The sequence below is a fragment of the Streptomyces parvus genome (assembly GCF_014648875.1).
GTDB lineage: Bacteria > Actinomycetota > Actinomycetes > Streptomycetales > Streptomycetaceae > Streptomyces > Streptomyces parvus.
Genome location: NZ_BMRY01000001.1, coordinates 400,726 through 458,396, shown reverse-complemented (window position 1 = coordinate 458,396; position 57,671 = coordinate 400,726). Strand labels below are relative to the sequence as shown.

The window sequence follows — 57,671 nt, the reverse complement described above, 5'->3', positions numbered from 1 at the left end:
GTAGACGGGCTTCTCCTTGGCGAGGAAGGCCTCCACCGCGATGGTGTGGTCCTGCGACGCGCCCGCCCGAGTCTGGAGTTCGTCCTCCTTCTCCAGCGTCTCGCCGAGCGTGTGCCCGGCGCCGTACGCCATCGACTCCTTCAGCGCCGCGTACGCCACCGTGGGCCCGGCGGCCAGGGTGCGGGCCACCGCCGCCGCCTGCTCGGCCAGCTCGGCGGCCGGGACGACCCGGTTGACGATCCCCAGCTCCAGCGCGTCCTGGGCGGAGATCGACCGGGGGAAGAACAGCAGGTCGGCGGCGCGGCTCTGGCCGATCAGCCGGGGCAGCGTCCAGGACACGCCCGAGTCCGCCGTGAGCGCGACGCCCGCGAACGAGGTGTTGAAGGAGGCGGTGTCCGCGACCACCCGGTAGTCGGCCGCCAGCGCGAAACCGAACCCGGCTCCGGCCGCCACGCCGTTCACCCCGGCGACGACCGGCTTCGCCATCTCCGTGATCGCCCGCACGATCGGGTTGTAGTGCTCCTGTACCGTGCTCAGCGCGTTGCCGTCGCCCGCCTCGCGGGTCGCCAGGAGCGTGGCGACGTGCTCCTTGAGGTCCTGGCCGACGCAGAAGGCGCGCCCGGTGGCCGTGAGCAGCACCGCCCGTACCGCTGGGTCCGCCGACGCCTCCAGCAGCGCGTCGCGCAGCGCGACCTTCGCCGCCGTGTTCAGCGCGTTCATCGCGTCGGGTCGGTTGAGCGTGATCGTCGCGAGCCCCTCGCTCACGTCGTACAGAACGGTGTTCGCCTGCTCGTCGGCCATTCCGGTTTCCCCTCGCTGCTCGGGCGTCGTTGCTCCTTGCAGGCAAGCATGGCCGACGCCGGCCGGGGCAGAGATGTGACCTGCGTCTAACAATTGGCCCTCACCCAGGGGTCCGGGGCGGCGCAGTATCGCAGCCGGATCGCCGAATTGGGTGGTTTTGAGAGAGCGCGTTGCGCAAGCGATGCAGACCGATGTTGGTCATCGGGGTCGTTGATGCGGGATAATGGCGAAGAAGCAATGTGTTCGATGCCGGTGAGGCAGCGCCTGTCATGGGGCCGCCGGTTGCGATGAGCTGGTTTCAGGAAGGGGAACGAGCATGGCGGCCATGAAGCCGCGGACGGGCGACGGCCCGCTCGAGGTGACAAAGGAGGGGCGGGGCATCGTCATGCGCGTTCCGCTCGAAGGCGGCGGTCGGCTTGTTGTCGAGCTGACTCCGGACGAGGCCGATGCCCTCGGCGACGCGCTGAAGAAAGTCGTCGGCTGACGCGGAACGCCCATCACCTTCCGCCACTGCCCGGCACGGTCTCCGTGCCGGGCAGTGGTGCGTCCGCTCGTCCGCTCGTCCGTGGTGCGTCCGCTCGTTCGTGGTGCTTCGCCCCGCGCCGCTCAGTGGTTCTTCGCCCCGCGCGCTCAGCCGCGCCGGACCGCGCAGAGCAGCCCGTCGCCGACCGGCAGCAGGGTCGACATCAGCTCCTGGCTCTCACGCACCGCGCGCAGCAGTTCCCGCAGCCGCAGCACCTCGGCCGGCTGGGCGGCCGAGTCGACCGTGCGGCCGTCCGCGAAGACGCCCTCGAAGCAGACCAGACCGCCCGGACGCAGCAGGCGCAACGATTCAGCGAGCACATCGAGGCTCTCCAGCCGGTCCCCGTCGCAGAAGACGAGGTCGTAACCGCCGTCCGCGAGCCGGGGCAGGACGTCCAGGGCGCGGCCGGGGATGAACCGGGCCCGGTTGGTGGCGAACCCCGCCGCGCGGAACGCCTCCCGGGCGAACTGCTGGCGCTCGGGCTCGGGGTCCACCGTGGTCAGGACCCCGTCCGGCCGCATTCCGTGCAGGAGATAGATGCCGGACACGCCGGTGCCCGTGCCGATTTCCGCCACCGCTTTGGCGTCCGCGGCGGCGGCCAGCAGGCGCAGCGCGGCGCCGGTGCCCGGTGACACCGGGCGAAGCCCCAGCTCGCGAGCCCGCTCCCGGGCCACGTGCAGTGCTTCGTCCTCGGCGACAAAGGCGTCGGCGAACGCCCAGCTCGTCTGCCGGTTGGCGGTAATGACCCTCTCCTGTCCCCGTAGTTGGCGCAACGGTGACTGTATCCGCTGGACCCGGGAACCCGCAGATGGGACCGGGCGTTGTGCAAGGAGTGGGGGAAGCCCAGCGACCGGGTCCGCGGATCGGACCGGTGAGCTGGGTGAAAGTCCCGGGCGACGCCCGGCCCCAACAGGGAAAAGGCTTATCCGGAGCTAACGGGCGAGGTGGCTATGGTAGGGGCTCCACTGGACACCACCAGAGCCGATAGGGGAGGTGCGGCTGCGCCTGTGGACCGGGGAGGGGTGCTGCGGCGCCTGCTCAGGTCGGCCGGTGAGCCGAAATCCGTGACCAACATTGCTGACCGTTCTTCCGAAGACTCCGCACCGACCGCGACCTTCGCCTCTGATGCGGACTCTCAGGCGTGGACCCCGCCCTCATGGGAAGAGATCGTCAGCACGCACAGCGGTCGCGTGTACCGCCTTGCCTACCGGCTGACGGGAAACCAGCACGACGCCGAGGACCTGACCCAGGAGGTCTTCGTCCGGGTGTTCCGCTCGCTGTCGACGTACACCCCCGGCACCTTCGAGGGCTGGCTGCACCGCATCACGACCAACCTCTTCCTGGACATGGTCCGGCGCAAGCAGCGCATCCGCTTCGACTCGCTCGGCGACGACGCGGCCGAGCGGCTGCCGAGCCGTGAGCCGTCCCCGCAGCAGATCTTCAACGACACGCACTTCGACGCCGACGTGCAGCAGGCGCTGGACACCCTCGCGCCCGAATTCCGCGCGGCCGTGGTCCTCTGCGACATCGAGGGCCTCAGTTACGAGGAGATCGCCGCGACCCTCGGGGTGAAGCTCGGCACCGTCCGCAGCCGGATCCACCGCGGCCGCTCGCATCTGCGCAAGGCGCTCAAGCACCGTTCGCCCGAGGCCCGCGCCGAGCAGCGCTCCCTGGCGGACGCGGTCCTGGCGGGGGAGGGCGGAGTGGCGTGAGCGGCACAGGTCCCACCGGTCCCACCCCTGCCGAAGCGCACCTGGGGGACCGGCTCGCCGCGCTGGTCGACGGCGAGTTGAAACACGACGCCCGTGAGCGGGTCCTGGCCCACCTCGCGACCTGCGCCAAGTGCAAGGCCGAGGCCGACGCCCAGCGCCGCCTCAAGAGCGCCTTCGCCATGTCCGCCTCACCCTCGCCCTCCGAGGGGTTCCTGGCCCGCCTCCAGGGCCTTCCCGGGGGTCCCGGCGGCGACGACAGCGGCTCCGGCGGACCGTTCGGCGGCCGGGGACCCTTCGCCGACGAGTTCTTCCCCGGCCTGCGGCCCTCCGGCGGCAGCACGCGTGCCGACACCGGACCCTCCCCGCTGGACGGTTTCGGCTATCTCCCGGCCACTCACGGCTCCACCGCCGTGCTGCGCGGCGGGGCGGCCGCCGGTTCGGCCTTCCCCATACACGAGGTGGGCCGTGACGCGGACCGCTCGCCCTGGCGCGGGCGGCGCTTCGCGTTCGCTGCGGCCAGCGCCGTCTCCCTCGCGGCCATCGCGCTGGGCGGCACCCTGCCGCTGGACTCCGGCCCCGAATCGGCCCTGCGCGCAGAGGGCGCGGGGAACAACGTCACCCCGCTCGACGCCGAGACCCGCGCGGAGAACGGCGCCACGGCGGTCAGCCGTCGGGGCGGCGGCGCTCTCGCGGTGACCGACGGTGGCAGGGCGGCCGAACGGCCGGGCTCCGGCAGCGCCGGGACCGGGACGAACGCCGTGCCCCCGTCGCTCACCGGAACCCCGGTGGCTCCGGCCGTCACGCCTCCGGTGAACCGGCAGGGACCCCCGACCGCTCCGCCGCTGTACGGCGCTTCGACCTCGGGCGGACACCCGTTCATGCTCCCCGTGCTGAACGTGTCCGTGCCGCCGCTGATACGCCCGGCGACCTCCGCCACCCCGCTGCTGGCGGCGGCGCTCGGCAGCGGTGCGGTACCGAAGACGGTTCCCTCCTCGCTGGCCTCGGGGCCGCCCCCGGGCGCGCCCGCCAACGATCTGGCGAGCCCGCTTTCCCCTCTGCCCTGACGGGACCCTGCGCAGGGTTTCGCAAACCTGGTTGAATTCCGGTGAGGGACGCCTCTGTGGGGCGTACAACAGAGGCCAGTTGCGGGGAGAACATGGACGACGGGAAGCCCACCGGGCCGCAGGCGAAGTGGTGGAGCCGCCCCATGGCGAGGCGCGCCGACGGCCCGGAGCCGGACGGCGGGCCGGCCCCGGCGGCCACCCCGAAGCCGGAGGAGCCCACCGCCCCGGACCGGGCCGCCGCGCCCGGCCCGGCCCCGGCCGCCCCGGACCAGGCGGCCACAGCACCGGCCCCGCCCGCCCCGGACCAGGCGGTTCCGCGCCCGCGTCCGGCCGGGCAGCCGCTGCACGAGCCCGACGAGTACGGCACCCCGCCCTACGGCGGCCCGGGCCCCTGGGCGCCCGCCCCGCCGGTGCAGCGGCCGACCCCGGCCCACGGCACGGTCGTACCGCCGGGGGCCGGAGGACCGTCACCGCAGTACGCCGCGACGAACGGCGCCGGCATCCCGGCCCCGGCCCCCACCGACGGCCACACGCCGCCGCACCCCCAGCCCGCCGGAGGCTTCGCGGCCCCGCAGCCCGCGCCCGCCGACGCCTTCACACCGCCCCACCCCGCGCCCGCCGACACCTTCGCGCCGCCGCCCCCGCAGCCCCAGGCCCATGCGAATGCCCCGCACGCGGCGGCGGCCCACGAGCAGCAGCAGCCCGGCCACCCGGGCCACGGGCAGCAGCACCGGCCGACGCAGTGGCTCCAGTACGACCCCTGGGGCGCCCCGGGGCAGCCGCTGACCCGGCCCGGTCCGCCCGAGGGCGCCGAGCCCGGGCGGAAGAAGAAGCGGCGCGGCGGGGCCTTCGCCGGGGTGCTTCTGCTGGCCCTGGTCGCCAGCGGCATCGGCGGCGGAGTCGGCGCGTACATCGAGCGCAACGGCGGGCTGACCACCGTCGAACTGCCCCAGGCGGGCCGCGACAACGGCGACCGGGCCCCCGACAGCGTCGCGGGCATCGCCGCCAGCGCCCTGCCCAGCGTGGTCACCCTGCACGTCAGCGGCACCGCCGAGTCGGGCACCGGCACCGGCTTCGTCCTCGACGGCCGGGGTCACATCCTCACCAACAACCACGTCGTCGCCCCGGCCGGATCCAGCGGCGACATCACCGTCACGTTCAGCACCGGCGAGACGGCCTCCGCCGAGCTGGTCGGCAAGGACAGCGGCTACGACCTCGCGGTCGTCCGGGTCCGCGGCGTCTCCGGCCTCAAGCCCCTGCCCCTGGGCAACTCCGACAACGTCCAGGTCGGCGACCCGGTGGTGGCCATCGGCGCCCCCTTCGACCTGTCCAACACGGTGACCTCGGGCATCATCAGCGCCAAGCAGCGGCCGATCACCGCGGGCGGCGAGAAGGGCGACGGCAGCGACATCAGCTATGTCGACGCCCTCCAGACCGACGCCCCGATCAACCCGGGCAACTCCGGCGGCCCCCTCGTCGACTCCCGGGCCCACGTGATCGGCATCAACAGCGCCATCCGCGCGGCCGACAGCGGCCGGGGCCCCGAGTCCGGCGGCCAGTCCGGCTCCATCGGCCTCGGCTTCGCCATACCCATCAACCAGGGCAAGCGCGTCGCCGAGGAGCTGATCAGCACCGGCAAGGCCACCCACCCGGTGATCGGCGTCACGCTCGACATGAAGTACACCGGCGACGGGGCCAAGGTCGGCACGAAGGGCGCCGACGGCGGGCCCGCCGTCGCCGAGGACGGTCCCGCCGACAAGGCGGGCATCAAGTCCGGCGACGTCATCACGCAGGTCGAGGGCCAGCGCGTGCACAGCGGCGAGGAGCTGATCGTGAAGATCCGGGCCCACCGCCCCGGCGACGATCTCGACCTCAAGCTGACCCGAGGCGGCAAGGAACGGACCGTGACCCTGAAGCTCGGCTCGGCGAGCGGCACATGATCCGGTACGCGAGCCGGCACGGCATCCGGCACGTGCGCGCCACCGCGAGGTACCGCCCGGACACCTTCGACAGGTACCTTTGACCGGTCCGGGCAGCAGGCGGACCCGGGCCGCGATCGCACGGAGAACACGCGGAGAACACGAGGAGCAACAAGGTGTTCAATGACATAGGCGCACTGGAGCTGCTGACGCTCGGGGTGCTGGCCGTGCTGGTCTTCGGCCCCGACAAGCTGCCCAAGCTGATCCAGGACGTCACGCGCACCATCCGCAAGATCCGCGAGTTCTCGGACAGCGCCAAGGAAGACATCCGCTCCGAGTTGGGCCCCCAGTTCAAGGACTTCGAGTTCGAGGACCTCAACCCCAAGACGTTCGTCCGCAAGCAGCTGATGGACGGCAACGACGACCTGGGGCTGAAGGAGATCCGCGAGAGCTTCGACCTGCGCAAGGATCTGGCCGACGTCACCGACGCGGTCAACGGCCGCACCCCGGCCGCGTCCGATACCGCCAACAGTGCGGCGAACGGCTCCGCGGGCGCGTCGGCCGGCGCCCCCTCCACCAGCCTGACCAAGACCGGCGAAACCGCTCCTGACCTGCTGAAGAAGGCCCCCGCGCCGGATCGGCCCGAGCGCCCGCCGTTCGACTCCGACGCCACCTGAGCCCCGGTCAATCCCGACTCGTCCGGACGGTATCGCTATTCTCCATCTGTCCGGTTGCGAGGACGCCCAAGCCCGCGGGGGGCGGGCCGCTCCGGATCCTGACCGATCGAGGAGCGGCCGCGCACATGGAGACGACGAGTCGGATTGATACGGACGGTGTCCCGGGCACGGCCACGGCGGAGGAGGAGCCGCAGGACGCCCCGGCGGCCCGGCGGGCCGCCGACGGCTACCTGGCGGCGACCTTCCCCTGGTACGGGCTGGACGAGGCCTTCACGGGCCCGCGCTGGCTGATGCAGGTCGGCACCGCGGCCGACGGCACCGTGCAGCACGGTGCGACGGGCCACGGTGACGAGCCGTCGGTGAAGTCGGACGGCTCCGCCGACAAGGAGCGGTTCGCCGCGGTGATCACGGTGGCCGCGAGCCCCGTGCGGCGCAGCGGCGACGGTACGGGCGTGCTGGACGCCACCACGGTGTCCTCGGCGGCCTGGCTCGCGGGCTCCGGCCTGCTGGCGTACACCTGGCCGCCGCAGATGGACCACACCCTGCGCGACGACTGGCTGGACCAGCAGACCGAGACGGCGTTCACCCTCGCCGACGACCTCGGCAGCGCCCCCTGGACGACGCTCTCCCTGCCGGTGGACGGGGTGCCGGTGGAGTTCCACTACCGCGAGTCCGAGTTCGGCTGGGTGCTGGCCGGCTCCGCCCACGAGGGCGTGCACATCGGGGCGTACGGCCGGGGGATGAGCGCGTACGGCCTCGGCTTCGCGGTCATCAAGGACATCGAGACGTACGCGTAACGACGCGGCGCAGGCGTAACAACGACAGGGCGGGCCGGATGACCACCGGCCCGCCCTGTCGCCCGTACGGACCGGCTGTGCGGGTCAGAACTTGTTGCGCGGGGTGATCCCCAGCGACATGCCCGACAGACCGCGCTGACGGCCGCCCAGCTTCTGCGCGATCGCCCGCAGCGCGCTGCCGGCCGGGGAGTCGGGGTCGGACAGGACGACCGGCTTGCCCTCGTCGCCGCCCTCGCGCAGCCGTACGTCGATCGGGATCGCGCCCAGCACCGGAACCTCGGCGCCGACCGTCCGCGTCAGCCCCTCGGCGACCCGCGCGCCGCCGCCCGAACCGAACACGTCGACCATCTCGTCGCAGTGCGGGCACGGCATGCCCGACATGTTCTCCACCACGCCGACGATCTTCTGGTGGGTCTGCACGGCGATCGAACCGGCCCGCTCGGCCACCTCGGCCGCCGCCTGCTGCGGGGTCGTGACGACCAGGATCTCCGCGTTCGGCACGAGCTGCGCCACCGAGATCGCGATGTCGCCGGTGCCCGGCGGCAGGTCCAGCAGCAGGACGTCCAGATCGCCCCAGTACACATCGGCGAGGAACTGCTGGAGCGCCCGGTGCAGCATCGGACCGCGCCAGACCACGGGCGCGTTGCCCGGGGTGAACATGCCGATGGAGATGACCTTCACGCCGTGCGAGGACGGCGGCATGATCATGTTCTCGACCTGGGTGGGCTTGCCGTCCGCACCCAGCATCCGGGGCACGCTGTGCCCGTAGATGTCGGCGTCCACGACGCCGACCTTCAGCCCGTCGGCCGCCATCGCCGCAGCGAGGTTCACCGTCACCGAGGACTTGCCGACGCCGCCCTTGCCGGAGGCGACCGCGTACACCCGGGTCAGCGAGCCGGGCTGGGCGAACGGCACCTCACGCTCGGCGTTGCTGCCGCGCAGCGCGCTCGCCAGCTCCTTGCGCTGTTCGTCGCTCATGACGTCGAGGGTCACCTCGACCCGCGAGACGCCCTCGACCCGGGCGACCGCATCGGTCACGTTCCGGGTGATCGTCTCGCGCATCGGGCAGCCGGAGACCGTGAGATACACGGTGACAGCGACTACACCGTCAGGATCGATCTCGACCGATTTCACCATGCCCAGCTCGGTGATCGGGCGGTGGATCTCCGGGTCGTTCACTGTCGACAGTGCCTCAAGCACCGCGTCTTCCGTAGCCATACAGACGATGTTACGGCGCGCGGGCCTACGGACGGGTAGCCCGTCAGCGGTCGCCTTCGTCACTCTCGGCCGGGAGCAGCACCTGGCGCTCCTCCATGTCCTTCACCATGTCCTGGAGCTCCGAGCGGATCCAGTCCCGGGTGGCGACCTCGCCCAGGCCCATCCGCAGGGCCGCGATCTCCCGCGTCAGGTACTCGGTGTCGGCGATGGAGCGCTCGTTCTGCTTGCGGTCCTGCTCGTGCGTGACCCGGTCGCGGTCGTCCTGCCGGTTCTGCGCGAGGAGGATCAGCGGCGCGGCGTACGAGGCCTGGAGCGAGAGCATCAGCGTCAGGAAGATGAACGGGTACTGGTCGAACCGCAGGTCCTTGGGCGCGAAGATGTTCCACAGCACCCAGACGATGATGATCAGCGTCATCCAGACGATGAACCGCCCGGTCCCCAGGAACCGCGCGATCCGCTCCGAGAACCGGCCGAACGCCTCCGGGTCGTACTCCGGCAGCAGCCGCCGGCGCGGCGCCTTCGGCTGGTCCAGCCGGGTCCGCGGGGGCCGCATCAGCCCGGAGGAACCGGTCGATGACGCCTTCGCCCGCTCATCGCCCGCCACGGCCGACCCCCTCCTCCCCGTGCAGACCCGTCTGACCGTGCAGATCCGCCAGGTCCGTCTCGCGCCAGTCGTCCGGCAGCAGATGGTCCAGAACGTCGTCCACGGTCACCGCGCCCAGCAGCGAACCGCTCTCGTCCACGACCGGCGCCGACACCATGTTGTACGCGGCCAGATAGCTGGTGACCAGCGGCAGCGGGGTGTCCGGCGGCAGCGGCACCAGATCGCTGTCCACGATCGAGCTGACCAGGGTGAACGGCGGATCGCGCAGCAGCCGCTGGAAGTGCACCGTGCCCAGGTACTTGCCCGTGGGGGTCTCGTCGGGCGAGCGGCACACGTACACCTGCGCCGCCAGCGCGGGCGACAGGTCCGCCTGCCGCACCCGGGCCAGCGCGTCCGCCACCGTGGCGTCCGGGCGCAGCACGATCGGCTCGGTCGTCATCAGACCGCCCGCCGTCCGCTCCTCGTACGACATCAGACGGCGTACGTCGGCGGCGTCGTCCGGCCGCATCAGCGCCAGCAGCCGTTCCTTGTCGTCCTCCGGCAGCTCCGAGAGCAGGTCCGCCGCGTCGTCGGGATCCATCGCCTCCAGGACGTCGGCGGCCCGCTCCTCGGCGAGCTTGCCGATGATCTCCACCTGGTCGTCCTCGGGCAGCTCCTCCAGGACGTCGGCGAGCCGGTCGTCGTCCAGGGCGGCCGCCACCTCCACCCGGCGCTTGGGCGAGAGGTGGTGCAGCGCGTTGGCCACATCGGTGGGGCGCAGCCGTTCGAACGTGGCGACCAGGTTCTCCGCGCCCTGCCCGTGCTCCTCCAGCGAGAAGCCGCTGACCGCCGACCACTCCACCGTCAGCGTCTCGCCCTTGCGGCGCAGCGCCCCGCCGCGCCCCTTGCGGACGAAGTACTTGTCGATCTCCCAGTCGCGGCGGGCGGGCAGCTGCTGGATGGCCACGTCCAGGACGGTGACCTCCTCACCTCCCTGGCCATGGCCATCCACCAACCGGACCCTTCGGTCCAGGAACTCGCCGAGGACGAGCCGTTCGGTGGGCCGCTGCTCGAAGCGCCGCATGTTGACGACGCCGGTGGTGATGACCTGGCCGGACTCGACACCCGTCACCCGGGTCATCGGCAGGAAGATCCGCCGGCGGCTGATCACCTCGACCACCAGCCCCAGGATGCGGGGCGGGCGTCCGCCGACCCGCAACATCGCCACCAGGTCGCGGACCCGGCCGACCTGGTCGCCGTTGGGATCGAAGACGGGCACCCCGGACAGGTGCGAGACGAAGACCCTCGGGGTGACCGCCGCCATCCGCCGCCTCCTTCGTCCGTCCGTGTCCGTGTGGTCCCGTATCCGGCCGGAACCGTCTCACCGTTCGGCCGGAACCGTTGCGCCATCCTGCCGGAACCGTTTCGTCCGGTCCGTGGCCGTGCGTCCCCGGTCGTCCCTGCCTGCCGCCGCCGACCAGCGGATTTCGCCGGTACGCCGGGATCAGGCTAGCCCGTACCGGCGCGCCGCGCCCCGGCGGACCCGTCCGTACGGCTGGCTGCCGGGCGGTGTGCGCCGCACGGGTACGCTGCCGTCTGCTACCCCCGATCGCAGTGGAGAGGCAGTGCGCCCGTGACCTCTTTTGCCCCGGCCGTGCGGAACCATCGCCGGACCGCCCTCGCTCTCGTGCTGTGCGGAGGGCTCACCGTCGCCCTGGCCGCCTGCGGCACGGAGGAGGATCCGGACAAGGGGACCAACGGCGTCGCCAAGCTCTCCGCCGCCGAGATCGACAAGAAGGCCAGAGCGGCGGCGGGCGCGGCCAGCGCCGTACGCCTGTCGGGCACGCTCGTCAGCAAGGGCGGCACCTACCGGCTGGACATGAAGCTCAACGCGAAGGGCGGCATGGGCTCGGTGACCTCGAAGAAGCAGAGCTTCGCCCTGCTGCGGGTCGAGGACGAGCTCTTCCTCAAGGCGCCCGCCGAGTTCTGGACCCACGAGGGCAGCGAGGGCGGGAGCGGGACCGCCGACGTGGCCGCCGCCGACAAGCTGGGCGGCAAGTACGTGAAGGTCCCCGAGGGCGACCCCAGCTACCGTCAACTGCGCGGCTTCACCGACAAGAAGGTCCTGCTCGACGGACTCCTCGCACTCCACGGCAAGCTGAACAAGGGCGGCCGCGACACGGTCGCCGGGCAGCGCACCATCCAGATCCTCGGCGGCAAGGGGGAGGGCGGGGCCTTCGACGTCTCGCTGGAGAAGGAGCCGTATCCGGTACGGGTGGCCCGGGCCGGCGGCGGGGGCACGGTCTCGCTGGCCGACTGGGGGCAGGCCTTCCCGCTGGAGGCCCCGGAGAAGGACGACACCGTCGACTACGGCGGGCAGCTCCCCAAGTCCTCCGGCTGAGGCCGGAGGCCCGGTGCGTGCCCGGCCCTGCGGCTCAGCCCTTCCGGCGGCGCTTCAGCAGCAGCCGGGGGACCGCCGCCGGGGCGGGCTCCCGGGTGGTGGCCGCGGTCGGCAGCGGAACGGCCGCCAGCGAGGTGTCCGGCAGCGCGGTGCTCACCGCCTCGGGCGTCAGCCGCACCACCGTGCACGTGCTCGCCCACCGCTCGGGCATCGCCTCGGCGTCCGGCGCGTTCAGCCGCTTGCCCTTCAGCTCGGCGACCGCCGCCTCCCACTCCTCGGAACGCGGCGCCAGGAAACGTACCGCCGCACTCCAGGCGACGATCCGGCCGCCCTTGTCCTTGCTGCGTACGGTCACCTCGGCGCGGCCCCCGTCGGCCAGGCCCTCCGGCAGCGGCTGCTCGCCCGGGCCGCCGCCGACCAGGAGCGCCGCCCCCTCGTGCCAGACGTGCCAGACGGCGCGGGCGGGCCCGGAGCCCCGGACCCAGACCAGGCCCGACTTCTTGGTGGCTTCCTCGGCGAGGGCCCGCTCCAGCAGGCCGGCGGCGTCGGTCGCGGCGGCGTCAGTCATGGGGGCGAGCTTAGACGGGCCCCGGGGCCTCTCGTCCTGATGAGCCCGTGCTCACAGCCAGCCGTTGCGCTTCAGGATGCGGTGGATCGAGAAACAGACCGCCCCGATGACACCCAGCACGATCGGATAGCCGTACTTCCACTCCAGCTCCGGCATGTAGTCGAAGTTCATGCCGTAGACCCCGCAGATCATCGTCGGCACGGCGATGATCGCCGCCCAGGAGGTGATCTTGCGCATGTCCTCGTTCTGCGTGACCGTCGCCTGCGCCAGATTGGCCTGGAGGATCGAGTTCAGCAGCTCGTCGAAGCCGAGGACCTCTTCCTGCACCCGGGCGAGGTGGTCGGCGACATCGCGGAAGTACTTCTGGATGTCGGGGTCGATCAGCCGCATCGGACGCTCGCTCAGCAGCTGCATGGGCCGCAGCAGCGGTGACACCGCCCGCTTGAACTCCAGAACCTCGCGCTTGAGTTGGTAGATCCGGCCGGCGTCCGATCCGCGCGCCGAGCCCTTCGCCGGGGTGGAGAAGACATCGATCTCCACCTCGTCGATGTCGTCCTGCACGGCCTCGGCCACCGCGATGTACCCGTCGACCACATGGTCGGCGATGGCGTGCAGCACGGCGGACGGACCCTTGGCGAGCAGCTCCGGATCGTCCTGGAGGCGGTGGCGCAGGGCGCGCAGGGAGCCCTGGCCGCCGTGCCGGACGGTGATGACGAAGTCCCGGCCGGTGAAGCACATCACCTCACCGGTCTCCACGACCTCGCTGGTCGCGGTCAGTTCGGCGTGCTCCACGTAGTGGATCGTCTTGAAGACGGTGAACAGGGTGTCGTCGTACCGCTCCAGCTTGGGCCGCTGGTGGGCGTGGACGGCGTCCTCCACCGCCAGCGGGTGCAGCCCGAACTCCCGGGCGATGCCGGCGAATTCGGCCTCCGTCGGCTCGTGCAGACCGATCCACGCGAAGCCGCCCTCCTCCCGCACCTGGAGCATCGCCTCGTGCGGGGTCGGGGTGGCGGGCGTCACCAGCCTGCGGCCGTCGCGGTAGACCGCGCAGTCGACGACGGCGCTGGATGCGGACGGGTCACGGGTGGTGTCGTACGCGCTGTAAGGGGCGCTGTTCTTACGGAGGGACGGGCGCAGGGACGGGCGCACGGCGGCGCGCAGGTCACGGATCATCGACATGGCTGGCTCCTTCACGGAGGGCCGTCGGCGAGGGCGTGGAACAGCCCGGAATGGGGACGTGGGCGCACGTCCGCAAAGCGGGCTCCACCGCGCGGGCGCGATGACGGCGTTCGCTACAGACAGGCAAAATTCGCTACAGGCAGGCAGGAACGAAGGGCTCTTCCGTCACGCGAACCGCTGCCGGGAAGTCGTCCGGACACGACGGCGGTGTCGGCCCCGGGCGACCGACGAGAGGCGTCGGATCAACGGGAAAGGCGAGGCGCGGAAGAGCGGTCGGTACTGCACGGTCGACTTGGATCCATGGCAGTCCCCACCTCCTCCGGCCGGTCCCCCGTGGGGGACGACGTGTCGTCGGGACGAAGAAGAGCGACGCTTCTGCGTGCTGTCCCGACCGGCGGCCAGGCTATCAGCCGCTCAAGGCCCAATCCCGTACTTTGCCCATTCACTACGCGATCTATGCTCGCCGCATGGCAGAAATTCTTCCGCTGGTCGAGGCCCGGCTCCGTTCCGCCCTCGGGGAACCGGACGCCCGCGCCGATGTGACGTTCCTCGGCACGGACCGCATCCAGGTGCTGCGCTTCCTCGACGGCGACATCGTGCGCTACGCGACGCTCGGCATGTCGGGCGCGCCGATGGCCGATCCCACCTCACCGCTCGCCGACCCGGTGAAGGGGCCCCGGGCCGAGCTGATCCTCTCCGTACGGGGCGGAATCGCCGACACCGACCAGGTGCTGCGCCCGCTCGCCGTGCTGGCCGCCTCCCCGCAGGTCGAGGGGCTGATCGTGGCCCCGGGCGCCTCGCTGGACCTGGGCGAACCGCTGTGGACCGGGGCGCCGTTCACCTCGGTCCTGGTCGCGGAGCCCGGCGGTCTGGTGGAGGACCTGGAGCTGGACGAGCCGATGGACCCGGTGCGCTTTCTGCCGCTGCTGCCGATGACGCACAACGAGGCCGCCTGGAAGCGGGTGCGCGGTGCGCAGGAGCTCCAGGAGCGGTGGCTGACGCACGGTACGGACCTGCGCGATCCGCTGCGCACGTCCGTACCGCTGGACTGACCAGCCCCGCTGAGGAGGCGTCAGTCGGCGAACACCGTCACGCCGTCCTCCAGGGCATGGACCGGCTCCAGCTCCTCGGCCTCGTGGACCAGCGCCGTACGCCGTACTGCCACGACGGCCGCGCCGACCAGGGCGGCGAGTGCGGCCACCACGAACGGGACGTGGATGTCGGTCCACTCCTCGATCTTCGGGGCGAGGAAGGGGGCCGCCGCCGCGGCGAACCAGCGGACGAAGTTGTATCCGGCGCTCGCCACCGGTCGCGGGGCGTCGGAGACCCCGAGGGCCAGCTCGGTGTAGACGGTGTTGTTCATGCCGATGAACGCGCCGGAGACGATCGTGGCGACGATCGCCGTGGTGTGGCTGCCGTACCCGAGCACCAGCAGGTCGGCGGCGAGCAGCACCAGCGAGGCCCCGAGCACCTTGAGCGAGCCGAAGCGGCGCTGGAGACGCGGGGCGACCAGCACGGAGAAGACGGCGAGCAGCAGACCCCAGGCGAAGAAGACCGCGCCCGACTTGTACGGGGTCATGTCCAGCACGAACGGTGTGAAGGCCAGGATCGTGAAGAAGGCGTAGTTGTAGAAGAACGCCGAGGCCGCCACCGATGCCAGGCCGCCGTGGCCCAGTGCCCCCACGGGATCGAGCAGTGACGTCTTGCGTGCGGGCTTCGGCTGCTCCTTGAGGAACGCGGCGATGCAGAGGAAGCCGATCGCCATCAGTGCCGCCGTGCCGAAGAACGGGTAGCGCCAGCTCGCGTCCCCCAGCAGCGCGCCGAGCAGAGGCCCGCACGCCATGCCGAGGCCGAGCGCCGACTCGTACAGCAGGATCGCCGCCGCGCTGCCGCCCGCCGCCGCTCCGACGATCACCGCGAGGGCGGTCGAGACGAAGAGGGCGTTGCCCAGGCCCCAGCCGGCCCGGAAGCCGACCAGTTCGGCGACGGAGGACGAGGTGCCGGAGAGCGCGGCGAAGACGACCACCAGCGCGAGACCGGCCAGCAGGGTCCTGCGGCCGCCGATGCGGCTGGAGACGAAGCCGGTGACCAGCATCGCGAACGCGGTGATCAGGAAGTACGAGGTGAACAGCAGCGACACCTGGCTCGCCGAGGCGTCAAGTCCCTGGGCGATGGACGGCAGGATCGGGTCCACCAGGCCGATCCCCATGAAGGCCACCACCGAGGCGCCCGCCGTGGCCCAGACGGCCTTCGGCTGACGCAGGATGCCGCCTCCCGTCGCTCCTTCGTCGAACGGATCCTCTTCCCGCACGGGTTCTCTCCTTCTCCCTCGGCTCATCAGATCGATGCGTTATGCACAGAATAAGTTAGACAATCTAATAAATGCAAACTACATCTATTTTCCGGGGTGAGGGCCACGCTGCGGACGGGTGATCGTCCTTGACGGGAGGACCGGCGGGGAGGACGGTTGGTCCTTATGAGGGGCGAACCCAGTTGCCCGAAGTGCGGTGGCCGGGTCAGGGCGCCCGGTCTCTTCGCCGACGCCTGGCAGTGCTCCGTGCACGGCCAGGTCCACCCGATGCAGCCGGTCGTACCGCCCAGCGTCGAGGCGCTCGGCGTCGTGGTGCACCGCACCCAGGTCCCCGTCTGGATGCCCTGGCCGCTCCCCGTGGGATGGCTGTTCACCGGGGCCGCCAGCGCGGGTGACGACCGCAGCGGCGGACGCGCGAGCGCCGTGGCCTGCTCCGGACCCGGCCCGCTGGGCGGGATGGGGGAACTGCTCCTCGTCGCCGAGGAGCTCGGCGTCGGACTCGGCGCCCGGTACGCCGGCATCGAGGGCCCCGACCCCGGTCATCACCTGAACGTCGACTCCGCCCCCGACGCCAAGGTCCACGCCGCCGGCCGCCCGACCCCGCTCTGGCACGTCAGGAACGCCCCGGAGGACCGTGCCGTCTTCGCGGGCGAGGCGCGGGGGCTCTGGCTCTGGGCGATCCTGTGGCCCGAGCAGTCCGGGCTCCTGATGTACGACGAACTCGTCCTCACCGATCTGCGGGACGCCGGGGGAGAGGTGGACCTCGTCCCCTGCGGAGCGCTCACCCCCCGCCTGCTCACCGCCCCGGAAGCACCGCCCCGGCAGGGGAAGGGCGAGCGCTAGATCACGCGGGACAGGGGGCTTTCGCGGCCTGGGGCCCGGTCTGCGACGGTTATCCTTGAGCGGTCCCCCGTCCGCCCGCGAGCCCCCGGAGTCAGTCGTCGTGCGTATCGACCTGCACACCCACTCCACCGCGTCGGACGGCACGGACACCCCCGCCGAGCTGGTCGCCAACGCCGCCGCCGCGGGCCTGGACGTCGTCGCGCTCACCGACCACGACACCGTGGGCGGCCACAAGCAGGCCATCGACGCGCTGCCCGAGGGGCTCACCCTCGTCACCGGCGCCGAACTCTCCTGCCGCGTCGACGGCGTGGGCATGCATCTGCTCGCCTACCTCTTCGACCCGGCCGACGCCGAGCTGGAGCGTGCCCGGGAGCTCGTCCGCGACGACCGGGTGCCGCGCGCCCAGGAGATGGTCCGCAAGCTGCGCGCCCTCGACGTCCCCATCACCTGGGAGCAGGTCGCCCGCATCGCCGGGGACGGCTCGGTCGGCCGCCCGCACGTCGCCGCCGCCCTCGTCGAACTCGGCGTCGTCCCCACCGTCTCGGACGCCTTCACGTCCGACTGGCTGGGCAACGGCGGCCGGGCGTACGCCGAGAAGCACGAGTTCGATCCCTTCGAGGCCGTCCGCCTGGTGAAGGCGGCGGGCGGGGTCGCCGTCTTCGCCCACCCGGGCGCGGTGAAACGCGGCGCGGTCGTCCCCGAGTCCACGATCGTCGCCCTCGCCGAGGCGGGCCTCGACGGCATCGAGGTCGACCACATGGACCACGACGGGCCCACCCGGGCCCGGCTGCGCGGCCTCGCCCGCGAACTGGGACTGCTCACGACCGGCTCCAGCGACTACCACGGCAGCCGGAAGACCGTCGAGCTCGGCGCGTGCACCACCGATCCCGAGATCTACGGCGAGATCACCCGGCGCGCGACCGGAGCCTTCCCGGTGCCGGGCGCCGGTGGAGCCGTCCGCCGCTGAGGTTCCGAGCTCTTCCGCCGCACCACGTTTCCCTCCCCGCGCCCCCGTGCGTACCGTCGCGTGCCCGACGCACCGCGACGCCCGCTGCCCGGACCCGCGCCCCCTCCGTACCACCCGCTCATCTCTCGCAAGGCTCACTGTGTTCGACGTCGCTGTCTTCGGATCCCTTTTTCTCACCCTATTTGTGATCATGGACCCGCCCGGGATCACGCCGATCTTCCTCGCCCTCACCGCGGGCCGCCCCGCGAAGGTGCAGCGCAAGATGGCGCTCCAGGCGGTCACGGTCGCGTTCGGCGTGATCGCCGTCTTCGGTCTGCTCGGTCAGCAGATCCTCGACTACCTGCATGTCTCCGTGCCCGCGCTGATGATCGCGGGCGGACTCCTCCTGCTGCTCATCGCGCTCGACCTGCTCACCGGCAAGACGGACGAGCCGACGCAGACCAAGGACGTCAACGTGGCGCTCGTACCGCTGGGCATGCCGCTGCTCGCCGGGCCCGGCGCCATCGTCTCGGTCATCCTCGCGGTGCAGCACGCCGACGGCGTGGGCGGCCAGCTCTCGGTGTGGTCCGCGATCGTCGCCATGCACGTGGTGCTCTGGCTGACCATGCGCTACTCGCTGGTCATCATCCGCGTGATCAAGGACGGGGGCGTGGTGCTGGTGACCCGGCTCGCGGGCATGATGCTCTCCGCCATCGCCGTCCAGCAGATCATCAACGGCGTCACCCAGGTCATCCAGAACTCCTGAGCCGGCTCCTCGGCGGCCCCGCACATCACAGCACCCCCGCACGGACGTTCCGTGCGGGGGTGCTTCGTCTTCACAACGTCAGGTGTTACGAGGCCGAACTGTCGGCCGGCCGGATGTAGATGCGCTGGCCTGTCGCCGCGGCCTGCTGCACGATCCGGTTGACGGAGGCGGCGTCCACGACGGTGCTGTCCACGGCGGTACCGTCGACGTCGTCGAGTCGCATGATCTCGAAGCGCATGGGGCTTCCCTTCGTCTGATCCTCCTGCTGGAGAACTGCTGGCGCCGGTGGGGCGTCCCACCGGCAAGACTAGGAACGCGAGGTTTCCCTCGCGTTCCACAAGGGTGACAACGAGTTGCCCCTGGCAAACATTCCCTACGCTAAGGAAATTTTTTGGATGTCTAAATACCCGTCGGTAGTCACATCACCACAGACCATGAGGTTCGCATGAACGAGGCGGACCCGCAGCTCATCGGGGTCACCGGGGAGGTCGGCCTCGCCGCCCGCCTGGACCGCACCAACGAGCTGCTCCAGCGCATGCTCGTCGAGGTGGCGAAGACCCCCTCGACGCACGCCATCTTCGTCGACGCCGGCTATGTCTACGCCGCGGCCGGGCTGCTCGTCACCGGCACCGAGGACCGGCGCTCCTTCGACCTCGACGCCGAAGGGCTCATCGAGGCCTTCATCGACAAGGCCCGCACGATCTTCGCGGACAGCAGGCTGCTGCGCGTCTACTGGTACGACGGGGCCCGGCGCCGTATCCACACCACCGAGCAGCAGGCCATCGCCGAACTCCCCGACGTCAAGGTGCGGCTCGGCAACCTCAACGCCAACAACCAGCAGAAGGGCGTCGACTCCCTCATCCGCACGGACCTCGAATCCCTCGCCCGGCACCGCGCCATCAGCGACGCGGCGCTCGTCGGCGGCGACGAGGACCTGGTCTCGGCGGTCGAGGCCGCCCAGGGCTACGGGGCCCGCGTCCACCTCTGGGGCATCGAGGCCGCCGAAGGCCGCAACCAGGCCGAACCCCTGCTCTGGGAGGTCGACAGCCAGCGCACCTTCGATCTCGACTTCTGCCGCCCCTACGTCACCCGGCGCCCCGTCACGACGTACGAGGACGACACCCCGGCCCCCTCCCGGGAGGACGTCCGGTTCGTCGGCGCGCAGATCGCGGCCGCCTGGCTCGCCGCCCGGGGCCGGGAATCCCTCGCCGACCTGCTGCCCGGCCACCCCTACCTGCCGGGCTCCGTCGACCAGGACCTCCTGGTGGAGGCCGAACGGCTGCTCCAGCACTCGCTGCGCGGCCACGCACATCTGCGGCGGGCGCTCCGCGACGGCTTCTGGCAGCACCTTCAGGCGCAGTACTGAACCCCGCCGGGGCCCTGCGGGGAGCCCGTCAGACGGCCGGCAGGCCGTCCCAGAACGCCGCCAGCGCCTTCGCGGTCTCCTGCGGGCGGGCGGTGTTGGGGGAGTGCTCGGCGCCGGCGATCGTGGTGCGGCGGGCGCCGAGACGCCGGGCCATGGCGTCGAACAGCTCCACCGGCCACACGTCGTCGCGCTCCCCGGACAGCACATGGACGGGCAGCCCGACGGCGGCCAGCTCGTCCACCCGGTCCGGCTCGGCCGCCAACTGGGCCCCGGTGGCGATCAACTGGGCCGGGTTGTGGGCCAGCCAGCGGCGGCGCATGTCCGCTCCGTCGCCGGTGTCCGCGTCCTGCGGGGGATCCATCGCCTGCATCGCCTGCCACACCTCGTCCATGGACAGCACGGACAGCGCGTCGCTCAGCATCTTCACCTTGTCCCGCTGGGCCGCGACGACCTCGGCGGGACCCGAGGACATCAGCGTCAGCGAGCGGAACGGGGCGGCGTCCAGCAGGACGGCGGCGCGGGCGATCTGACCGCCGAGCGAGTGCCCGAGCAGATGCAGCTCCCCGGGGCCCACGCCCAGAGCCGCCGCCTGGGCCAGCACGTCACGCGCCAACTCGCCCTGGGCGTAACTCTCCTGACGGTCCGTCCCCTTCGACTCGAACTGTCCCCGGCCGTCCGCGGCGACCACCCGGTAGCCCGCCCCGGTCAGCGGTTCCAGCAGTGCGATGAAGTCCTCCTTGCTGCCGGTGTAGCCGGGCAGCAGCAGGGCGGTGGCCCGGGCCGGGGTGCTCGGTACGGCGTCCAGGACGGCGAAGTCGCCGCGCTCGGTGGCCAGGACGCGGGCGTCGGCGCAGGGCGGCGGGGCGAAGGTGGGCGGGCGGCTCATACGGCGAGGCTATCCCCGCCGCCCCGGGCCCGCCGCCACCGGGCCGCCTTCCGGACGACGGGACGACGGGACGACGAACGGCCCCGGCCCCCGTCCACCCGAGAGCACGATCATTCGTTGCCGCGCCGGCGGAACCGCGGCCCTCTCCGCCCTGTCTTTACCGGGGGTCCTCAGCGTGCCGTCCTTCGGCGCGGCTTCCTCTTGACTCCCGGCCGGAATTCTCGATCCGGTGGCACTTCCGCTCATCCAGGAGATACATCGTGACCGTCCCCACCCAGGACGCCCCTTACGGCTTCGACCCGCAGGGCCGCCCCTACTCCGACAAGTCCAAGGTCATCGCGGGCGTCCTCCAGATACTTCTCGGTGGGTTCGGCATCGGGCGCTTCTACGTCGGGTCCATCGGAGTGGGTATCGCCCAACTGCTCACCTTCGGTGGCCTCGGCGTCTGGGCGCTGATCGACGGCATCCTCTTCCTCACCAGCAACGACCGTACCGACAAGCAGGGCCGCGTCCTCCGCAACTGATCCGGCGCAGCCCGGGCGCGGAGTGCTGTGAAGCGGCCGGATCCCGGAGCGGGCCGGCAATGTCGTACGGCCCCGCGCCGGCGGACTGTGTCCACGGGTGCGGGGCCGTACGTGTGGTGCGGTGTCGCCGGAGGCGTCAGCTCTCGGTCGTCGCCGCCGAGGCGGCGCCCGCGGGGCGGGTGGCCCGGCGGCGACGCGGCTTCGGCTCGGCGGCGGCCTCGCTCACCACGGCCTCGGCCGCGGAGACCACGGCGGCCTCCGGCGTCGCGGTCGAGGTGACGCTGCGCGTCGCGCGGCGGCGGCGCGGCTTGGCCTCCGCCTCCGCGGCCGGAGCCTCGACGGCGGGCTGCTCGGTGGCGACGGCCTTCGCCGCGGCCTTGGTCGCCTTCGCCGTGGCCTTCTTCGCCGCGGGCTCCGCCGTCTCCGCCTTCGCGCGGGACTTCGTCGCCCTGGCCGTCCGGGCCTTCGGCTCGGCGGCCGGCGCGGACTCGGTGGCCTCGGCCTTCGGCTTCGACTCCGTCTTCGGCTTCGTGGCGCGGGCCGGGCGACGACGCGTCTTGACCTCGGGCTCCGGCTCGGCGGCCGGGGCGATCTGGAAGTCGACCTCGTCGGCCGGCTTCACGACCCGGGTGCGACGGCGCGGCCGGACGGCCTTCGGCTCGGCGACGGGCTCGATGACACCCGCCGCGACGGCCACCGTCTGGAAGTCGACCGGGGCCGGGGCGGCCGTAGCGGCGGCGACGGGCGCGGCCGTCTCCTCGGTCACCGGCTTCGCCGCGGCGCGGCTGCGACGACGACGCGGCTTGGTCTCCGCGACCGGCTCGGCCACCGGCGCGGCCTCGATCACGGGCGCGGCCTCGGCCACCGGGGCGGGAACCGCCGGGGCCTCGGCGACCGCCACGGCCGCCTCGGCGACGGCCTCGGGGGCGCTGACCCGCGTACGGCGGCGACGGCGCGGCGTGCGCGGCGCCTCGGGCGCCTCGTCACCGGCCGGGGCGACCGGGGCGGCCTCCTTGGCGGGTGCGGGCACCGTCGCGGCGCCCGCCTCCGTCGAGGCTCCGCCACGGGTGCGGCGGCGCTGGCGCGGCGTACGGGTGCGCGGCTCGCGCTCCTCACGGGCGGGGGCCGCGGCGGCGGCCTTGCGGCCGCGGCCGCCGGTCTCGCCCAGGTCCTCGACCTCTTCGGCGCGCAGACCCGCACGGGTCCGCTCGGCACGCGGCAGCACACCCTTGGTGCCCGCCGGGATGCCCAGCTCCTCGAACAGGTGCGGCGAGGTGGAGTACGTCTCCGGCGGGTCCGGGAACTGCAGGTCCAGGGCCTTGTTGATCAGCTGCCAGCGCGGGATGTCGTCCCAGTCGACCAGCGTGATCGCGGTGCCCTTGGCGCCCGCGCGGCCGGTGCGGCCGATGCGGTGGAGGTAGGTCTTCTCGTCCTCGGGCGACTGGTAGTTGACGACGTGGGTCACACCCTCGACGTCGATACCGCGCGCGGCGACGTCGGTGCAGACCAGGACGTCGACCTTGCCGTTGCGGAAGGCGCGCAGCGCCTGCTCGCGGGCGCCCTGGCCGAGGTCGCCGTGGACCGCGCCGGAGGCGAAGCCTCGCTTCTCCAGCTGCTCGGCGATGTCGGCGGCGGTGCGCTTCGTCCGGCAGAAGATCATCGCGAGCCCGCGGCCCTCGGCCTGGAGGATGCGCGCGAGCATCTCCGGCTTGTCCATGTTGTGGGCGCGGTAGACGTGCTGGACCGTGTTCTTCACGGTCGTGCCCTCGTCGTCCGGCGACGTGGCGTTGATGTGGGTCGGCTGCGACATGTAGCGGCGGGCGAGGCTGATGACGGCACCGGGCATGGTGGCCGAGAACAGCATCGTCTGGCGCTTCGTCGGCAGCATCGTGATGATGCGTTCGACGTCGGGCAGGAAGCCCAGGTCCAGCATCTCGTCGGCCTCGTCGAGGACGAGCCCGCGGATGTGGGAGAGGTCGAGCTTGCGCTGGCCCGCCAGGTCCAGCAGGCGGCCCGGGGTGCCGACGATCACGTCGACGCCCTTCTTGAGGGCCTCGACCTGGGGCTCGTACGCCCGGCCGCCGTAGATCGCGAGAACGCGGACGTTACGGACCTTGCCGGCCGTGAGCAGGTCGTTGGTGACCTGGGTGCACAGCTCGCGCGTGGGGACGACGACGAGCGCCTGGGGCGCGTCGGTCAGCTGCTCGGGCTTGGCCCGCCCGGCCTCGACGTCGGCGGGGACGGTCACGCGCTCCAGGAGCGGGAGACCGAAGCCGAGCGTCTTTCCGGTGCCGGTCTTGGCCTGGCCGATGACGTCGGAGCCGGAGAGGGCTACGGGGAGCGTCAGCTCCTGGATGGGGAAGGGGGACGTGATGCCGACCGCCTCAAGGGCTTCGGCCGTCTCGGGAAAAATACCGAGTTCGCGGAACGTAGTCAGGGTGCTGCCTCTTCTGTGAGACGCGGTCCGAGGCGAACGCTGGGGGTCGTACCGTGCCGGGGTTGGTCATCCGGCCGTGGTGGGGCCGGGTGGCGCGGGACCACTGCCGTCGCTCGAGCGCTCGTGCCGCTGAGGGGGCCCCTCATCTGCAGTCGTACGTGTCGTACGCACCGCGTGGAGGGCTGTCGGGTCGGAGCCGATCGGGCCTCCGACCGGGCATCCTCATTCAAGGGTGCGCCCCTGGCACAGCACAGTGCTCAGTAAGCGCAATACCACTGTACCCCGGATTCGCGCATGTGTGTTGGACGAATTCATCGGAACGGTATGGGGCCCCCGGCTGACCAGGCCCTTCCGCCCTGCGCCGGGAGGGCTATCGTTCCGTTTCATGGAGACGCCAGACCACGCCACCGACACCCCCGCCGACTCTTCCGGAGCCACCGGGATCGCCACCCAGGACTGGGCCACCGCGGCCGCCGACCCGCAGTACCGCGCCGCGGTCGTGGACCTGCTCGGCGCCCTCGCCTACGGAGAGCTGGCGGCCTTCGAGCGGCTGGCCGAGGACGCGAAGCTCGCGCCGACCCTCGGGGACAAGGCGGAGCTGGCGAAGATGGCCGCCGCCGAGTTCCACCACTTCGAGCAGTTGACCGAGCGGCTCACCGCGGTCGACGAGGAGCCGACCGCCGCGATGGAGCCCTTCGCCAAGGCGCTCGACGACTTCCACCGCCAGACCGCCCCGTCCGACTGGCTGGAGGGCCTGGTCAAGGCGTACGTCGGTGACTCGATCGCGAGCGACTTCTACCGCGAGGTCGCGGCCCGGCTGGACACCGACACCCGGTCCCTCGTGCTGTCCGTGCTCGACGACACCGGCCACGGCAACTTCGCCGTGGAGAAGGTGCGCGCCGCCATCGAGGCCGACCCGCGGGTCGGCGGGCGGCTCGCGCTGTGGGCCCGCCGGCTGATGGGCGAGGCGCTCTCGCAGGCCCAGCGGGTGGTCGCCGACCGCGACGCCCTCTCGACGATGCTGGTGGGCGGCGTCGCGGACGGCTTCGACCTGGCCGAGGTGGGCCGGATGTTCTCCCGGATCACGGAGGCCCACACCAAGCGGATGGCCGCTCTCGGCCTGGCCGCGTAACGACGCGGGCTACTGGGCCGCCGCCGACCGGGCGAGGCGGCGGCCTCGTGGTCGGATCAGGAGCGAGAGCGTCACCGCTCCGACCGACACGGCTCCGATCAGCGTCGCCAGGGCATGGCCGGGACCCAGCGCGGCATGCGTCAGATACGCGCCGAACAGGGCGCCCAGCGTGCCGGTGAGATAAACCGCACGGCCGGCCGGCAGACGGTCGGCCAGTGATCGGAGCGCCACCCAGGACAGGGCCAGTCCGAGCACGGCGGCGCCGAAGGATTCCCAGATCACAGAGGATCACCTCGCGGGGGTGTGCGGGGCGGGCAAATCGGTCGTAGGCGGTACTACCCCCCGGCCGCGGTGAGCAACCCTCCGACGGTCCCTTCCGACCCGTACGGGAACGGGAGGAGCGGCCTCCGGCGCACGAAGGCCCCGTACACGACGGCTCCGCACACCACGGTCCCGTACACGACACAGGAGCGGCCCGGCGGGAAGATCCCGCCGGGCCGCTCCTGTGATCACCTGATCAACGCGCTCCGTGGACTACAGAGTCCCGAAACCCACCCGCCGGGTGGTCGGCTCACCGATCTCCACATACGCGATCCGGTCGGCCGGCACGAGGACCTTGCGGCCCTTGTCGTCCGTGAGGCTGAGCAGCTCCGCCTTGCCGCCCAGTGCCGCGGCGACCGCGCTCTCGACGTCCTCGGCGGAAAGCCCGCTCTCCAGAACGATCTCGCGGGGCGTGTGCTGCACCCCGATCTTGACCTCCACGGCTATGTCCCTCCGACGGTCAGTCCCTGCGCGGCGAACCGCGCCGTACGCAGCCACATTAGCCCGGCGGAAGCGGCGCTCAGGGCCCGACCGGCAACGCCCGCAGCGAACAGGGCGTGAGGCGTCCCGGTACGGAGGGGTCAGTGCTGCTCGACACCGTGCAGCGGGAAGCCCGCGATGCCCCGCCAGGCCAGCGAGGTGAGGAGCTGCACGGCCGTGTCCCGGGGGATGGACGACTGGCTGGAGAGCCAGTAGCGGGCCACCACCTGGGAGACGCCGCCGAGCCCCACCGCCAGCAGCATGGACTCGTCCTTGGACAGGCCCGTGTCCCCGGCGATCACGTCGGAGATGGCCTCGGCGCACTGGAGGGACACCCGGTCCACCCGCTCGCGCACGGCGGGCTCGTTGGTCAGGTCGGACTCGAAGACCAGCCGGAACGCGCCGCCCTCGTCCTCCACGTACGCGAAGTAGGCGTCCATGGTCGCCTCGACGCGCAGCTTGTTGTCCGTCGTCGAGGCCAGCGCCGTGCGGACGGCCTGGAGCAGCGACTCGCAGTGCTGGTCGAGCAGGGCCAGATACAGCTCCAGCTTGCCGGGGAAGTGCTGGTAGAGCACCGGCTTGCTGACCCCGGCCCGCTCGGCGATGTCGTCCATCGCGGCGGAGTGGTAGCCCTGCGCGACGAAGACCTCCTGCGCGGCGCCCAGCAGCTGATTGCGTCGGGCGCGGCGGGGCAGGCGGGTGCCCCGCGGGCGCGCCGCCTCTGTCTGCTCGATGGCTGTCACGCCGCCTCCCAAATATGTGTTCCAGCACAGCCGGTCCGTGCACGCTGCGCCGTACAGCCATCGTACTTTTGGGTAACCCGGGAGTGCGCGGCGCGGACGCAGAATTTCATGGACCGGACGACTGCGGAAGCCACAGTTCTTTACGGTCGTGAGTAAACCGGGGCGTTTCAGCGGTAATCGTCCTCGTCGAGGGGAATCACCCTGCGCTGTTCCGCGACGTCGGCCTCATTGGCGGTGGCCAGGTCGACGCCTTCCGCCCGCTCGTCGTGCTCGGGCCGGACGTCCGCGCGCTGCTCGGCGGCATCCGCCTCCGGGGCTTCCGCCCCGGGCTCGTCCGGCTCGGCGCTCTCGAAGGTGTCCGGGTCGCTCGGGTCGACCGTCATGTGCAGCTCCCTTCCTGTCGTTCCCCCTGAAGCGTAGGAGTTACCCGTCCACCCCGCGATGCGGCCTTGTGACGGCGAACACATGAATCAGTGCGTGATCGTCTCGTAACATTGGCGCATGTCTTCGACCGAGCTGCCGGGTGTCCAGGCCGCCGCCGCGGTGGCCCCCACGGTCAGTGCCGTCCGGGTCGCCGACGGCGAACGGCTGCGCTCCGTGTCCCTGCCGGGGATCGGTCTGAACGTCCGCTGCCGGCCGGGGGACCGGACCGGACTGCCCCCCGCGCTGTACGTGCACGGGCTCGGCGGCTCGTCGCAGAACTGGTCCGCGCTGATGCCGCTGCTGTCCGACCTGGTCGACGGAGAAGCGCTCGACCTGCCCGGATTCGGGGATTCGCCGCCGCCCGACGACGGCAACTACTCGGTGACCGGACACGCCCGTGCGGTGATCCGGCTGCTGGACGCGGAGGAGCGGGGCCCCGTCCATCTCTTCGGCAATTCGCTGGGCGGCGCGGTCGCCACCCGGGTCGCCGCCGTCCGCCCCGACCTGGTGCGCACCCTCACCCTGATCTCGCCCGCCCTGCCGGAGTGGCGGGTGCAGCGGTCGGCCGTCCCGACCGGTCTGCTGGCGCTGCCGGGGGTCGCTTCCCTGTTCGCCCGGCTCACGACGGACTGGACGGCGGAGCAGCGGACGCGTGGAGTCATGGCACTCTGTTACGGCGATCCGGCACGGGTCTCCGAGGAAGCCTTCCGTCATGCGGTGGCCGAGATGGAGCGCCGGCTGGAGCTGCCGTACTTCTGGGACGCGATGACGCGTTCGGCCCGGGGCATCGTCGACGCGTACACCCTGGGCGGCCAGCACGGACTGTGGCGCCAGGCCGAGCGGGTGCTCGCACCGACCCAGCTCGTGTACGGCGGACGGGACCAGCTCGTCTCGTACCGGATGGCACGCAAGGCGTCCGCGGCCTTCCGCGACGCCCGGCTGCTGACCCTGCCCGACGCGGGGCACGTGGCGATGATGGAGTACCCGGAGGCGGTCGCCCAGGCGTTCCGGGAACTGCTGGACGATAGCGGCGGGAGCTGATCCGGGGCGTGGGACGACACAGTCGAAAGGGCTCCGGGGCGATCCGCCCGGACGCGACAGCGGCGGAGCCGGGTGGTGAGCGTGCTGCGGCGCGTCCCGAGTCCGGAACCGGCCGCCGCAGGCGGACCGCACCCGCACCGACCGCGGACGGGCGCAACCTCTTCTCCCCGCTGAGCGGTGACGGACGGACACCGTTCTCCCCCGACGCCCCGCAGGTGCGCGGCGGCCACCCCGAACAGCGCGAGCAGGGCGGCGGCTGGGGCGGCACCTGGAGCACCGGACCGCAGCCCCGTTACGGACAGGGGCCCGGCGCCCCCGCACCTCACGGTGCCCCTCATCCGCAGGCGCCCCACCTGCACCCCGGCCCGGACGGCCGTCCCGGCGACGCCCGGCCGTATTCCGGCGGGTCCACCGGGCCCCTCGGATCCCAGGACACCGCCGCCCGGCAGCAGGCCGTGGCGCGCCAGGTCTCCGCCCAGCGGGCGGCCCAGCGCGCCGCGGACGGCCGGGCGGCACAGCAGCAGCCCGGTGGACCCCCGGTGCCGGGCCCGCGCCAGGAGTTCGTCGACGCCTTCGACGCCGAGGCCCCGGGGGCCGGTCCGGCCGCGCCGTCGCCCTCCGGGGTCCCGGAAGGCCCGGACGACGCCGAGGCCGCGGAGCCCGACGAACGGACCGCGCCCCGGGTCTCCAGGGGGCGGACGTTCACCGGGATCGCCGCCGCGGCGGTGACCACCGTGCTCGCGGTCGTGGTGGCCGGACAGGTCGCCGAGGACTCCGGTGACCGTGCCGCCGAGGCGCGCGCCGCCGAGGTGGAGCGGCAGGGCCTCGACGGCGAGGCCTCCCGCTCCGACGCCCGCCCGACCCCGGAGCGGGCCGCGCCGAAGCCCGAGGTCAAGCCCCTCTCGTACGCGGCCAAAATGGCGCAGCCGTATCCGCTCGCCGCCGACCTCAGGGCGACCGGCGAGTTCGAGGCGGTGCCCGGTCTGGCGGAGGCCCCCGGCAAGGGGCAGAAGCACCGCTACCGCATCGACGTGGAGAAGGGGCTGGGCCTCGACGCCGGTCTGTTCGCCGAAGCCGTGCAGAAGACGCTCAACGACGACCGGAGCTGGGCGCACAACGGAGCGATGACCTTCGAGCGCATCTCGTCGGGGCAGCCGGACTTCGTGATCACTCTCGCCAGCCCCGGGACCACCGGCGACTGGTGTGCCAAGTCCGGTCTGGACACCACGATCGACAACGTCTCCTGCGACTCCGCGTCGACCGACCGCATCATGATCAACGCCTATCGCTGGGCGCAGGGCGCCGCCACCTTCGGCCCGGACAAGCTGCTGCCCTACCGGCAGATGCTCATCAACCACGAGGTCGGCCACCGGCTCGGGTACAACCACGTGAACTGCCGCACGCCCGGCGCCCTGGCCCCGGTCATGCAGCAGCAGACCAAGACGCTCGAACTCGAAGGCATCAAGTGCAAGCCCAACCCCTGGGTGCACCCCGAGGGTTGATTCCCCGGGCCTGACAATCCGCAGGAGCTGGCCCGGGCCTGACGCTCCGTGACAACCGACCGTCGTATCGCGACGGAACGCGACCGGGGCGGGAAAGTTACGACGGTTCACCCCTTTCGGTGGCGCGACGGACAACCGTCCGTCGCGCCACCGGCGTATCCGCTTACGGTCGTCCCGCTGTGAGTCGCCGGTTCAACGGCGGCCGCCCACAAGGGAGATCGGGGGTGTACTCGTGCGGATCGGACTGCTCACCGACGGTGGTTATCCGTATGCGACCGGTGAGTCCAGACTCTGGTGCGACCGACTGGTGCGCGGACTGCCGCAGCACGAGTTCGACCTGTTCGCGCTGAGTCGCTCCGCCCATCAGGAGGCCCAGGGCTGGGTCCAACTTCCGTACCAGGTCAGCCGGGTGCGTACCGCACCGCTGTGGGCCCCCGAGGACGGCACCCTGCGCGGCAGCGGCGAACGCGGCCTGCTGGCCAGGCTGGTGACCGGCGGCGAGCGGTCCTACGGACGGCGCGAGCGCAAGCGCTTCACCGAGCACTTCACCGCACTCGCCACGGCGGTCTGCACTCCCGACCCGGCCGGTACGGCACCGGGCGAGGGACCGGGCACCGAGCTTTTCGGCGCCGGGCTCCACGGACTGGCAGAGCTGGCCCGCGATCGCGGCGGACTCCACCTCGCCCTGCGCTCCGAGACCACCGTGCGGATCCTGGAGGCGGCCTCCCGCGCCCACGGCACCGGCCGGACCGTGCAGAGCGCCGGCGTCCCCGACCTCCTCGCCTTCGCCGCCGAGCTGGAACGCGCGCTGCGCCCGCTCTCGCTCGACTGGTACGACCAGGAGAGCCTCGGCGCCGTCGACCTCTGCCATGCGGCCTCCGGCGGGGCGGCCGCCCTCCCGGGACTCCTGGCCAAACGCTTCTTCGGGGTGCCGCTGCTGGTCACCGAGCACGGCGTCCCGCTGCGCGCGCACTACCTGGCCTCCGCGTCCGGCACGCCGTACGGAGCCCCCGTGCGTGCCCTCCTCGCGGCGTTCCACGGCCGCCTCGCCACCGAGATCTACCGGCAGGCCGCGCTCGTCACCCCCGGCAACACCCACGTCCGCCGCTGGCAGCAGCGCTGCGGAGCCGACCCCGCCAAGCAGCGCACGGTCTACCCGGGCATGGCCGCCGAGCGCTTCGGCCCGGTCGGGGAGGACGCCGAACGGCTCGGCGCGGCGGGCGAGGCCGTCGAGGCGGCAGGCCCCGACACGCTGGTCTGGGTCGGCCGGATCGAGCCCGCCAAGGACCTGATGGCCCTCCTCCACGCCTTCGCCGAGGTCCGCCGCGCCCGGCCCGCCGCCCGGCTGCGGATCTTCGGCGCCCCGGCGGAGGGCGACGAGGCCACCGCCTACCTCGCGCACTGCACGGCCCTGGCCGCCCAGCTCTTCCCGGACGAGGCCACCGGCGCCCACACCGAAGGCCACAGCCCGGTCACCTTCGAGGAGATCGGCGGCCCCGAGATCCCCGATCTCGCCGAGGCGTACGGGGCGGGCGGCGTGGTCGTCCTCTCCAGCACCGTCGAGGGCTTCCCGGTCAGCCTCGTCGAAGCCATGTTCTGCGGCCGGGCCACCGTCTCCACCGACGTGGGCGCGGTCGTCGAAGTCATCGGCGGCACCGGTCTGGTGGTGCCCCCGCGCAACCCCAAGGCGGTCGCGGACGCCTGCGTCGCGCTGCTGCGCGACCCCGAGCGCCGGGCCCGGCTGGGCGCCGCCGCCCGGGCCCGCGCGCTCGAACTCTTCACCGTCGAACAGAACCTCGCGGCATTTCGCGGCATTTACCTAGAGCTGATGTCGCACACCCCGGTGCGCCGGGAGGCCGACACGGTGGACGCCCACGGCGACCCGCTGCCCTTCGCCACCCCGCCGGAGGCCCGCCTCCTCGGCCACTGGACCCAGCCCGCATCGCATCTCCGGCCGCCGGAGGACCCGGAGGGTGCTGCCGCCGTCCCCGGTCGGGCCGCCGCTTCAGGGGCCCGGCTGCCGGACCGGCCCGGCGAGCCCGAGCCGGAGCACGCGCGGGAGCCGGAGCCCGAGGGCGTCTGCGCGGTCGCGGCAGGACCGGCGGGGGACGGAGATGCGTGACCACCCGGCCCTCGACGCCCCGCCTCCCGGTGCCCCGGCCCGCTGCTCGGCGGCTCTCGTCGCCCCGGCCCGCCGCGGACCGGCATTCCCAGGCCCGGCCCCCCACGACCCGACGCTTCACGATCACGGAGACCGCCCGATGACCCGTCCGGACGACCCGGCGACGACCCCCGCTGCCGCCCCGGAACGCCCCGCGGAGATCCCGCTCCGCGCCTCGGCCCCCCGGGCGCCGGGCGCCACCGCCCGGCGGGGGCCGGCCGACCCGGTCAAGACCCTGCTGCACGACCACCGCGGCCTGTGCGAACGAGCCGTGGACCCGCTGGAGATCGCCGCCGGTCTGGAAGCCCACGGACTCACCGACCGCACCGCCGCCCGCTACCGCCACCGGGACGTCTTCGCCCTCGCCGAGGAGCTGTACGCCCGCATGCCGCCCCGAGCCCACGACTCCGCCACCGGCGGGCCGCCCGGCCCCGGTCCCGACACCGAGGCGCGGGCCGCCTGGACGCTCCTCGCCCTGCTGCCCGGTGCCGCCTGCCTGGCGACCGCCGGGGTGCTCCGGGTCACCGAGGGCCTCCTCGGCGACGGGGCGCGGGCCCTCGTCACCCTCGTCGGCGGGCTGCTCGCCTGCCTGGCGCTCCGGGCGTGCCTGGGCCGAGGCCCTCTGCGCGCCCCCGAAGGAGCGGGCCGCGCCGGGATGTACGCCTGCTGGCTGCTCAGCTACACGGTGTACGGCGAGGAACTGCTCGCCCAGGTCATGACCGGCGGCCCGGACGGCCCGTGGGACGGTGACGCCGCCCCGCTGCTCGGCCTCGCCGCCGCCGTCGCCCCGGCCGCCTGGTGCGCGCACCTCTTCACCGTCCGCGCCCACCGCAAACTGTCCGGCAGCCGTGCCCTGGAGGAGTTCGGCGCGGGCGTGCGCCCCCTGCTCCTGACGGCCGTCTGCCTCTTCCTCGGTGCGCTGCTGCCCCTGCTGTACCTGGCCGACCTCGGCCTCGGCGGGGGCGGCGTACCTGTCGCGGCCGTCGCCCTCGGGGTGCTGTTCTTCGTGGCCCGGCTGCTCGCCGCACACGGACTGCCCGAGCCGGGCACCGTCGCGCTGGCGGGAGCGTGCGCCGTGGAGGCCGGCGCACCCGCCCTCGTCCTCGCCGCCCGGCTCCCCGGCCTCGAACCTCTCGCCCAGCCTGTGGACACGCTCGTCTCGGCAGGCGGGACGGGAGCCGTATCCGCCCTCGCTTGCGGCGGGGCCGCGCTCGGGCTGCTCCTGCACGCCGCCCTCGCGCTCTCCCGGGCCTCCGCCCACACCCGGGCCTGAGGGCCCGAGGCCCCGGCCACCCCACCGACGTACCACCACCTCGCGCCCCACCGGCGTACCACCCAGGCACCACTCACGTACCACCCCGCATCACTTCCCGCGGAGCCGACGCCGCGGGCCCGTCCCGACACCGTACGACCGACTGACTGACCTAGGAGAAACCCGCCATGACCCCCCAATCCCCCGCACCGGCAGTGAGCCGTCGGCACCGAGGCGGTGCGCGATGAGGGTGCTGCTGCTCGGAGCCAACGGATTCCTCGGCCGCTTCGTCGCCGACCGTCTCCTCGCCGACCCCGCCGTTCACCTCACGGCCCTCGGGCGCGGCGACGACGCCGACGTCCGGTTCGACCTCGCGGGCGGCAGCCCCGGGGCCCTCACCCGCTTCCTGGACGCCGTCCACCCCGGGGTCGTCGTCAACTGCGCGGGCGCCACCCGCGGCAACGCCCGCGACCTCACCCGGCACAACACCGTCGCCGTCGCCACCGTCTGCGAGGCGCTGCGCCGCAGCGGCTGCGGGGCCCGGCTCGTCCAGGTCGGCTGCGCCTCGGAGTACGGGCCCTCGCAGCCCGGTTCCTCCACCGCCGAGGACGCGGTCCCGCGCCCCGGCGGCCCGTACGGGGTCAGCAAGCTCGCCGCCACCGAACTGGTCCTCGGCTCCGGTCTCGACGCCGTCGTCCTGCGGGTCTTCTCGCCGGTCGGGCCCGGCACCCCGGCGGGCTCCCCGCTCGGCCGGCTCGCCGAGGCGATGCGCCGGGCCATGCAGGCGGGCGACGGCGAACTGAAGCTCAGCGGGCTCGGTGTGCAGCGGGACTTCGTCGACGTACGGGACGTGGCGCGGGCCGTCCACGCCGCCTCGCTCTCCGCCGCACAGGGCGTCGTCAACATCGGCACCGGGCGCGCCGTCCGGCTCCGTGACGCTGCCGCCGTGCTCGCCCGCGTCGCCGGGTACGCGGGCGCGCTCCACGAGCTGGACTCACCCCCTCAGCGGCTGCCCATCGGGGCCCCGCGCACCTCCGCCGAGTCGGTCATGGAACACCTCTCCGCCACCCCGTCCCCGTATCCGGACGGCTGCGGCGCCTGGCAGCAGGCCGACGTCCGCACCGCGCGGGACCGGCTCGGCTGGCGGCCCCGGATCAACCTGGAGGAGTCCCTCGCGGACATCTGGATGGAGGCGGCGTGCCGTATCTGACCGCGCCCGCCGACGCCCGCCGGACCGCGGGCGGCGAACAGCTCGGCTTCGGCGTCCCCGGGTACGCCCACCCGCTGCTCGCCCCCGCCGAATGGGCCGAGCTGGCCCGCCCCGGCACCCCGCTGCACTGGGCCGTCCTCAACATCGCGAACGGCCCCGGCTCCCGGCCCGACCCGCACTGCCTGGAGGCGGCGGGCCGGCTGCACAACGCCCGCGAACGCGCCCTGCACGGCGAGAGCCCGAACGACACCGTCCGGGCCTCCGGCGGCAGGCTGCTGGGCCACCTCGACCTGGCCCACGGCGAACGGCCCTTCGACGAACTGATCGCGGACGCCCGGTCCTTCATCGACTGGTACCGCATCGGCGGCTTCTACCTCGCCCGCTGCCCCGCCGGCCGCGACCGGCTGCCCGCCGTCCGGCGGCTCACCGGCACCCTGCACGCCCTGCTGACGGAGAGCGACAGCGCGGACGGCGGGGGCCGCCTGGTGCTGGGCCACGGCACCCACCCGTACCCCGGGTACGCGGAGGCCGCCGACCAGCTGGTCACCTTCCAGGGCCCCTGGACCGACTACCGCTGGTCCCAGGTGGCCGAGTGGACGGCCGACTACCCGCCGGAGCGGTTCGCCCACTTCGTCCACGGGGTCCCGCGCACCCACCTGGAGGAGGCCATGCGCGTCGCCCGCTGGCAGGGCGCCGGGACGATCTTCTTCACCGACCGGAACGAACGGGACAGTCAGAACGGACAAAGCGATCCATTCGCGGCGCTGCCCAGTTACTGGGACGAAATCGTCTCGCGGATCGGACCCGGTATCTCGGAATGAGGAGGGGCGTGGCAGTGTTACGAGGAGAACAACCGTACGTAGTCGACCGTAAGAAGCCGGTCTACGTAGAATCCGACCACCTGCATTGTTGAGGTTCCTGTGTCGCTGCCACCCCTGGTCGAGCCAGCTGCTGAGCTCACCGTCGACGAGGTCCGCAGGTACTCCCGCCACCTGATCATCCCGGATGTCGGGATGGACGGACAGAAGCGCCTGAAGAACGCCAAGGTGCTGTGTGTCGGCGCCGGCGGCCTCGGCTCGCCGGCCCTGATGTATCTCGCGGCGGCCGGTGTCGGCACGCTCGGCATCGTGGAGTTCGACGAGGTCGACGAGTCGAACCTGCAGCGCCAGATCATCCACAGCCAGTCCGACATCGGCCGCTCCAAGGCCGAGTCCGCCAAGGACTCGGTGCTGGGCATCAACCCGTACGTCAACGTGGTCCTTCACGAAGAGCGGCTCGAAGCCGAGAACGTGATGGAGATCTTCGCGCAGTACGACCTGATCGTGGACGGCACGGACAACTTCGCCACCCGCTATCTCGTCAACGACGCCGCGGTGCTGCTGAACAAGCCGTACGTGTGGGGCTCGATCTACCGCTTCGACGGCCAGGCCTCCGTGTTCTGGTCCGAGCACGGCCCCTGCTACCGCTGCCTCTACCCGGAGCCCCCGCCGCCGGGCATGGTCCCCTCCTGCGCCGAGGGCGGCGTGCTGGGCGTGCTCTGCGCGTCCGTCGGCTCCATCCAGGTCACCGAGGCCATCAAGCTGCTCGCCGGGGTCGGCGACCCGCTGGTCGGCCGGCTGATGATCTACGACGCCCTGGAGATGCAGTACCGCCAGGTCAAGGTCCGCAAGGACCCCGACTGCGCGGTCTGCGGCGAGAACCCCACCGTCACCGAGCTCATCGACTACGAGGCCTTCTGCGGCGTCGTGTCCGAGGAGGCGCAGGAGGCGGCGCTCGGCGCGACGATCACTCCCAAGCAGCTCAAGGAGTGGATCGACGGCGACGAGAAGATCGAGATCATCGACGTCCGCGAGAAGAACGAGTACGAGATCGTCTCGATTCCCGGCGCGAAGCTGATCCCGAAGAACGAGTTCCTCATGGGCACCGCCCTCCAGGACCTCCCGCAGGACAAGCGCATCGTCCTGCACTGCAAGACCGGTGTCCGCAGCGCCGAGGTTCTCGCGGTCCTCAAGTCCGCGGGCTTCGCCGACGCGGTGCACGTGGGCGGCGGCGTGATCGGCTGGGTCAACCAGATCGAGCCCGAGAAGCCGGTGTACTAGTACCCGCATGACGTTCGAGGGGCCGGTCCGCACAGCGCGGACCGGCCCCTCTCCGTTGCTCCGTGACGGGGGCTATCCGCAGGTCTTCCCGTCCGCCGGGACCTTCCCGGCCAGGAAGTAGTCGTCGATCGTCGACGTCACGCAGTCGTTGGAGCCGTACGCCCCGTGCCCCTCGCCCTCGTTGGTGACCAGGACGCCGACGCCCCTACCCAGCTCGTCCGCCATCCGCCGCGCCCCCTCGTACGGGGTCGCCGGGTCGCCGGTGGTCCCGACGACCAGGATCGGGCCCGCGCCCGGCGCACTGGTCCGAGGCGTCTCGTGCTCCCCGTCGACCGGCCATTCGGCACACCAGCCCGCGGTGTCCCAGGCCAGGAACGGCCCGAAGACCGGTGACAGCCGGCGGAACTCCGGCACCAGCGCACGAGCCTCGTCCAGGGTGGGCCGGGAGGCCGAGTCGGCGCAGGAGATCGCCCGCTGGGAGTGGCTCTGGGTGTCGTAACGGCCCTGCGCGTCACGGCCGTTGTACGAGTCGGCGAGCCGGAGCAGTTCATCGCCCGTGCCGTTGTTCTCCGCCTCGTCGAGCGCTGCCGTCAGCTCGGGCCAGGACGACTGGGAGTACAGCGGGGTGACGATGCCGGTGATGGCGAGCGACTCGGTCAGCTCCCGGCCCGAGCCGGTCGGCAGGGGGCTCCGGTCGATCCGGGCCAGCAGCCGGGCGATGCGCTCGGAGCCCGTGCGCGGGTCCTGGCCGCGGTCCTTCAGGTAGTTCTCCAGGGCGCGCTGGAAGCCTCTGGTCTGGTTGCGGGCGTGCCCGACGGAGTCGGCCGTCGGGTCGACGACCGCGTCCAGCACGGTGCGCCCCACGTGGTGCGGGAAGAGGTGCGCGTACGTCCCGCCCAGCTCCGTACCGTACGAGAAGCCGAAGTAGGCCAGCTTGTCGTCGCCCAGGACCTGGCGGATCAGGTCCAGGTCGCGGGCCGCGTTCGACGTACCGACGTGCGGCAGGACCTCGCCCGAGCGGCGCTCGCAGCCCGCGCCGAAGTCCGCGGCGTCCGCGATGAACGCCCTCTCCTCCGCCGCCGTGTCGGGGGTCAGGTCGACGGTGCGGTGGGCCTGTTCCTGCTCCTTGTCGGAGCGGCAGCGCACCCCGGAGCTGGCGGCGACCCCGCGCGGATCGAAACTCACCAGGTCGTAACGGGAGTTGAGCGTCCCGTACTGTCCGGCGGCGCGCGGGAGCGTGGCGACGCCGGATCCGCCCGGGCCGCCGAAGTTGAACAGCAGCGAGCCGATGCGCCGGCCCCGGTCGCGGGCCTCCTTGCGGATCAGCGCGATGGAGAGCGTCTCCCCGGCCGGCTCCGCGTAGTCCAGCGGTACGTCCACACGCGCGCAACGCCACTCCGTGCCCGGGGCGTTGCCGCCGTGCGGGGTCGTGCAGCGCTTCCAGTCGAGGCGCTGGGAGGTGAGAGCGGCGGGGAGGCGCGGAGTCCCGGAGGAGTCCTGGAGGGCCGGGGGAGCGGGTGTCGCGGCGTCGGCGGGACGGTTGTCCCCGGTCCCGGAGGGCTCCGGCTCGCTGCTCAACAGACCGCAACCGGCGAGGAGTACGGCTGTCAGGAGCGCCGCTCCCGTCCTTGTGGTGGCCTGGCGGGTACGGCGGTGCGTACGCATGGTCCGGCTGCCCTCCCTCAGGGGATGTGCGGTCATGCTAACCACCTTGTGCCGCAAGGGAGTCGGGGGAGGAGCGTCAGCCGCAGACCGTGCCGGACTTCGGGACCCGACCGTTCAACAGGTAGCCGTCCACGGCCCGTTGCACACACGCGTCCTTGCTGTTGTACGCCCCGTGCCCCTCGCCCTTGTACGTCAGCTCCACGCCGACGCCCTTGCCGAGCTGCTGCACCATCGCCTTCGCGCCCGCGTACGGGGTGGCCGGGTCACCGGTGTTGCCGATGACCAGGATCGGCGCGGCGCCGGGGGCGCTGACGTCCGGGGTCTCCCAGGCGCCCGCCACCGGCCAGCCGGTGCAGCTCATCAGCCCCCAACCCAGATACTCGCCGAACAGCGGGGAAGCCTTGCGGAACGCGGGGAGTGCCGCCTTCGTCTGCTCCAGGGTGAACCGCTGCTTGCTGTCGGCGCAGTTGATGGCGATGTTCGCGGCGTTGGAGTTGTCGTACTGCCCGTCCTCCGAGCGGCCGTTGAGCGAGTCGGCCAGGGCGAGCAGCAGCCCGCCGTTCCCGCCGCCCGCCTCGTCGAGGCCCTGTTCCAGCAGCGGCCAGGTCTCCTGGGAGTAGAGGGCGGACGCGATACCGGTGGTGGCCAGCGTCTGGGTCAGCGTCCGGTCGCCGAGCCCGTCGATGGGCTCCTCCTCCAGCTCGCCCAGGAGATCGGCGATGCCCTGTTCGACCTCCTGCGGGGTGGCCCCGGGCAGGGCGCAGTCGTCGCGCTCCGCACAGTCCTTCGTGAAGTTGTCCAGGGCGAGCTGGAACCCCTCGGCCTGGCCGAGGGAGGACTGCTCGGCGTTCTTCGTGGGGTCGACCACCGCGTCGAAGACCGCCCGGCCGACCTTGTCCGGGAAGAGGTGTGCGTACACACCGCCCAGCTCGGTGCCGTACGAGATACCGAAGTAGTGCAGCTGGTCGTCGCCCAGCACCGTACGCATCAGGTCCATGTCGCGGGCGGCGTTCGTCGTGCCCACGAAGGGGAGTTCGGGGCCCGAGTTCTCCTCGCAGTCCGCGATGAAGTCCTTCTGTCCCTGCACGAACTGTTTCTCCTCGGCCGCGTCGTCCGGGGTGGAGTCCTCCTGGTAGAAGGCGTCCAGCTGGGCGTCGTCCGCGCACTGGACGCCCTCGCTGCGGCCGACCCCGCGCGGGTCGAAGCTCACCAGGTCGTACCGGGTGCGGAGCCGGTCGTACTCGGTGCCGAACGCGGGCAGCGTCGCGACGCCGGACGCGCCGGGCCCGCCGAAGTTGAACACCAGCGAGCCGATCCGCCGCTGCTGGTCCTTGGCCTTGGCCCGCACCAGCGCCAGTTCGATCGTGCGGCCGTCCGGCTTTGCGTAGTCGAGGGGTACGTCCATGAAGGAGCACTCCCACACCACACCGCCGGGCAGGGGGGACGGTGACTCGCCGCCGCCCTGAGCCGTGTTCGGCGGCGGACAGGGGGACCACTCCAGCTTCTGCGAGGACAGGTCCTCGGCGGTGGCGGTCGGCGAAGCGGTCGAGGCCCCGGTCGGCGTCGAGGACCCGCCCCCGTCGCCGTCGTCCGAACAGGCCGCCAGCGGCAGCAGCACGGTGGCGGTGGCGGCGAGGGCGGCGGCACGCAGAGCGGGGGAAGTCCTCATGCCCCCATCGTGCGGCGGGCCGCCGGGGAGCGCGGCCGGGCGCGGTCCATGCGGGTGGCGGCGGGGCCGGGCCGGTACGGCTGGCGGCGGGTGACCGGGCGCGGCCCGTGCGGGTCTGCCCCCGCCCCGGGCGGCCCGCCGCCCGGGCCACCCGTTACAGCTCGCCCTTGCGGGTCAGCTGGTTGAAGGCGATCCACCCCGGCAGCACCGGCAGCCACAGCGTCATCACGCGGTACAGCAGCACCGCGGGCGCCGCGACCTCCTTCGGCAGCCCGACCGCGATCAGGCCCAGCGTCAGGGCCCCCTCGACCGCGCCCATACCGCCCGGCGTCGGGGCGGCCGAGCCGAGCGCGTTCCCGGCGAGGAAGACCACCGCGATGCTCGCGTAGCTCAGCTGGGGGACGTCCGGGCCGCTGAACGCGCGGATCGAGGCGTCCAGGCAGAGCACGAACAGGCCGGTCAGCAGCAGCATGCCGCCGATGCCGGTGAGCAGCTTCTGCGGCCGCTGCACCACGTCCAGCATGCGCGGCACGACCCCGGCGAACAGCGAGCGCACCCGGGTCACCACGAACTTCCGCAGGAACGGGATCGCCGTCACCACCAGCACCAGCACCGCGACCGTCAGCAGACCCGCGATCACCGTCCGGGACGGGGTCAGCGAGTCCGGAGTCTTCTCCGTACCCGTGAGATAGCCGAACAGCGCCAGCAGCATGATGTGGGCGCCGAGCCCGAAGAGCTGCGACGCCCCGACGCTCGCCACCGCGAGACCGGGGCGCACCCCGGCCCGCTGGAGGAAGCGGGTGTTCAGCGCCACGCCGCCGACCGCCGCGGGCGCCACGATCTTCACGAACGAGCCGGCCACCTGCGCCTGCACGGTCTTCAGGAACGACACCCGCTCGGGCACGAAGCCCAGCAGGCTCATCGCCGCCGCCACATAGCTCAGCGCCGAGAAGCCGAGGGCCGCCGCCACCCAGCCCCACTCCGCCTGCTCCACGACCGTGCCGAAGTCGGCCTGGGTGACCTGGGAGATCAGGAAGTACGCGGCGATGGCCCCGGCGATGAAGCTGAAGAGGGTGCGCGGCTTGATTCGCTCCAGACGGACCGGTTCGACCGGGGCCTGCGGGCGGATCAGCAGCACCTGACGGCGGATCTGGGCGAGCAGATCCTCCTCGCGGGCCTCCTCCAGCGCATCGTCGATGGCGCGCTTCTCGGCCTGCTTCTCGGTGCGCAGCGATTTCCGCTCGGCCTTGGACTCCGCCTTGGAGCCGGCCTTGGACCCGGCCTTGGACTCCGCCGCGGACCCGGACGCGGATCCGGTCGCGGGGCCGACCGCCGCCTGCTCGGTGCCCGCCTGCTCCGCCCTCGCCTGCTTGGCCGCCTGCGAGGCCTCCACCACCGCCTCCCGCTCGCGCTGCGAACGCTCGCGGGCGATCCGGCGCAGCGTCGCCCGCGTGGAGCGGCTCAGCGCGATCGGCTGGAGCAGCGGCAGACAGTCCGCCACCGCGTCCGGGCCGAGCACGGCCAGCGCCCCGGCCACCGACCGCTCGGCACCCACCCGCAGCCCCAGCGTGGTCAGCAGCTGGGCCACGTCCATCCGCAGCACCAGATCGCCCGCCGCGATCTCGCCGCCGCGCAGATCCGTCACGAACGCCCTGCCGGAACGATCCACCAGGAGCGCGTCGCCGGTCAGCCTGCGGTGCGCGATCCGCCGCGACTGGAGGGCCTTCACCTGACGCCAGGCGCTGCGCACCAGGTCGTCGGTGATCTCCTCGTCCTCCATCTGGTCCAGCGACCGGCCGCCGATGTGCTCGTAGACCAGCATCACCGCGTCGGGGCCCAGCTCCGAGGTGGCGATCAGCTTGGGCGCGTTCGCCCCGGCGGCGATGGCCGCGTACGCGAGCAGCGCCTCCTGCTCCAGCGCCTGGCGCAACGACTGGATCGAGCGCCGCTGGGTGAGCGTCCGCAGCGTGATCCGCCGCCAGGCCCGGTAGAAGAACCCCTGGGCCTGCTGTTCCCGGTCGACGACGGTGACGTCCAGCGGCGGACCGTCCTCCAGCGTGACCAGGTAGCGCCGCCCCCGGTCTCCCTGGTCGGTGCCGTCCTTGTCCGGGGTGTCCTCGGTGCGCATCGCCGCGACCGGGCGGAAGCCCACATGCCGCAGACCCGCCATCAGGTGCTGGCCGGTGGGGCGGACGTTCGGCGAGCCGACCGCGTACAGCGTCCCGTACGCCACCGTCCAGCCGATCAGCACGGTGAGGATGATCGAGAACGGGGTGGTGTACCCGCCGACCAGCATCGCGAACGCGTCGAGCAGCAGCACCACCCACAGCACCACGCGCCAGCGCGGCCGCCGGGCCATCCCGACCGCCGTCATGTACGCGATGACCGGCGCGAGATAGCCGTGCACCGGGTCGGTCAGACCGCCCGCCGTCTGCGGCTGGGTCAGCGCGTCCTGGATGGTGCCGGGCGCGGTCCGCGAGACCCAGAGGTCCGTGGCGAGCGTCACCCCGTGGGCGAGCACGGCGGCGAGCACCCCGTCCGCGATGCGCAGCCCGTCGCGTTTGATCAGGCGTTCGATGGCGAAGGCGACCGGGACCAGCAGCACGGCGATGCTGGACACCAGACCGGCGAGCTTGATCAGCAGATCGGGCGCCTGCTCGGTGCCCTTGGAGATGTCGTCCTCAAGACCGGTGGTGGTGCCCTGGGCGAACGCGGCGATCGCGAACAGCACGCCGATCGCGGCGACGCCGATGAGCAGCCGCATCAGATCCGAGGGGCGGTGCACCCGGGCGGGGAGCAGCGGCTCGTCGCCGGAGACACGGTCGGACAGCGCGGCCTCGGCGGAGGCGAGAGTCGAGCCGGCCAGGTGTCCGGTGGCGGAAGCCGTGGGGCCGTCGGCACGGGACGGACCGGCGGCGGTGCCGGAGGAACCGGGCGACGCGGAGGACTCGGGAGCACCCTGCGGGCGCTCCCCGGCATCGGAGGCGTCCGCCGCCTTCGGTGGCTGCACGCCCTGCTCCTTCGTCGCCTCTGGTTCGTCTTCGTGTTCTCGTATCACCGGTCACCGCCCGCATGATGGTGGCACGGCCCGTAGACAGAGGGGGGCATCAGGGTGCATCGCACGGGCGCGGGAAGCGCAACATACGCTCCTTTGCCCCCGCGTGCACGCTGTGTACGCGGACGGACACCGTTCCGGCCGGGCTGTCGGTGGCGTACGGCAGGATGGTGCGGATGACCCAGGACCAGACGGACGGGGGCGGCTCCGGCACCGCCCCGACCGGCGCCGGACCGCCGGAGTACGCGGAGCTGCCGGAGTACGCGGAGCGCGTCCTCGATGTGGCCGAGCTGATCCCGCCCGGCCGGGTGATGACGTACGGCGACGTCGCGGAGTGGCTGGGCGAGGGAGGCCCCCGTCAGGTCGGCCGGGTCATGGCGCTGTACGGGTCGGCCGTGCCGTGGTGGCGGGTCGTCCGGGCCGACGGGACGCTGCTCCCCGCCCACGAGCTGCGGGCGCTGGAGCACTACCGCGCGGAGTCCACGCCGCTGCGCGAGGCGTCCCGCCATGCGGAGGGGCACATCCCGCGCATCGACATGCGGCACGCCCGCTGGGACGGCGGGGTGCACCCGGGCGGCGACGCGAGAGGCAGCGGCGGTCCGGGCGGCGACGCGAGAGGCGGCGACGGCCCGGGCGGTCCGGGGGGCGAAGGCGGTCCGGGCGAGGAAGCTCACACCTGACAGCTTCCGCCATGCGCCCCCGGCAGGAGCGGCCCGACGCGGCCGCGCACGTGACGAGGGACGCAGCACAGCCGCTGCCTCCCGCGCCGTCGCTGGCGTAGCGTCGTCTTCGCGCGGCACGCTCCGCCCCTCTCTCCTCGGGCTGCCCCCGACTGCCCCGAACCTGTTCCTCATCACCTGTACACCCACCAGGACCGGCGATCCACGTGAGTTCCTCCTCCACCCGGCACAGTCCGCGCCGTGAGTCACGGCCGCGGACCACGGGTGCGTACCGCCTGGTGCGCACTCCGCCGGGTTCCGTGGATCCCCCCCTCCTGGACGCAGGCCAGCGCGCGGTGGTTGATCACCCCGGCGGCCCGTTGCTCGTCCTCGCCGGACCGGGCACCGGCAAGACCACCACCCTCGTCGAATCCGTCGCCGCCCGGGTGAACCGGGGCGGCGACCCCGCCCGCATCCTCGTCCTCACCTTCAGCCGCAAGGCCGCCGTCGAACTGCGCGACCGGATGGCGGCCCGCCTCGGGGCGGCCCGGGGCCCGCAGGCCACCACGTTCCACTCGTACTGCTACGCCCTGGTCCGGGCCCACCAGGACGCCGACCTGTTCGCCGATCCGCTGCGCCTGCTGTCCGGGCCCGAGCAGGACGTCACCGTCCGCGAGCTGCTCGCGGGCCAGGTCGACCTGGAGAAGGAGGGCCTGGCCCAGGTCCGCTGGCCGGACGAGCTGCGCGCCTGCCTCACCACCCGCGGCTTCGCCGACGAGGTGCGCGCCGTGCTGGCCCGCAGCCGTGAGCTGGGCCTCGGGCCGGACGCGCTGGCCGACTTCGCCCGCCGCACCGGCCGCCCGGACTGGGGGGCGGCGGCCCAGTTCCTCGCCGAGTACCTCGACATCCTCGACGCCCAGGGCGTCCTGGACTACGCCGAGCTGGTGCACCGCGCGGTCCTGCTCGCCGAGCGCCCCGAGGTCGCGGCGGAGCTGGCCGGCCGGTACGACGCGGTGTACGTCGACGAGTACCAGGACACCGACCCCGCCCAGGTGCGCCTGCTGCACGCACTGGCGGGGAACCGGGGGCGCGTGCCGGAGTACGCCCGGGGGTACGTCGAGGAGGCGAGCAGAGAGGGCCGGCGGGGCGAGGAGACGCGCGGAGAGGGTCGGCGGGGCGAGGGGGCGCGCGGAGAGGGTCGGCGGGGCGAGGGGGCGCGCGGAGAGGGTCGGCGGGGCGAGGGGGCGCGCGCCGGGCGGACGCTGATCGCCTTCGGCGACCCGGACCAGTCGATCTACACGTTCCGGGGCGCCGACGTGAACGGCATCCTCGACTTCCCGGACACCTTCCGCCGGGCGGACGGGAGCCCCGCGCCCGTGGGCGTCCTCACCACCTCCCGCCGCTCCGGGGCCGGACTGCTCGCGGCGACCCGGCTGCTCACCCGCCGGATGCCGCTGACCCGGCTGCCCGCCGACACGGTCCGCGCCCACCGCGAGCTGCACGCCGTCCGGGACGGCGGCCGCGTCGAGACGTACACCTACCCGACCGCGTCCACGGAGCTGGACAACATCGCGGACCTGCTGCGCCGCGCCCACCTGGAGGACGGGGTTCCGTGGCAGGAGATGGCCGTGCTGGTACGGGCCGGAGGCCGCTCACTGCCCGCCGTCCGCCGCGCCCTCACCTCCGCCGGCGTCCCCCTGGAGGTCGACGGCGACGACCTCCCGCTGCGGCATGAACCGGCCGTCGCGCCGCTGCTGACGGCCCTGCGGGCGGTGGCGACGGCAGCGCTGCAACGCCCTTCCGGCCCTTCCGGCCCTTCCAACCTCCCCGACCACCCCGACCACCCCGACCTCACCGACCTCACCGACCTCACCGAGGGAGATCCCGGGGAGGCCGGAGCGCCCTCCTGGCTCGACACCGAGACCGCCCTCACCCTCCTCACCTCCCCGCTCGGCTCCATGGACGCCGCCGATCTGCGCCGCCTCGGCCGGGCCCTGCGAGACGAGGAGCGCGCCGCCGGGATCCGGGTCCCCGCCCCCTCCGACGAGCTGCTGGCCCGCGCCCTCGCCGAGCCCGAACGCCTCGTCACACACGACCCGGCGTACGCCCACGGCGCGCAGCGCCTCGGCGCGCTCCTGCGCAAGGCCCGCGAGCTCCTCGAAGGCGGCGGCACCGCCGAGGAGGCCCTGTGGACCCTGTGGAACGGCACGCCCTGGCCCGGCAGGCTGGAACGGGCCGCGCTGCGCGGCGGGGCGGGCGGCCGCAACGCCGACCGCGACCTCGACGCGGTGTGCGCCCTGTTCGACACGGCAGCCCGCGCCGAGGAACGCACCGGCGGGCGCGGGGCCCTCAACTTCCTGGAAGAGGTGGACGCCCAGGACATCGCCGCCGACACCCTCTCCCGGCGGACCGCCCGCCCCGACGCCGTACGCCTGATGACCGCCCACCGCTCCAAGGGCCTGGAGTGGCGGCTCGTCGTCGTCGCCGGGGTCCAGGAAGGGCTCTGGCCCGATCTGCGCCGCCGGGGCTCCCTCCTGGAGGCGGACCGGATCGGCCGCGACGGGCTCGCCGAACCCCTCACGCCCGGCGCTCTCCTCGCCGAGGAGCGCCGGCTCTTCTACGTCGCCGCCACCCGCGCCCGGGAACGCCTCGTCGTCACCGCGGTGCAGGCCCCCGCCGACGACGGCGACCAGCCCTCCCGCTTCCTCACCGAGCTGGGCGTCGAACCCCGCGACATCACCGGCCGCCCGCGCCGCCCTCTCGCCGTCGCCGCGCTCGTCGCCGAACTGCGCGCCACCACCGTCGACCCGGCCGCGTCCGACGCGCTGCGCGAGGCCGCCGCCCACCGCCTCGCCCGGCTCGCCGCGCTCACCGACGACGAGGGGCAGCCGCTGGTGCCCGCGGCCCACCCGTACCGCTGGTGGGGACTGGAGGAGCCGACCCGCTCCGCCGTCCCGCTGCGCGACCGCGACCAGGCCCTCTCCCTTTCTCCTTCGGCCCTGGACCAGCTCGCCAACACCTGCACCCTCCAGTGGTTCCTGGGCCGCGAGGTGAAGGCCGACGCCCCGGCCACCGCCGCCCAGGGGTTCGGCAACGTCGTCCACGTACTCGCCGACGAGGTCGCCTCCGGCCGGACCCCCGCCGACCTGGACGTCCTGATGGAGCGCCTGGACTCCGTCTGGAACGGCCTCGCCTTCGACGCCCCCTGGAAATCCGAGCAGGAGAAGGACCAGGCCCGCGCCGCCCTGGAACGCTTCCTGCACTGGCACGTCCTGGACCGGGGCGGCCGGACCCCCACCGCGAGCGAGCACGACTTCGACGTGACGCTGGAGGCGGGGGAGTACGCCGTCCGCATCCGGGGTTCCATGGACCGGGTGGAGAAGGACGCCGAGGGCCGGGCGTACGTCGTCGACTTCAAGACCGGCAAGGGCGCCCCCACCAAGGACGAGGTCGCCGCCCACCCCCAGCTCGCCGTCTACCAGCTCGCTGTCCGCGAGGGCGCGGTCGACGAGGTCTTCGACGGCGGGCGTCCCGAACCGGGCGGCGCCGAACTGGTCCAGCTCCGGCAGCCCGCCCCCAAGAAGGAGGGCGGCGAGGCCTTCCCCAAGGTCCAGGCCCAGGAACCGCTCGCGGGGGAGTGGGTCTCCGACCTGCTCGCCACCGCCGCCGGGAAGGTCCTGGACGAACGGTTCACGCCCACCACCGGAACGCACTGCTCCCACTGCACCTTCCGGGCCTCGTGCAGCGCACAGCCGGAGGGACGGCAGGTGGTGGAGTAGCCCCTTTCGCGGGCATCGGCCCGGGTTGTCAGCGGCTCCGGTTACCGTTTCTCACGTGTCCCCACGCATCACCGATCCCGAGCAGCTCAAGGAGCTCCTCGGGATTCCGTTCACGCCGGAGCAGACGGCCTGCATCATCGCGCCGCCCGCCCCGCAGGTGATCGTGGCCGGAGCCGGGTCGGGCAAGACCACGGTGATGGCCGCCCGCGTGGTCTGGCTGGTGGGCACCGGGCAGGTCGCGCCCGAGCAGGTCCTCGGCCTCACCTTCACCAACAAGGCGGCCGGCGAGCTGGCCGAGCGCGTCCGCAAGGCCCTGATCGCCGCCGGGGTCACCGATCCCGACGTCATCGACCCGGACAACCCCCCGGGCGAGCCCACCATCTCCACCTACCACGCCTTCGCCGGCCGTCTCCTCACCGAGCACGGACTGCGCATCGGCCTGGAGCCCTCCACCCGCCTCCTCGCCGACGCCACCCGCTACCAGCTGGCGGCGAAGGTGCTGCGCGAGGCCCCGGGCCCGTATCCGGCGCTCACCCGCTCCTTCTCCACCCTGGTCAGCGATCTGCTCGCGCTCGACGGGGAGCTGTCCGAACACCTCGTACGGCCCGGGACGCTGGAGGCGTACGACACCGAGCTGCTGCGGGACCTGGCCGCCGCCAAGCTCAGCAACGCCGACCTGCGCAAGATCCCCGAGGCCGCCGAGGCCCGCCGCTCGCTCCTCGGCCTCACCGAGCGCTACCGGGCTGCCAAGCGCAGCCGGGACCTGCTGGACTTCGGCGACCAGATCGCCCTCTCCGCCGAGCTGGCCCTGACCCGGCCGGAGGTCGGGGGGATCCTGCGCGATGAGTTCCGGGTCGTCCTCCTCGACGAGTACCAGGACACGTCGGTGGCCCAGCGACTGCTGCTCTCGGCGCTGTTCGGCAGCGGCGGAACCGGCAGCGGTGGTACGGAGCCGGGGGCGGCCGGCCACGCGTCGCCCACCGGCCACGCGGTGACCGCCGTGGGCGACCCCTGCCAGGCGATCTACGGCTGGCGCGGCGCGTCCGTCGCCAACCTCGACGACTTCCCCGAGCACTTCCCGCACGCCGACGGCACCCCCGCCACCCGCTACAGCCTCAGCGAGAACCGGCGCAGCGGCGGCCGCCTCCTCCAGCTCGCCAACGGCCTCGCCGAACCGCTGCGCGCGATGCACGAGGGCGTCGAGGCGCTGCGCCCCGCGCCGGGCGCCGAGCGCGACGGCGTGGTCCGCTGCGCCCTGCTGAGCACCCACACCGAGGAGATCGACTGGCTCGCCGACTCCCTCGCCCACCTCGTGCGCACCGGCACCCCGCCCGGCGAGATCGCCGTCCTGTGCCGCACCGCCGGGGACTTCCCCGAGATCCAGGCCGCCCTGGTCGCCCGGGACATCCCGGTCGAGGTCGTCGGTCTCGCCGGACTGCTGCATCTGCCCGAGGTGGCGGATCTGGTCGCCGTCTGCGAGGTCCTCCAGGACCCGGGGGCCAACGCCTCGCTGGTCCGCCTGCTCACCGGACCGCGCTGGCGCATCGGCCCCCGCGACCTCGCGCTCCTCGGCCGCCGCGCGCGCCTTCTCGTCCACCGGGCGGGCCACGCGGACGACGCCGACGTGGACCGGCGGCTCGCGGAGGCCGTCGAGGGCACGGACCCGGCCGAGGTGATATCGCTCGCGGACGCCCTGGACACCTTCCTGGTCGCGGGCGACGCGGCCGACGACGGGCTGCCGTTCTCCGCCGAGGCCCGCGTCCGCTTCGCCCGGCTCGCCCGCGAGCTGCGCGACCTGCGCCGCTCGCTCGCGGACCCCCTGATGGACGTGCTGCACCGGATCCTGGCCACCACCGGTCTGGAGGTCGAGCTGTCCGCGTCCCCGCAGGCGCTGGCCGCCCGCCGGCGCGAGACGCTGGCCAACTTCCTCGACACAGCGGCCCGGTTCGCCTCGCTGGACGGCGAGGCGTCGCTGCTCGCCTTCCTCGGCTTCCTGCGGACCGCCGCGCAGTACGAGAAGGGCCTCGACAACGCGCTGCCCGGCGGCGAGAACACCGTCAAGGTCCTCACCGCCCACAAGTCCAAGGGCCTGGAGTGGGACGTCGTCGCCGTTCCCGGACTGGTCACCGGCCAGTTCCCCAGCGGCCAGTCCCGGGACGCCTGGACCGCCCAGGCCAAGGTGCTCCCGCACGCCCTGCGCGGCGACGCGGCCACGCTCCCGGCCCTCGACGGCTTCGACGCCAAGGGGATCAAGGCGTTCAAGGAGGAGATGAAGGAGCACCAGCACACGGAGGAACTGCGCCTCGGCTACGTCACCTTCACCCGCCCCCGCTCCCTCCTCCTCGGCTCCGGCCACTGGTGGGGCCCGTCCCAGAAGCGGACGCGCGGCCCGTCCGCCTTCCTGGAGGCGCTGTACGAGCACTGCGCGGCGGGTCACGGCGAGATCGAGGCCTGGGCGGACGAGCCCGCCGAGGACGAGGAGAACCCGGCCCTCGCGGAACGCGACGCCGACCTGGCCTGGCCGCTCCCGCTCGACGCCGACGCGCTCGCCCGCCGCCGGGCCGCCCGTGACACGGTCCTGGCCCACCTGGAGCGCATGGCCGTCCAGGGGGACGAGCCGGAGCCGGCGTACGGGCCCGGCCCCGACGAGGTACCGGCGCACGAGCCCTGGGACGAGGAGCCTCCGCTCGACGAGCCGCCGGCCGACGAGTACTGGGACGCGCTCCCCACCGAGCGCCCCGCGGAACCCGTTCCGGACACGGCCCCGGTGCCCGTACGGGAACGGGCACCGGGGCCGGAGGCAGCACCGCACACCGAGGCCGCACCGGACCCGGCGGACACGCCCCGTGAGCCGGCCCCGCATGCCGAGGTCGCACCGGACACAGCCTCCGAGCCGGCCCCGCACACCGAGCCGGCCCCGCACATCCCGGCGGCCCGCCACCCGCAGGAGGACCCGGCGGCCCGCCACGCCCCGGAAACCACCGGCCCGGCCGACCGGCTCACCCCCGAGGAGGCCCGCACCCTCGCCTCCTGGGACCGGGACCTGGACTCCCTCGCCGGAGAGCTGCGCCGTGCCCGCGCCACCGTGCGCGAGGTCGTCATCCCCGCCGCTCTCTCCGCCACCCAGCTGCTGCGACTGGCCGAGGACCCCGACGCCTTCGCCCAGGAGCTGGCCCGCCCCATGCCCAGCCCGCCGCAGCCCGCCGCCCGCCGGGGCACCCGGTTCCATGCCTGGGTGGAGTCCCGGTACGAGGAGCTGACGCTGCCCATGCTCGGCCCCGACGAACTGCCCGGCGGCGACGAGAGCGACGCCGAGATCGCCGACGAGCGGGACCTCGCCGAGTTGAAGGAGGCGTTCGAGCGCACCGCGTACGCCCGGCGCACGCCGTACCGCGTGGAGACCCCCTTCCAGATCACCCTGGCGGGCCGGGTGATCCGGGGCCGGATCGACGCCGTCTACCGCACCGGCGACACTTACGAGATCGTCGACTGGAAGACCACCCGCCACCGCACCGCCGACCCCCTCCAGCTCGCCGTCTACCGCCTCGCCTGGGCCGAGCTGCACGATCTGCCGCTCGACGCGGTCACCGCCACCTTCCTCTACGTACGTACGGGCGAGACCGTCCATCCGCAAGGGCTGCCCGGCCGGGCCGATCTCGAGCGGATCCTGCTGGACGAGCCGGACCCCGATGGCGGATAGGCTCAAGAGCATGAGCGAGACCCCGGACAGCGCCGTCCGTACGTACACCGAACAGCACCGCGCCGCCTTCCTCGACGACCTCGCCGAGTGGCTGCGCATCCCCTCCGTGTCCGCGCAGCCGGAGCACGCCGGGGACGTGCGGCGCAGCGCCGAGTGGCTGAGCGCCAAGCTCAAGGAGACCGGCTTCCCGGTCGCCGAGATCTGGGAGACCCCCGGCGCCCCGGCGGTCTTCGCCGAGTGGCCGAGCGACGACCCCGCCGCCCCGACCGTCCTGGTCTACGGCCACCACGACGTGCAGCCCGCCGCCCGCGAGGACGGCTGGGCGACCGACCCGTTCGAGCCGGTGATCCGGGAGGGCCGGATGTACGGGCGCGGCGCGGCCGACGACAAGGGCCAGGTGTTCTTCCACACCCTGGGCGTCCGCGCCCACCTCGCCGCGACCGGCCGCACCACCCCCGCCGTCAACCTCAAGCTGCTCATCGAGGGCGAGGAGGAGTCCGGTTCCCCGAACTTCCGCGCCCTGGCCGAGCAGCACGCCGACCGGCTCGCCGCCGACGCCGTGATCGTCTCGGACACCGGCATGTGGGACGAGGACACCCCGACCGTCTGCACCGGCATGCGCGGCCTCGCCGAGTGCGAGATCCAGCTGTACGGGCCCGCCCAGGACATCCACTCCGGATCGTTCGGCGGAGCCGTCCCCAACCCGGCCACCGAGATCGCCCGGCTGGTCGCCGCCCTCCACGACGAGGACGGCAAGGTCGCGATCCCCGGCTTCTACGACGGGGTCACCGACCTCACCGACACCGAGCGGGCGCTGTTCGCGGAGCTGCCCTTCGACGAGGCCACCTGGCTGCGCACCGCCAAGTCGGGCGCCGCGTCCGGCGAGGCCGGGTACTCCACGCTGGAGCGCGTCTGGGCCCGCCCCACCGCCGAGGTCAACGGCATCGGCGGCGGCTACCAGGGCGCCGGAAGCAAGACGATCATCCCCTCCTCCGCCCTGGTGAAGATCAGCTTCCGGCTGGTCGACGGCCAGGACCCCGATGACGTACGGAAGACGGTCCGCGCCTGGGTGGAGTCCCGCATCCCGGCGGGCATCCGGCACACCATCGCCTTCCAGCCCGCCACCCGCCCCTGCCTCACCCCGCTGGACCACCCCGCCCTCCAGGCCGTGGCCCGCGCGATGGGCCGGGCCTTCGGGAAGAAGATCCTCTTCACCCGCGAAGGAGGCTCGGGCCCGGCCGCCGACCTCAGGGACGTGCTCGGCGCCCCCGTCCTCTTCCTCGGCATCTCCGTACCCTCCGACGGCTGGCACGCCCCGGACGAGAAGGTCGAGCTGGACCTGCTGCTCAAGGGCGTGGAGACGACCGCCCACCTGTGGGGCGAACTGGCCACTGCGCTCGGCCGGTGAACCCCGGCCGATGAACGCCGCCCCACCTCCGTACACCCGATCCACCCAGGGGGAGTAGGAAGCACCTGTGAGCACCTTCGACAACGCCACCGCAGACCGCCCGATCGGCCTCACCGCGCCGAGCGGCATCGACCGCGCGGCACACCACCGTCTCGACGAGGCGTGGCTGGCCGTGGCGTGGAGCCACCCGACGACCCGTGTCTTCGTCGTCTCCGGCGGGCAGGTGCTGATCGACGACACCCCCGACGGGGGCACCGAGATCGTCATGACCCCGGCCTTCGAGGCCCCGGTCACCGAGACCCACCGGTACTTCCTCGGCACGGACGAGGACGGCGTCAGCTACTTCGCTCTCCAGAAGGACTCGCTGCCCGGCCGCATGGACCAGTCGGCCCGCCCGGCCGGACTCCGCGAGGCGGGCCTGCTGCTGGGCCCCCGGGACGCGGGTCTCATGGTGCACGCCGTCGCCCTGGAGAACTGGCAGCGGCTCCACCGCTTCTGCTCCCGCTGCGGCGAACGCACCGTCATCGCGGCGGCCGGACACATCCGCCGCTGCCAGGCCTGCGGGGCCGAGCACTACCCGCGCACCGACCCGGCGGTCATCATGCTGGTCACCGACGACCAGGACCGGGCGCTGCTGGGCCGCCAGGTGCACTGGCCCGAGGGCCGCTTCTCCACGCTCGCCGGGTTCGTCGAGCCGGGGGAGTCGATCGAGCAGTCCGTGGCCCGTGAGGTGTACGAGGAGGCCGGGATCACGGTCGGCGAGGTCGAGTACATCGCCAGCCAGCCCTGGCCGTTCCCCTCCAGCCTGATGCTCGGCTTCATGGCGCGGGCCACCTCCTTCGACATCACCGTCGACGGCGAGGAGATCGAGGAGGCCCGCTGGTTCTCCCGCGAGGACCTCACCGCCGCCTTCGAGTCCGGCGAGGTCATGCCCCCGTTCGGCATCTCCATCGCGTCCCGCCTGATCGAGCTCTGGTACGGCAAGCCGCTCCCGAAGCCGGGCGCGGTGAAGCGGACCGCCTGAGGTCCGTCGAGGTCCGTCCCCCGGACACACGACTGCCCCCGGCGGTGCCGGGGGCAGTGGTACGCGCGACAGGCAGTCGTCTCTCCGCCGGATCAGGCGGCGAGCGCCTGCTTCACCTGGGCGAGCGAGGGGTTCGTCATGACCGACTCGGTGCCCGAGGGGGCCACGATCAGCAGGGTGGGGACCGTCTGGTTTCCGCCATTCGCCTTCTCGACGAAAGCGGCCGACTCCGGGTCGTGCTCGATGTTGACCTCGTTGTACGCGATGCCCTCGCGGTCCATCTGGCTCTTCAGCCGGCGGCAGTAGCCGCACCAGGTGGTGCTGTACATCGTCACAGTGCCCGCCATGTCGCTGGCGCTCCTTCGTCTCGTCCGTACCGCTGCGCGGCCGGCAGCGTCACTTGCGGACCGGCCGCTCACCGCAGCGCTCCCGCAAGGTTAAGGAACGTACGGAAGGCGACACCCATTCCCGCGGGGCCGGTACGGGCCTCGGCAGGACCAGGGGCGGGTACGCGCGCCGGTATGACCAGGGGGAGATACGCGCCCCGGTATGACCAGGGGCAGGTGCGCGCCTCGGTATGACTAATGGCTCACGCCTGTGGACGACCGCCGCATCCGCCCCCGGGGACCTGGCAGCATGGCGGGGTGACAGCAGCAACGCACTCCACCCTCTTCCCGCAGGTTCCCGAGACCCCGGACGCCGTGCTCGACGGGCTCGACCCCGAGCAGCGCGAGGTGGCGCTCGCCCTGCACGGACCGGTGTGCGTGCTGGCAGGAGCCGGTACGGGCAAGACGCGCGCGATCACCCACCGCATCGCGTACGGGGTGCGGGCGGGCATCCTCCAGCCCGCCACGGTCCTCGCCGTCACGTTCACCAACCGGGCCGCCGGAGAGATGCGCGGCCGCCTCCGCCAGCTCGGCGCGACCGGCGTCCAGGCACGGACCTTCCACTCCGCCGCGCTCCGGCAGCTCCAGTACTTCTGGCCGAAAGCAGTCGGTGGCGAACTGCCCCGGCTGCTGGAACGGAAGGTGCAGCTCGTCGCCGAGGCCGCCGCCCGCTGCGAGCTCCGGCTCGACCGCACCGAGTTGCGGGACGTCACGAGCGAGATCGAGTGGGCCAAGGTCACCCAGACCGTCCCCGCCGACTACGCGGCGGCCGTAGCCAAGGCCCAGCGGGACGCCCCCCGCGACCCGGCGGTCCTCTCCCAGATCTACTCCGCGTACGAACAGCTCAAGCGCGACCGCTCGGTGATCGACTTCGAGGACGTGCTGCTGCTGATGGTCGGCATCCTCCAGGACCGGGGAGACATCGCCGACCACGTCCGCGGCCAGTACCAGCACTTCGTCGTCGACGAGTACCAGGACGTCAGCCCGCTCCAGCAGCGGCTGCTCGACCTCTGGGTCGGCGACCGGGACAATCTCTGCGTCGTCGGCGACGCCAGCCAGACGATCTACTCCTTCACCGGGGCCACCCCCGACCACCTGCTGAACTTCCGCACCCGCCACCCCGGGGCGACCGTCGTCAAGCTGGTCCGGGACTACCGCTCCACCCCCCAGGTCGTCCACCTCGCCAACGGCCTGCTGAGCCAGGCCCACGGCAAGGCCGCCGACCACCGCCTGGAGCTGGTCTCCCAGCGCGACAAGGGCCCCGAGCCGGTCTACACGGAGTACGGCGACGAGCCCACCGAGGCCGAGTCCACCGCCCGGCGCATCCGCGACCTCATCGCCGCGGGCGTACCGGCCGGCGAGATCGCCGTGCTCTACCGGGTCAACTCCCAGTCCGAGGTCTACGAGCAGGCCCTCGCGGACGCCGGGGTGCCCTACCAGCTGCGCGGCGCCGAGCGGTTCTTCGAGCGGGCCGAGGTCCGGGAGGCGGGCACCGCCCTGCGCGGCGCGGCCCGCGCCGGGCGCAACGACTCCCTGCTCGACGGGGCGGAGGACCTGGCCTCCCAGGTGCGGGCGGTGCTCTCCACCAAGGGCTGGACCACCCGCCCGCCCGCCGGATCGGGCTCCGTACGCGACCGCTGGGAGTCGCTGGCCGCGCTGGTGCGCCTCGCCGAGGACTTCGAGACGGCGAAACCGGGGGCGACCCTGACCGACCTGGTCCGCGAGCTCGACGAACGGGCGGCCGCCCAGCACGCCCCGACGGTCCAAGGAGTGACCCTGGCGTCGCTGCACGCCGCGAAGGGCCTCGAATGGGACGCCGTGTTCCTGGTCGGCCTGACCGAGGGCATGATGCCGATCGCCTACGCCAAGACCGACGAGCAGGTCGAGGAGGAGCGGCGCCTGCTGTACGTCGGGATCACCCGCGCCCGCGTCCACCTCTCGCTCTCCTGGGCGCTGACGCGGTCGCCCGGCGGCCGGGGAGGCCGCAAGCCGACCCGCTTCCTGGACGGGCTGCGGCCGGGCTCGACGGGGTCCGGCGCCCGGGGCGGCGTCGGCGGGGGCGGCGGGATCGACCGGGGCACCGGGCGGGCCGCGACCGCGGAGCGGACCCCGGCCGTAGAACGCAAGCCCAGGAGCCCGGTGCGCTGCCGGGTCTGCGGCCGGACGCTCACCGACGCGGGCGAGATGAAGCTGATGCGCTGCGAGGAGTGCCCCTCGGACATGGACGAGGCGCTGTACGAGCGGCTCCACGACTGGCGCGCCGGGCAGGCGGCCCAGCTCGGCCAGCCCGACTACTGCGTCTTCACCGAGAAGACCCTCATGGCGATCGCCGAGGCCGTGCCGTCCACCGCGGGCGAGCTGGTCGTCATCGCCGGTGTCGGCAACCGGAAGTTGAGCCGCTTCGGCGCCGATGTTCTGGCCATCTGCGCAGGTGAGACGGTTGGTGACGGGCCCGAGGAGGGGGCCGGCGCGACCTGAGAAAAACTCGTCCAGAAAATAGTTTGCGCCCGCACCAGTCGTCACCATAGGTTCTTAACCACGGGAACAGCGACTTCTCTGAAGCCCTGGCTCCGTGCTGTACTTAGCTGTACTTATCCGAATACGCAGGATCGGCCCCGGCCGGTCCCATGAGACGCCGAGAGGAGGCGATTGAAGTGATCAGCATCATCGAAACCCAGAAAATGACCGATCTTTCGGTCGTCTCCGCCTGCTCGCTCGGCCTCACCCGCTCCGCGGCTGCCTCGCTCCACGCCACCGGTCTGTTCGGCATTTCTGCCGCCCGTCCGCTGGCCCCGGCGAGCCTCCCCGTGACGCGGGAGCGCAATGAGCGACCGATCGAGGCACCGGCGGCAGCAGTAGCGAAGGCAGCACAGGCTCAGGTCTATGCCTTTGCGGCAGCCGGTGCCGGAATCAAGACGCAGACGCAGATGCAGCACCACACGATGTGGGCCTTCCGTGGGCCTGAACCCTGGAGTGATCCAGCCTGATCCAGCATCAGGCCGGCGCCTTCAGGGCCGCGGAACCCCACTCGGGATCCGCGGCCCTTTTGTTTTGTCCGAACGGACGGAACGGAACGAAGGAGCCTCGGGACAAGCAGGACCTGGTACCAGAAGCCGCCAACCGGCCAACAGGCCGGCACGACCAGACGAGGACACCACCCACCGTGCACATCGAAACGCACGCCCCGTCAGTACCGCTTTCCACCCCGATCTCGCCGCCCGGCTCCACGGAGGACTCCACCTTGACCCCGCTCACCACGCTCACCGCGCTCGACGACGCCATCGAGAACCTCGGCGTGCCCGTCCCGTGCCGCTCCTACGACCCGGAGGTCTTCTTCGCCGAGTCGCCCGCCGACGTCGAGTACGCCAAGTCCCTCTGCCGCACCTGCCCGCTCGTCGAGGCCTGCCTCGCCGGCGCGAAGGACCGCCGCGAGCCGTGGGGTGTCTGGGGCGGCGAGCTCTTCGTCCAGGGTGTCGTCGTCGCCCGCAAGCGTCCGCGTGGCCGTCCGCGCAAGAACCCGGTCGCAGCGTGACCGCGACCTGTGGGGTCCCCGCCCCCACCCGCAGTCTGCGCCTCGGAACGATCGACCGCCCCTACACACATGACCCCCGGAATCAGGCACCAATGATCACCCCCACGAAGGAGCCCGTCGGCTCCGCCACCCCCGACGTCACCATCATCGGCGCGAACGACTCGCGTCAGAACAGGACCCGCGAAATGCAACTCATCCCAGAAGCCCTGGCACGTGCGCATATGCACGACCGCCTGCGGGAGGCCCAGGAGGACCGCCAGTCGGCCCGCCTGCTCGCCGCCCGCCGGATGCAGCGCCGGGCGGAGCGCGCCTCGCTGCGCGCCCGCCGCGCGCTGGCCATGGCGGTCATGCACTGATCTGGCATGCACTGATCTGGCATCCACTGACGGTCAGGCACTGACCTGCGCAGCCATCACGCCCCGCGGGGCCGTCCGGACACCCGGACGGCCCCGCGGGGCGTTTGCGCTGTCGGCCGTCCGGTCGCGGGGATATCGTCGGGAGGTGGACGAGGAGACCGATCCCCCCGAACAGCCCGCGCCCCTTGAACGGCCCGAGCTTCTTGAACGGCGCGAGAGGCCGGAGCAGTCCGGGAAGCCGGGACAGCCCGAACCGCCCGCCGCGGGAAGCGTGGTGTGCGCCCGGTGCGGGATCACCACCGAAGGCGACACCGTCCCCGTGACCTGGCTCAGCTCCGTCGAGGACGGACGCCGACTCCATTTCTGCGAGGGCTGCGCCCGCCTCCACATCCGCGCGATCGAGAGTCGCCTCGACTCACTCTGGTGGTGACCACGAAGGCCCCGGCCCTCCTACGCCTGGACCGTCTCCCCCTCCGGTTCGCCCGCCCCATCCGGTTCCTCGGCTTCCCCGGGGGCTGCCTCGGTGGCGTCGGCTGCCTCGGCTGTCTCGACG

51 protein-coding genes (2 of these 51 only partly in view) are annotated in these 57,671 nt (G+C 72.8%); 31 read left to right on the top strand and 20 right to left on the bottom strand.

Annotated features, from left to right (window positions below):
* Window positions 1–801: the 5' portion of a 2-cyclohexenylcarbonyl CoA isomerase gene (gene chcB / locus IE140_RS01995; protein WP_093444496.1), read on the bottom strand. It extends 12 nt beyond the left edge of the window; the window shows 801 of its 813 coding nt (coding positions 1–801); it begins with the start codon at window positions 799–801; the stop codon falls past the left edge of the window.
* 316 nt (window positions 802–1,117) lie between these two features.
* On the opposite strand from chcB, the gene IE140_RS01990 reads away from it, so the two are divergent.
* Window positions 1,118–1,285 (top strand): DUF3117 domain-containing protein, encoded by a 168-nt coding sequence (locus IE140_RS01990; protein ID WP_003966491.1) that lies wholly within the window; start codon window positions 1,118–1,120, stop codon window positions 1,283–1,285.
* 146 nt (window positions 1,286–1,431) lie between these two features.
* Here the strand turns inward: IE140_RS01990 and IE140_RS01985 are convergent, their stop codons facing one another.
* Entirely contained in the window at window positions 1,432–2,097 is a 666-nt protein-coding gene (locus IE140_RS01985) for an O-methyltransferase (protein ID WP_078566537.1), read from the bottom strand.
* 177 nt (window positions 2,098–2,274) lie between these two features.
* Between IE140_RS01985 and sigE the strand changes: the two genes are divergently transcribed.
* From sigE to IE140_RS01960, 5 genes are all read left to right on the top strand, one after another.
* Window positions 2,275–3,036 carry an RNA polymerase sigma factor SigE gene (gene sigE, locus IE140_RS01980; protein ID WP_175464868.1) on the top strand — a complete coding sequence of 254 codons (762 nt, stop codon included), beginning with the start codon at window positions 2,275–2,277 and terminating at the stop codon, window positions 3,034–3,036.
* Complete coding sequence (locus IE140_RS01975) at window positions 3,033–4,100, top strand: anti-sigma factor family protein (protein ID WP_150196532.1); 1,068 nt, start codon at window positions 3,033–3,035, stop codon at window positions 4,098–4,100. The genes sigE and IE140_RS01975 overlap by 4 nt, the downstream gene beginning before the upstream one ends.
* Before the next feature lie 92 nt (window positions 4,101–4,192).
* Entirely contained in the window at window positions 4,193–6,040 is a 1,848-nt protein-coding gene (locus tag IE140_RS01970) for a trypsin-like peptidase domain-containing protein (protein ID WP_189460144.1), read from the top strand.
* A gap of 155 nt (window positions 6,041–6,195) precedes the next feature.
* Complete coding sequence (locus tag IE140_RS01965; RefSeq protein WP_032763339.1) at window positions 6,196–6,696, top strand: sec-independent translocase; 501 nt, start codon at window positions 6,196–6,198, stop codon at window positions 6,694–6,696.
* A 125-nt stretch (window positions 6,697–6,821) separates the two neighbouring features.
* Window positions 6,822–7,493: a hypothetical protein gene (locus IE140_RS01960; protein ID WP_093436171.1), complete on the top strand. Its 672-nt coding sequence runs from the start codon at window positions 6,822–6,824 to the stop codon at window positions 7,491–7,493.
* An 84-nt stretch (window positions 7,494–7,577) separates the two neighbouring features.
* On the opposite strand, the gene IE140_RS01955 is transcribed toward IE140_RS01960, so the two are convergent.
* From IE140_RS01955 to IE140_RS01945, 3 genes are read right to left on the bottom strand one after another with little or no spacing between them, the layout of a single operon-like run.
* Window positions 7,578–8,711, bottom strand: coding sequence for an Mrp/NBP35 family ATP-binding protein (locus IE140_RS01955; protein ID WP_093436169.1), 1,134 nt, complete (start codon window positions 8,709–8,711; stop codon window positions 7,578–7,580).
* Between the two features lie 43 nt (window positions 8,712–8,754).
* Window positions 8,755–9,315 (bottom strand): DUF1003 domain-containing protein, encoded by a 561-nt coding sequence (locus IE140_RS01950; protein WP_032778728.1) that lies wholly within the window; start codon window positions 9,313–9,315, stop codon window positions 8,755–8,757.
* Complete coding sequence (locus IE140_RS01945) at window positions 9,302–10,618, bottom strand: magnesium transporter MgtE N-terminal domain-containing protein (protein ID WP_109180012.1); 1,317 nt, start codon at window positions 10,616–10,618, stop codon at window positions 9,302–9,304. The genes IE140_RS01950 and IE140_RS01945 overlap by 14 nt, the downstream gene beginning before the upstream one ends.
* A gap of 309 nt (window positions 10,619–10,927) precedes the next feature.
* Between IE140_RS01945 and IE140_RS01940 the strand changes: the two genes are divergently transcribed.
* Window positions 10,928–11,695: a hypothetical protein gene (locus IE140_RS01940; RefSeq protein WP_109180013.1), complete on the top strand. Its 768-nt coding sequence runs from the start codon at window positions 10,928–10,930 to the stop codon at window positions 11,693–11,695.
* A gap of 34 nt (window positions 11,696–11,729) precedes the next feature.
* On the opposite strand, the gene IE140_RS01935 is transcribed toward IE140_RS01940, so the two are convergent.
* Window positions 11,730–12,263 carry a hypothetical protein gene (locus IE140_RS01935; RefSeq protein WP_107413225.1) on the bottom strand — a complete coding sequence of 178 codons (534 nt, stop codon included), beginning with the start codon at window positions 12,261–12,263 and terminating at the stop codon, window positions 11,730–11,732.
* 51 nt (window positions 12,264–12,314) lie between these two features.
* On the bottom strand, window positions 12,315–13,442 hold the full coding sequence (locus IE140_RS01930) for a magnesium and cobalt transport protein CorA (RefSeq protein ID WP_032763330.1): 1,128 nt from the start codon (window positions 13,440–13,442) through the stop codon (window positions 12,315–12,317).
* A 467-nt stretch (window positions 13,443–13,909) separates the two neighbouring features.
* Here IE140_RS01930 and IE140_RS01925 point away from each other — a divergent pair, with 467 nt between their 5' ends.
* On the top strand, window positions 13,910–14,494 hold the full coding sequence (locus tag IE140_RS01925) for a suppressor of fused domain protein (RefSeq protein ID WP_032778734.1): 585 nt from the start codon (window positions 13,910–13,912) through the stop codon (window positions 14,492–14,494).
* Window positions 14,495–14,514: 20 nt separating this feature from the next.
* Here the strand turns inward: IE140_RS01925 and IE140_RS01920 are convergent, their stop codons facing one another.
* Window positions 14,515–15,753 (bottom strand): MFS transporter, encoded by a 1,239-nt coding sequence (locus tag IE140_RS01920; protein ID WP_150196347.1) that lies wholly within the window; start codon window positions 15,751–15,753, stop codon window positions 14,515–14,517.
* Between the two features lie 165 nt (window positions 15,754–15,918).
* Between IE140_RS01920 and IE140_RS01915 the strand changes: the two genes are divergently transcribed.
* From IE140_RS01915 to IE140_RS01905, 3 genes are all read left to right on the top strand, one after another.
* Complete coding sequence (locus IE140_RS01915; RefSeq protein ID WP_032763327.1) at window positions 15,919–16,596, top strand: DUF6758 family protein; 678 nt, start codon at window positions 15,919–15,921, stop codon at window positions 16,594–16,596.
* 100 nt (window positions 16,597–16,696) lie between these two features.
* Window positions 16,697–17,563 (top strand): PHP domain-containing protein, encoded by an 867-nt coding sequence (locus tag IE140_RS01910; RefSeq protein ID WP_093436151.1) that lies wholly within the window; start codon window positions 16,697–16,699, stop codon window positions 17,561–17,563.
* A gap of 139 nt (window positions 17,564–17,702) precedes the next feature.
* Window positions 17,703–18,308, top strand: a complete 606-nt coding sequence (locus IE140_RS01905) for a MarC family protein (RefSeq protein WP_010061609.1) — start codon at window positions 17,703–17,705, stop codon at window positions 18,306–18,308.
* Between the two features lie 85 nt (window positions 18,309–18,393).
* On the opposite strand, the gene IE140_RS01900 is transcribed toward IE140_RS01905, so the two are convergent.
* On the bottom strand, window positions 18,394–18,546 hold the full coding sequence (locus IE140_RS01900; RefSeq protein ID WP_006127395.1) for a DUF8834 family protein: 153 nt from the start codon (window positions 18,544–18,546) through the stop codon (window positions 18,394–18,396).
* A 207-nt stretch (window positions 18,547–18,753) separates the two neighbouring features.
* Here IE140_RS01900 and IE140_RS01895 point away from each other — a divergent pair, with 207 nt between their 5' ends.
* Window positions 18,754–19,674 carry an NYN domain-containing protein gene (locus IE140_RS01895; RefSeq protein ID WP_150196348.1) on the top strand — a complete coding sequence of 307 codons (921 nt, stop codon included), beginning with the start codon at window positions 18,754–18,756 and terminating at the stop codon, window positions 19,672–19,674.
* A gap of 28 nt (window positions 19,675–19,702) precedes the next feature.
* Here the strand turns inward: IE140_RS01895 and IE140_RS01890 are convergent, their stop codons facing one another.
* The gene (locus IE140_RS01890) at window positions 19,703–20,560 is read right to left on the bottom strand and encodes an alpha/beta fold hydrolase (RefSeq protein WP_150196349.1); all 858 of its coding nucleotides are present in this window, start codon (window positions 20,558–20,560) and stop codon (window positions 19,703–19,705) included.
* 260 nt (window positions 20,561–20,820) lie between these two features.
* Between IE140_RS01890 and IE140_RS01885 the strand changes: the two genes are divergently transcribed.
* Window positions 20,821–21,084 carry a TM2 domain-containing protein gene (locus tag IE140_RS01885; RefSeq protein ID WP_093813067.1) on the top strand — a complete coding sequence of 88 codons (264 nt, stop codon included), beginning with the start codon at window positions 20,821–20,823 and terminating at the stop codon, window positions 21,082–21,084.
* A 136-nt stretch (window positions 21,085–21,220) separates the two neighbouring features.
* Here the strand turns inward: IE140_RS01885 and IE140_RS01880 are convergent, their stop codons facing one another.
* Window positions 21,221–23,431, bottom strand: coding sequence for a DEAD/DEAH box helicase (locus tag IE140_RS01880; protein WP_150197662.1), 2,211 nt, complete (start codon window positions 23,429–23,431; stop codon window positions 21,221–21,223).
* Window positions 23,432–23,906: 475 nt separating this feature from the next.
* Here IE140_RS01880 and IE140_RS01875 point away from each other — a divergent pair, with 475 nt between their 5' ends.
* Window positions 23,907–24,653: a ferritin-like fold-containing protein gene (locus IE140_RS01875; protein ID WP_010061604.1), complete on the top strand. Its 747-nt coding sequence runs from the start codon at window positions 23,907–23,909 to the stop codon at window positions 24,651–24,653.
* A gap of 9 nt (window positions 24,654–24,662) precedes the next feature.
* Here the strand turns inward: IE140_RS01875 and IE140_RS01870 are convergent, their stop codons facing one another.
* The 4 genes from IE140_RS01870 to IE140_RS01855 form a co-directional block, all read right to left on the bottom strand.
* The gene (locus IE140_RS01870) at window positions 24,663–24,935 is read right to left on the bottom strand and encodes a hypothetical protein (RefSeq protein ID WP_032763318.1); all 273 of its coding nucleotides are present in this window, start codon (window positions 24,933–24,935) and stop codon (window positions 24,663–24,665) included.
* 252 nt (window positions 24,936–25,187) lie between these two features.
* A complete protein-coding gene (locus IE140_RS01865; RefSeq protein WP_003966467.1) occupies window positions 25,188–25,415 on the bottom strand; it encodes a DUF3107 domain-containing protein in 228 nt (75 codons plus the stop codon).
* Window positions 25,416–25,555: 140 nt separating this feature from the next.
* The gene (locus IE140_RS01860) at window positions 25,556–26,197 is read right to left on the bottom strand and encodes a TetR/AcrR family transcriptional regulator (protein WP_006127402.1); all 642 of its coding nucleotides are present in this window, start codon (window positions 26,195–26,197) and stop codon (window positions 25,556–25,558) included.
* Window positions 26,198–26,364: 167 nt separating this feature from the next.
* Complete coding sequence (locus tag IE140_RS01855; RefSeq protein WP_093442927.1) at window positions 26,365–26,580, bottom strand: Rv3202a family protein; 216 nt, start codon at window positions 26,578–26,580, stop codon at window positions 26,365–26,367.
* Window positions 26,581–26,698: 118 nt separating this feature from the next.
* On the opposite strand from IE140_RS01855, the gene IE140_RS01850 reads away from it, so the two are divergent.
* The 7 genes from IE140_RS01850 (at window position 26,699) to moeZ (ending at window position 35,885) form a co-directional block, all read left to right on the top strand.
* Window positions 26,699–27,661 (top strand): alpha/beta fold hydrolase, encoded by a 963-nt coding sequence (locus tag IE140_RS01850; RefSeq protein WP_150197663.1) that lies wholly within the window; start codon window positions 26,699–26,701, stop codon window positions 27,659–27,661.
* A gap of 8 nt (window positions 27,662–27,669) precedes the next feature.
* Window positions 27,670–29,163 carry a DUF3152 domain-containing protein gene (locus IE140_RS01845; RefSeq protein WP_229826665.1) on the top strand — a complete coding sequence of 498 codons (1,494 nt, stop codon included), beginning with the start codon at window positions 27,670–27,672 and terminating at the stop codon, window positions 29,161–29,163.
* Between the two features lie 232 nt (window positions 29,164–29,395).
* Window positions 29,396–31,285 (top strand): DUF3492 domain-containing protein, encoded by a 1,890-nt coding sequence (locus IE140_RS01840; RefSeq protein WP_150197664.1) that lies wholly within the window; start codon window positions 29,396–29,398, stop codon window positions 31,283–31,285.
* A gap of 139 nt (window positions 31,286–31,424) precedes the next feature.
* A complete protein-coding gene (locus IE140_RS01835) occupies window positions 31,425–32,597 on the top strand; it encodes a hypothetical protein (RefSeq protein ID WP_229826664.1) in 1,173 nt (390 codons plus the stop codon).
* A gap of 223 nt (window positions 32,598–32,820) precedes the next feature.
* Window positions 32,821–33,786 carry an NAD-dependent epimerase/dehydratase family protein gene (locus tag IE140_RS01830; protein WP_006127409.1) on the top strand — a complete coding sequence of 322 codons (966 nt, stop codon included), beginning with the start codon at window positions 32,821–32,823 and terminating at the stop codon, window positions 33,784–33,786.
* Window positions 33,774–34,607: a spherulation-specific family 4 protein gene (locus tag IE140_RS01825; protein WP_093442917.1), complete on the top strand. Its 834-nt coding sequence runs from the start codon at window positions 33,774–33,776 to the stop codon at window positions 34,605–34,607. The genes IE140_RS01830 and IE140_RS01825 overlap by 13 nt, the downstream gene beginning before the upstream one ends.
* 99 nt (window positions 34,608–34,706) lie before the next feature.
* Window positions 34,707–35,885 (top strand): adenylyltransferase/sulfurtransferase MoeZ, encoded by a 1,179-nt coding sequence (gene moeZ, locus IE140_RS01820; RefSeq protein ID WP_032763310.1) that lies wholly within the window; start codon window positions 34,707–34,709, stop codon window positions 35,883–35,885.
* Window positions 35,886–35,957: 72 nt separating this feature from the next.
* Here moeZ and IE140_RS01815 read toward each other — a convergent pair whose 3' ends face one another.
* From IE140_RS01815 to IE140_RS01805, 3 genes are all read right to left on the bottom strand, one after another.
* A complete protein-coding gene (locus tag IE140_RS01815) occupies window positions 35,958–37,550 on the bottom strand; it encodes an alpha/beta hydrolase (RefSeq protein WP_150196972.1) in 1,593 nt (530 codons plus the stop codon).
* A 76-nt stretch (window positions 37,551–37,626) separates the two neighbouring features.
* A complete protein-coding gene (locus IE140_RS01810) occupies window positions 37,627–39,219 on the bottom strand; it encodes an alpha/beta hydrolase (protein ID WP_093442913.1) in 1,593 nt (530 codons plus the stop codon).
* Between the two features lie 154 nt (window positions 39,220–39,373).
* The gene (locus IE140_RS01805; RefSeq protein WP_150196971.1) at window positions 39,374–42,229 is read right to left on the bottom strand and encodes a lysylphosphatidylglycerol synthase transmembrane domain-containing protein; all 2,856 of its coding nucleotides are present in this window, start codon (window positions 42,227–42,229) and stop codon (window positions 39,374–39,376) included.
* Window positions 42,230–42,450: 221 nt separating this feature from the next.
* Here IE140_RS01805 and IE140_RS01800 point away from each other — a divergent pair, with 221 nt between their 5' ends.
* The 5 genes from IE140_RS01800 (at window position 42,451) to nudC (ending at window position 52,844) form a co-directional block, all read left to right on the top strand.
* Window positions 42,451–42,954, top strand: a complete 504-nt coding sequence (locus IE140_RS01800; protein ID WP_150196970.1) for an MGMT family protein — start codon at window positions 42,451–42,453, stop codon at window positions 42,952–42,954.
* Window positions 42,955–43,160: 206 nt separating this feature from the next.
* Window positions 43,161–46,712 (top strand): ATP-dependent helicase, encoded by a 3,552-nt coding sequence (locus IE140_RS01795; protein ID WP_189460007.1) that lies wholly within the window; start codon window positions 43,161–43,163, stop codon window positions 46,710–46,712.
* Between the two features lie 55 nt (window positions 46,713–46,767).
* Window positions 46,768–50,412: an ATP-dependent DNA helicase gene (locus tag IE140_RS01790; protein WP_189460005.1), complete on the top strand. Its 3,645-nt coding sequence runs from the start codon at window positions 46,768–46,770 to the stop codon at window positions 50,410–50,412.
* 10 nt (window positions 50,413–50,422) lie between these two features.
* The gene (locus IE140_RS01785; protein ID WP_189460003.1) at window positions 50,423–51,820 is read left to right on the top strand and encodes a dipeptidase; all 1,398 of its coding nucleotides are present in this window, start codon (window positions 50,423–50,425) and stop codon (window positions 51,818–51,820) included.
* Between the two features lie 67 nt (window positions 51,821–51,887).
* The gene (gene nudC, locus IE140_RS01780; protein WP_088573060.1) at window positions 51,888–52,844 is read left to right on the top strand and encodes an NAD(+) diphosphatase; all 957 of its coding nucleotides are present in this window, start codon (window positions 51,888–51,890) and stop codon (window positions 52,842–52,844) included.
* A gap of 92 nt (window positions 52,845–52,936) precedes the next feature.
* On the opposite strand, the gene IE140_RS01775 is transcribed toward nudC, so the two are convergent.
* The gene (locus IE140_RS01775; RefSeq protein ID WP_006127421.1) at window positions 52,937–53,191 is read right to left on the bottom strand and encodes a glutaredoxin domain-containing protein; all 255 of its coding nucleotides are present in this window, start codon (window positions 53,189–53,191) and stop codon (window positions 52,937–52,939) included.
* Window positions 53,192–53,428: 237 nt separating this feature from the next.
* Here IE140_RS01775 and IE140_RS01770 point away from each other — a divergent pair, with 237 nt between their 5' ends.
* The 5 genes from IE140_RS01770 (at window position 53,429) to IE140_RS01750 (ending at window position 57,548) form a co-directional block, all read left to right on the top strand.
* The gene (locus IE140_RS01770) at window positions 53,429–55,708 is read left to right on the top strand and encodes an ATP-dependent DNA helicase UvrD2 (protein ID WP_308438325.1); all 2,280 of its coding nucleotides are present in this window, start codon (window positions 53,429–53,431) and stop codon (window positions 55,706–55,708) included.
* Window positions 55,709–55,884: 176 nt separating this feature from the next.
* The gene (locus tag IE140_RS01765; protein ID WP_150198486.1) at window positions 55,885–56,217 is read left to right on the top strand and encodes a hypothetical protein; all 333 of its coding nucleotides are present in this window, start codon (window positions 55,885–55,887) and stop codon (window positions 56,215–56,217) included.
* Window positions 56,218–56,393: 176 nt separating this feature from the next.
* Complete coding sequence (locus tag IE140_RS01760; RefSeq protein WP_006127424.1) at window positions 56,394–56,762, top strand: WhiB family transcriptional regulator; 369 nt, start codon at window positions 56,394–56,396, stop codon at window positions 56,760–56,762.
* Window positions 56,759–57,118: a putative WhiB-interacting protein gene (locus IE140_RS01755; protein WP_075264344.1), complete on the top strand. Its 360-nt coding sequence runs from the start codon at window positions 56,759–56,761 to the stop codon at window positions 57,116–57,118. Before IE140_RS01760 ends, IE140_RS01755 begins: the two co-directional genes overlap by 4 nt.
* A 145-nt stretch (window positions 57,119–57,263) precedes the next feature.
* On the top strand, window positions 57,264–57,548 hold the full coding sequence (locus IE140_RS01750) for a hypothetical protein (RefSeq protein ID WP_150198484.1): 285 nt from the start codon (window positions 57,264–57,266) through the stop codon (window positions 57,546–57,548).
* A 20-nt stretch (window positions 57,549–57,568) separates the two neighbouring features.
* On the opposite strand, the gene IE140_RS01745 is transcribed toward IE140_RS01750, so the two are convergent.
* On the bottom strand, window positions 57,569–57,671 hold the end of the coding sequence (locus IE140_RS01745; RefSeq protein WP_150198482.1) for an ABC1 kinase family protein. It continues 1,352 nt past the right edge of the window; 103 of the gene's 1,455 nt are visible here — the last part of the coding sequence; its start codon lies beyond the right edge, outside the window; its stop codon occupies window positions 57,569–57,571.

Bases quoted from the DNA above. Each gene is read 5' to 3' on its own strand.
- IE140_RS01810 (WP_093442913.1), bottom strand. From the start codon at position 39,219: ATGAGGACTTCCCCCGCTCTGCGTGCCGCCGCCCTCGCCGCCACCGCC.
- IE140_RS01960 (WP_093436171.1), top strand. From the start codon at position 6,822: ATGGAGACGACGAGTCGGATTGATACGGACGGTGTCCCGGGCACGGCC.
- IE140_RS01895 (WP_150196348.1), top strand. From the start codon at position 18,754: ATGAACGAGGCGGACCCGCAGCTCATCGGGGTCACCGGGGAGGTCGGC.
- IE140_RS01875 (WP_010061604.1), top strand. From the start codon at position 23,907: ATGGAGACGCCAGACCACGCCACCGACACCCCCGCCGACTCTTCCGGA.
- IE140_RS01850 (WP_150197663.1), top strand. From the start codon at position 26,699: ATGTCTTCGACCGAGCTGCCGGGTGTCCAGGCCGCCGCCGCGGTGGCC.
- IE140_RS01815 (WP_150196972.1), bottom strand. From the start codon at position 37,550: ATGCGTACGCACCGCCGTACCCGCCAGGCCACCACAAGGACGGGAGCG.
- IE140_RS01855 (WP_093442927.1), bottom strand. From the start codon at position 26,580: ATGACGGTCGACCCGAGCGACCCGGACACCTTCGAGAGCGCCGAGCCG.
- IE140_RS01945 (WP_109180012.1), bottom strand. From the start codon at position 10,618: ATGGCGGCGGTCACCCCGAGGGTCTTCGTCTCGCACCTGTCCGGGGTG.
- sigE (WP_175464868.1), top strand. From the start codon at position 2,275: ATGGTAGGGGCTCCACTGGACACCACCAGAGCCGATAGGGGAGGTGCG.
- IE140_RS01915 (WP_032763327.1), top strand. From the start codon at position 15,919: ATGAGGGGCGAACCCAGTTGCCCGAAGTGCGGTGGCCGGGTCAGGGCG.
- IE140_RS01990 (WP_003966491.1), top strand. From the start codon at position 1,118: ATGGCGGCCATGAAGCCGCGGACGGGCGACGGCCCGCTCGAGGTGACA.
- IE140_RS01775 (WP_006127421.1), bottom strand. From the start codon at position 53,191: ATGGCGGGCACTGTGACGATGTACAGCACCACCTGGTGCGGCTACTGC.
- IE140_RS01800 (WP_150196970.1), top strand. From the start codon at position 42,451: ATGACCCAGGACCAGACGGACGGGGGCGGCTCCGGCACCGCCCCGACC.
- IE140_RS01955 (WP_093436169.1), bottom strand. From the start codon at position 8,711: ATGGCTACGGAAGACGCGGTGCTTGAGGCACTGTCGACAGTGAACGAC.
- IE140_RS01835 (WP_229826664.1), top strand. From the start codon at position 31,425: ATGACCCGTCCGGACGACCCGGCGACGACCCCCGCTGCCGCCCCGGAA.
- IE140_RS01900 (WP_006127395.1), bottom strand. From the start codon at position 18,546: ATGCGCTTCGAGATCATGCGACTCGACGACGTCGACGGTACCGCCGTG.
- IE140_RS01890 (WP_150196349.1), bottom strand. From the start codon at position 20,560: ATGAGCCGCCCGCCCACCTTCGCCCCGCCGCCCTGCGCCGACGCCCGC.
- IE140_RS01930 (WP_032763330.1), bottom strand. From the start codon at position 13,442: ATGTCGATGATCCGTGACCTGCGCGCCGCCGTGCGCCCGTCCCTGCGC.
- IE140_RS01830 (WP_006127409.1), top strand. From the start codon at position 32,821: ATGAGGGTGCTGCTGCTCGGAGCCAACGGATTCCTCGGCCGCTTCGTC.
- IE140_RS01785 (WP_189460003.1), top strand. From the start codon at position 50,423: ATGAGCGAGACCCCGGACAGCGCCGTCCGTACGTACACCGAACAGCAC.
- IE140_RS01770 (WP_308438325.1), top strand. From the start codon at position 53,429: ATGGCTCACGCCTGTGGACGACCGCCGCATCCGCCCCCGGGGACCTGG.
- IE140_RS01925 (WP_032778734.1), top strand. From the start codon at position 13,910: ATGGCAGAAATTCTTCCGCTGGTCGAGGCCCGGCTCCGTTCCGCCCTC.
- IE140_RS01935 (WP_107413225.1), bottom strand. From the start codon at position 12,263: ATGACTGACGCCGCCGCGACCGACGCCGCCGGCCTGCTGGAGCGGGCC.
- IE140_RS01970 (WP_189460144.1), top strand. From the start codon at position 4,193: ATGGACGACGGGAAGCCCACCGGGCCGCAGGCGAAGTGGTGGAGCCGC.